This window comes from Glycomyces artemisiae, from assembly GCF_003002955.1.
GTDB classification, from domain to species: Bacteria; Actinomycetota; Actinomycetes; order Mycobacteriales; family Micromonosporaceae; genus Glycomyces; species Glycomyces artemisiae.
This window is the reverse complement of the sequence record NZ_PVTJ01000003.1, coordinates 338,276-395,946: the sequence shown is the minus strand read 5'-3', so window position 1 is coordinate 395,946 and position 57,671 is coordinate 338,276. Positions and strand designations below refer to the sequence as shown.

Annotated in this window: 46 protein-coding genes (2 of these 46 running past the window's edge); 16 read left to right on the top strand and 30 right to left on the bottom strand. The window is 71.8% G+C overall.

The features are described from left to right. From B0I28_RS10560 to B0I28_RS10535, 6 genes are all read left to right on the top strand, one after another. On the top strand, positions 1-811 hold the 3' portion of the coding sequence (locus B0I28_RS10560) for an ABC transporter substrate-binding protein (RefSeq protein WP_106363778.1). 176 nt of this gene lie to the left of the window's left edge; only the last 811 of its 987 coding nucleotides appear in the window; its start codon lies off the left edge, out of view; its stop codon occupies positions 809-811. 99 nt (positions 812-910) lie between these two features. Further along, positions 911-2,476 carry a sugar ABC transporter ATP-binding protein gene (locus tag B0I28_RS10555; protein WP_106363956.1) on the top strand — a complete coding sequence of 522 codons (1,566 nt, stop codon included), beginning with the start codon at positions 911-913 and terminating at the stop codon, positions 2,474-2,476. Then, positions 2,473-3,537, top strand: a complete 1,065-nt coding sequence (locus B0I28_RS10550; protein WP_106363777.1) for an ABC transporter permease — start codon at positions 2,473-2,475, stop codon at positions 3,535-3,537. The genes B0I28_RS10555 and B0I28_RS10550 overlap by 4 nt, the downstream gene beginning before the upstream one ends. Further along, positions 3,534-4,565, top strand: coding sequence for an ABC transporter permease (locus B0I28_RS10545; RefSeq protein WP_106363776.1), 1,032 nt, complete (start codon positions 3,534-3,536; stop codon positions 4,563-4,565). Before B0I28_RS10550 ends, B0I28_RS10545 begins: the two co-directional genes overlap by 4 nt. A 103-nt stretch (positions 4,566-4,668) precedes the next feature. Then, entirely contained in the window at positions 4,669-7,554 is a 2,886-nt protein-coding gene (locus B0I28_RS10540) for an immunoglobulin-like domain-containing protein (protein ID WP_106363775.1), read from the top strand. 112 nt (positions 7,555-7,666) lie between these two features. After that, entirely contained in the window at positions 7,667-12,001 is a 4,335-nt protein-coding gene (locus tag B0I28_RS10535) for a family 43 glycosylhydrolase (RefSeq protein WP_106363774.1), read from the top strand. Between the two features lie 104 nt (positions 12,002-12,105). Here B0I28_RS10535 and B0I28_RS10530 read toward each other — a convergent pair whose 3' ends face one another. After that, entirely contained in the window at positions 12,106-13,386 is a 1,281-nt protein-coding gene (locus B0I28_RS10530) for an RNA-guided endonuclease InsQ/TnpB family protein (RefSeq protein ID WP_219926687.1), read from the bottom strand. A gap of 237 nt (positions 13,387-13,623) precedes the next feature. On the opposite strand from B0I28_RS10530, the gene B0I28_RS27210 reads away from it, so the two are divergent. Further along, positions 13,624-13,773 carry a hypothetical protein gene (locus tag B0I28_RS27210; RefSeq protein ID WP_181245742.1) on the top strand — a complete coding sequence of 50 codons (150 nt, stop codon included), beginning with the start codon at positions 13,624-13,626 and terminating at the stop codon, positions 13,771-13,773. On the opposite strand, the gene fahA is transcribed toward B0I28_RS27210, so the two are convergent. The 3 genes from fahA to B0I28_RS10515 are packed head-to-tail and all read right to left on the bottom strand — an operon-like array spanning position 13,770 to position 17,001. Further along, positions 13,770-14,954, bottom strand: a complete 1,185-nt coding sequence (gene fahA, locus B0I28_RS10525) for a fumarylacetoacetase (protein WP_106363773.1) — start codon at positions 14,952-14,954, stop codon at positions 13,770-13,772. The two genes, B0I28_RS27210 and fahA, sit on opposite strands and share 4 nt — an antisense overlap. Next, positions 14,951-15,838: a hypothetical protein gene (locus B0I28_RS10520; protein ID WP_181245741.1), complete on the bottom strand. Its 888-nt coding sequence runs from the start codon at positions 15,836-15,838 to the stop codon at positions 14,951-14,953. Before B0I28_RS10520 ends, fahA begins: the two co-directional genes overlap by 4 nt. After that, positions 15,808-17,001, bottom strand: a complete 1,194-nt coding sequence (locus B0I28_RS10515) for a homogentisate 1,2-dioxygenase (protein WP_106363772.1) — start codon at positions 16,999-17,001, stop codon at positions 15,808-15,810. The genes B0I28_RS10520 and B0I28_RS10515 overlap by 31 nt, the downstream gene beginning before the upstream one ends. Before the next feature lie 200 nt (positions 17,002-17,201). Between B0I28_RS10515 and B0I28_RS10510 the strand changes: the two genes are divergently transcribed. Beyond that, positions 17,202-17,759, top strand: a complete 558-nt coding sequence (locus B0I28_RS10510; protein ID WP_106363771.1) for a dihydrofolate reductase family protein — start codon at positions 17,202-17,204, stop codon at positions 17,757-17,759. A 4-nt stretch (positions 17,760-17,763) separates the two neighbouring features. Here B0I28_RS10510 and B0I28_RS10505 read toward each other — a convergent pair whose 3' ends face one another. Next, on the bottom strand, positions 17,764-18,354 hold the full coding sequence (locus B0I28_RS10505) for a TetR/AcrR family transcriptional regulator (RefSeq protein WP_106363770.1): 591 nt from the start codon (positions 18,352-18,354) through the stop codon (positions 17,764-17,766). A gap of 102 nt (positions 18,355-18,456) precedes the next feature. Here B0I28_RS10505 and B0I28_RS10500 point away from each other — a divergent pair, with 102 nt between their 5' ends. After that, positions 18,457-19,629 (top strand): FAD-dependent oxidoreductase, encoded by a 1,173-nt coding sequence (locus B0I28_RS10500; RefSeq protein WP_106363769.1) that lies wholly within the window; start codon positions 18,457-18,459, stop codon positions 19,627-19,629. 8 nt (positions 19,630-19,637) lie between these two features. Here the strand turns inward: B0I28_RS10500 and B0I28_RS10495 are convergent, their stop codons facing one another. Next, on the bottom strand, positions 19,638-20,372 hold the full coding sequence (locus B0I28_RS10495; RefSeq protein ID WP_106363954.1) for a GTP pyrophosphokinase family protein: 735 nt from the start codon (positions 20,370-20,372) through the stop codon (positions 19,638-19,640). 253 nt (positions 20,373-20,625) lie between these two features. Here B0I28_RS10495 and B0I28_RS10490 point away from each other — a divergent pair, with 253 nt between their 5' ends. Then, on the top strand, positions 20,626-22,344 hold the full coding sequence (locus B0I28_RS10490) for a dihydroxy-acid dehydratase (protein WP_106363768.1): 1,719 nt from the start codon (positions 20,626-20,628) through the stop codon (positions 22,342-22,344). A gap of 9 nt (positions 22,345-22,353) precedes the next feature. Here the strand turns inward: B0I28_RS10490 and B0I28_RS10485 are convergent, their stop codons facing one another. From B0I28_RS10485 to B0I28_RS10475, 3 genes are all read right to left on the bottom strand, one after another. Next, on the bottom strand, positions 22,354-23,382 hold the full coding sequence (locus tag B0I28_RS10485) for a CobW family GTP-binding protein (RefSeq protein WP_219926686.1): 1,029 nt from the start codon (positions 23,380-23,382) through the stop codon (positions 22,354-22,356). An 11-nt stretch (positions 23,383-23,393) separates the two neighbouring features. Beyond that, entirely contained in the window at positions 23,394-24,242 is an 849-nt protein-coding gene (locus tag B0I28_RS10480; RefSeq protein ID WP_106363767.1) for an NAD(P)H-binding protein, read from the bottom strand. 67 nt (positions 24,243-24,309) lie between these two features. Continuing rightward, positions 24,310-25,263, bottom strand: a complete 954-nt coding sequence (locus tag B0I28_RS10475; RefSeq protein ID WP_181245740.1) for an SAM-dependent methyltransferase — start codon at positions 25,261-25,263, stop codon at positions 24,310-24,312. Positions 25,264-25,456: 193 nt separating this feature from the next. Here B0I28_RS10475 and B0I28_RS10470 point away from each other — a divergent pair, with 193 nt between their 5' ends. Further along, positions 25,457-26,392, top strand: a complete 936-nt coding sequence (locus tag B0I28_RS10470; RefSeq protein WP_106363765.1) for a phosphotransferase family protein — start codon at positions 25,457-25,459, stop codon at positions 26,390-26,392. Positions 26,393-26,438: 46 nt separating this feature from the next. Here B0I28_RS10470 and B0I28_RS10465 read toward each other — a convergent pair whose 3' ends face one another. From B0I28_RS10465 to B0I28_RS10435, 7 genes are all read right to left on the bottom strand, one after another. Next, positions 26,439-27,047, bottom strand: a complete 609-nt coding sequence (locus tag B0I28_RS10465) for a DivIVA domain-containing protein (RefSeq protein ID WP_281260924.1) — start codon at positions 27,045-27,047, stop codon at positions 26,439-26,441. A gap of 13 nt (positions 27,048-27,060) precedes the next feature. Further along, positions 27,061-28,167, bottom strand: coding sequence for a globin domain-containing protein (locus tag B0I28_RS10460; RefSeq protein ID WP_106363763.1), 1,107 nt, complete (start codon positions 28,165-28,167; stop codon positions 27,061-27,063). A 4-nt stretch (positions 28,168-28,171) separates the two neighbouring features. Next, positions 28,172-28,555, bottom strand: coding sequence for a group I truncated hemoglobin (locus tag B0I28_RS10455; protein ID WP_106363762.1), 384 nt, complete (start codon positions 28,553-28,555; stop codon positions 28,172-28,174). 128 nt (positions 28,556-28,683) lie between these two features. After that, on the bottom strand, positions 28,684-34,365 hold the full coding sequence (locus tag B0I28_RS10450) for a tetratricopeptide repeat protein (protein WP_106363761.1): 5,682 nt from the start codon (positions 34,363-34,365) through the stop codon (positions 28,684-28,686). Between the two features lie 16 nt (positions 34,366-34,381). After that, on the bottom strand, positions 34,382-34,699 hold the full coding sequence (locus B0I28_RS10445; RefSeq protein WP_106363760.1) for a trypco2 family protein: 318 nt from the start codon (positions 34,697-34,699) through the stop codon (positions 34,382-34,384). Continuing rightward, positions 34,650-35,927: an FAD-dependent monooxygenase gene (locus B0I28_RS10440; protein WP_106363759.1), complete on the bottom strand. Its 1,278-nt coding sequence runs from the start codon at positions 35,925-35,927 to the stop codon at positions 34,650-34,652. The genes B0I28_RS10445 and B0I28_RS10440 overlap by 50 nt, the downstream gene beginning before the upstream one ends. Before the next feature lie 11 nt (positions 35,928-35,938). Then, the gene (locus B0I28_RS10435; protein ID WP_106363758.1) at positions 35,939-37,387 is read right to left on the bottom strand and encodes an MFS transporter; all 1,449 of its coding nucleotides are present in this window, start codon (positions 37,385-37,387) and stop codon (positions 35,939-35,941) included. A gap of 90 nt (positions 37,388-37,477) precedes the next feature. Here B0I28_RS10435 and B0I28_RS10430 point away from each other — a divergent pair, with 90 nt between their 5' ends. Continuing rightward, the gene (locus B0I28_RS10430) at positions 37,478-38,104 is read left to right on the top strand and encodes a TetR/AcrR family transcriptional regulator (protein ID WP_106363757.1); all 627 of its coding nucleotides are present in this window, start codon (positions 37,478-37,480) and stop codon (positions 38,102-38,104) included. Here the strand turns inward: B0I28_RS10430 and B0I28_RS10425 are convergent. Beyond that, positions 38,101-38,550 carry an Lrp/AsnC family transcriptional regulator gene (locus tag B0I28_RS10425; RefSeq protein WP_106363756.1) on the bottom strand — a complete coding sequence of 150 codons (450 nt, stop codon included), beginning with the start codon at positions 38,548-38,550 and terminating at the stop codon, positions 38,101-38,103. The genes B0I28_RS10430 and B0I28_RS10425 overlap by 4 nt on opposite strands. 116 nt (positions 38,551-38,666) lie before the next feature. Here B0I28_RS10425 and B0I28_RS10420 point away from each other — a divergent pair, with 116 nt between their 5' ends. Beyond that, positions 38,667-40,049: a tryptophanase gene (locus B0I28_RS10420; RefSeq protein ID WP_106363755.1), complete on the top strand. Its 1,383-nt coding sequence runs from the start codon at positions 38,667-38,669 to the stop codon at positions 40,047-40,049. A gap of 45 nt (positions 40,050-40,094) precedes the next feature. Continuing rightward, positions 40,095-41,681: a Na+/H+ antiporter gene (locus B0I28_RS10415; RefSeq protein ID WP_106363754.1), complete on the top strand. Its 1,587-nt coding sequence runs from the start codon at positions 40,095-40,097 to the stop codon at positions 41,679-41,681. Here B0I28_RS10415 and B0I28_RS10410 read toward each other — a convergent pair. Further along, positions 41,678-42,601, bottom strand: coding sequence for an NmrA family NAD(P)-binding protein (locus tag B0I28_RS10410; RefSeq protein WP_106363753.1), 924 nt, complete (start codon positions 42,599-42,601; stop codon positions 41,678-41,680). The genes B0I28_RS10415 and B0I28_RS10410 overlap by 4 nt on opposite strands. A gap of 96 nt (positions 42,602-42,697) precedes the next feature. Between B0I28_RS10410 and B0I28_RS10405 the strand changes: the two genes are divergently transcribed. Continuing rightward, a complete protein-coding gene (locus tag B0I28_RS10405; RefSeq protein ID WP_106363752.1) occupies positions 42,698-43,264 on the top strand; it encodes a TetR/AcrR family transcriptional regulator in 567 nt (188 codons plus the stop codon). A gap of 185 nt (positions 43,265-43,449) precedes the next feature. On the opposite strand, the gene B0I28_RS10400 is transcribed toward B0I28_RS10405, so the two are convergent. From B0I28_RS10400 to B0I28_RS10345, 12 genes are all read right to left on the bottom strand, one after another. Beyond that, positions 43,450-45,165 carry an acyl-CoA dehydrogenase family protein gene (locus B0I28_RS10400; RefSeq protein WP_106363751.1) on the bottom strand — a complete coding sequence of 572 codons (1,716 nt, stop codon included), beginning with the start codon at positions 45,163-45,165 and terminating at the stop codon, positions 43,450-43,452. After that, positions 45,162-46,166 carry a 3-oxoacyl-ACP synthase III family protein gene (locus B0I28_RS10395; protein ID WP_106363750.1) on the bottom strand — a complete coding sequence of 335 codons (1,005 nt, stop codon included), beginning with the start codon at positions 46,164-46,166 and terminating at the stop codon, positions 45,162-45,164. The genes B0I28_RS10400 and B0I28_RS10395 overlap by 4 nt, the downstream gene beginning before the upstream one ends. A gap of 2 nt (positions 46,167-46,168) precedes the next feature. After that, on the bottom strand, positions 46,169-47,149 hold the full coding sequence (locus B0I28_RS10390; RefSeq protein WP_181245738.1) for a beta-ketoacyl synthase N-terminal-like domain-containing protein: 981 nt from the start codon (positions 47,147-47,149) through the stop codon (positions 46,169-46,171). Further along, positions 47,146-48,357, bottom strand: coding sequence for a beta-ketoacyl-[acyl-carrier-protein] synthase family protein (locus tag B0I28_RS10385; protein ID WP_106363748.1), 1,212 nt, complete (start codon positions 48,355-48,357; stop codon positions 47,146-47,148). The genes B0I28_RS10390 and B0I28_RS10385 overlap by 4 nt, the downstream gene beginning before the upstream one ends. Next, the gene (locus tag B0I28_RS10380; RefSeq protein WP_106363747.1) at positions 48,354-48,590 is read right to left on the bottom strand and encodes an acyl carrier protein; all 237 of its coding nucleotides are present in this window, start codon (positions 48,588-48,590) and stop codon (positions 48,354-48,356) included. The genes B0I28_RS10385 and B0I28_RS10380 overlap by 4 nt, the downstream gene beginning before the upstream one ends. A gap of 16 nt (positions 48,591-48,606) precedes the next feature. Continuing rightward, on the bottom strand, positions 48,607-49,410 hold the full coding sequence (locus B0I28_RS10375; RefSeq protein ID WP_106363746.1) for an SDR family NAD(P)-dependent oxidoreductase: 804 nt from the start codon (positions 49,408-49,410) through the stop codon (positions 48,607-48,609). Continuing rightward, positions 49,407-50,120 carry an AfsA-related hotdog domain-containing protein gene (locus B0I28_RS10370; protein ID WP_106363745.1) on the bottom strand — a complete coding sequence of 238 codons (714 nt, stop codon included), beginning with the start codon at positions 50,118-50,120 and terminating at the stop codon, positions 49,407-49,409. Before B0I28_RS10370 ends, B0I28_RS10375 begins: the two co-directional genes overlap by 4 nt. Positions 50,121-50,129: 9 nt before the next feature. Beyond that, positions 50,130-50,963, bottom strand: coding sequence for an IclR family transcriptional regulator (locus B0I28_RS10365; RefSeq protein ID WP_106363744.1), 834 nt, complete (start codon positions 50,961-50,963; stop codon positions 50,130-50,132). 140 nt (positions 50,964-51,103) lie between these two features. After that, the gene (locus tag B0I28_RS10360) at positions 51,104-51,946 is read right to left on the bottom strand and encodes a maleylpyruvate isomerase family mycothiol-dependent enzyme (RefSeq protein WP_106363743.1); all 843 of its coding nucleotides are present in this window, start codon (positions 51,944-51,946) and stop codon (positions 51,104-51,106) included. Positions 51,947-51,977: 31 nt separating this feature from the next. Further along, entirely contained in the window at positions 51,978-52,628 is a 651-nt protein-coding gene (locus B0I28_RS10355) for an NADPH-dependent F420 reductase (RefSeq protein WP_106363742.1), read from the bottom strand. Continuing rightward, positions 52,625-53,722, bottom strand: coding sequence for an LLM class flavin-dependent oxidoreductase (locus tag B0I28_RS10350; RefSeq protein ID WP_425433438.1), 1,098 nt, complete (start codon positions 53,720-53,722; stop codon positions 52,625-52,627). Before B0I28_RS10350 ends, B0I28_RS10355 begins: the two co-directional genes overlap by 4 nt. A 53-nt stretch (positions 53,723-53,775) precedes the next feature. After that, positions 53,776-54,258 carry a MarR family winged helix-turn-helix transcriptional regulator gene (locus B0I28_RS10345; protein WP_106363740.1) on the bottom strand — a complete coding sequence of 161 codons (483 nt, stop codon included), beginning with the start codon at positions 54,256-54,258 and terminating at the stop codon, positions 53,776-53,778. Between the two features lie 238 nt (positions 54,259-54,496). On the opposite strand from B0I28_RS10345, the gene B0I28_RS28250 reads away from it, so the two are divergent. Further along, positions 54,497-57,671: the beginning of a DUF5979 domain-containing protein gene (locus tag B0I28_RS28250; RefSeq protein WP_106363739.1), read on the top strand. 3,773 nt of this gene lie beyond the right edge of the window; only the first 3,175 of its 6,948 coding nucleotides appear in the window; it begins with the start codon at positions 54,497-54,499; its stop codon lies off the right edge, out of view.

Sequence of the window (57,671 nt, the reverse complement as noted above, 5' to 3'; positions counted from 1 at the left end):
CCAGGAGACGTTCACCGAGGACGCGGGCTACGAGCTCAAGTACGCCCCGGCCACCAACCTGGACCAGAAGTCGCAGATCGACGCGTTCACGTCGTTCGTCGACGAAGGCGTGGACGTCATCCTGCTGTCGGCCACCGAGGCCACCGGCTGGGAGGACTCGCTCAAGCGCGCGCAGGAGGCGGAGATCCCGGTGATCCTCCTCGACCGCGGCATCGAGCCCGACGACACCGACCTCTACGTCACCCGCATCGCCCCCGACAACATCGCGGTCTCCACGGCCGTCGCCGACTGGGCCGTCTCCGCGTTCCCCGACGGCGCCAACTACTTCGTGCTCGAAGGCCCCGCGGGCGTCTCGGTCGTGAACGAGCGCAACGAGGGCTTCGACGCCGTCGCGGGCGGCCAGGCGAACCTCGTCAAGGTCGGCGCGCAGACCGCGAACTGGTCCACTGAAGAGGCCAAGAGCGTCGTCGAGACCGTCCTGAAGTCCAACGACAACGACGTGCAGTTCATCTTCGCGCAGAACGACGAGATGGGCCTCGGCGCCGTGCAGGCCGTCCAGGAGGCGGGCCTCACCCCCGGCACCGACGTCAAGATCGCCACGATCGACGGCACCAAGAACGCCCTCGAATCCCTCGCGGCCGGCGAACTGAGCTTCGTCGCCGAGTACAACCCGCTGTTCGGCGAGACCGCCCTCGAAGTGGTCGAGCAGGTCCTGAACGGCGACGACGTCGAGTCGAGCATCGTCGTGCCCAGCGCGACCTTCGACTCGCCCGAGGCGGCCGAGGCCGCGCTCCCCGACCGCAAGTTCTAGTCCCAGGAGCAGCAGTCAAGATCGGTGCGGGGCCCTCCGGGGCCCCGCACCCCAGGCCACCCCGCGGCGCCGCCGCGGCGACAGGATGTGGAGCAGGCGATGCCAGAATCGCTTCCGATCGTCGAGATGGTCGGCATCTCGATCGCGTTCCCGGGCGTGAAGGCGCTCGACGAGGTCGGGCTGCGGCTCTACCCCGGCGAGGTCCACGCGCTCATGGGCGAGAACGGGGCCGGGAAGTCGACGCTCATCAAGGCGCTCACCGGCGTCTACAAGATCGACGAGGGCGAGATCCGCATCGCGGGCGAGCCGCGGCGCCTCGGCGGCACCGCCGACGCGCAGAGCGCGGGCATCTCCACGGTCTACCAGGAGGTCAACCTCTGCGCGAACCTCACCATCGGCGAGAACGTCATGCTCGGCCACGAGGTGCGCGGCCCCGCGGGGATCAACTGGCGGGCCACCAACAAGGCCGCCGCGAAGACCCTCGCGAAGCTCGGGCTCGGCCACCTCAACCCCAAGCAGTCGCTCGCCGCGCTGCCGCTCGCGCTCCAGCAGCTCGTCGCGATCAGCCGCTCGATGGTGCTGCAGTGCAAGGTCCTCATCCTCGACGAGCCGACCTCCAGCCTCGACGCCAACGAGGTCGAGCAGCTGTTCGCCGTCGTGCGCAACCTCCGCGACCAGGGCGTCGCCATCCTCTTCGTGTCGCACTTCCTCGACCAGGTCTACGCGATCTCGGACCGCCTCACGGTCCTGCGCAACGGCCGCTTCGAAGGCGAGTACCGCACGGAGGAACTCGACCGGGCGCAGCTCATCGCGAAGATGATCGGCCGCGACCTCGCGACGCTCAAGTCCCTCGACGCGAAGGAGTCCCGCCGCGTCCGCGGCGACGAGGCCCCGCTCTACGCCGCCAAGGGCATCGGCCGCAAGGGCGCCATCGACCCGGTCGACGTCGAGCTCCACCGCGGCGAGGTCGTCGGCCTCGCGGGCCTCCTCGGCTCCGGGCGCACCGAGCTCGCCCGCCTCATCTACGGCGCCGACAGGCCCGACACCGGCGACGTCGCCGTCGACGGCGAGAAGGCCGAGATCACCACGCCCGCGAAGGCGCTCGCGAAGCACATCGCGTTCTCCAGCGAGAACCGCCGCGACGAGGGCATCGTGCGCGACCTCTCCGTGCGCGAGAACCTCGTCCTCGCCGTCCAGGCCCGCCGCGGCTGGGCCCGCCCGCTCACCCGCCGCGAGCAGGACGCCGTCGTCGCCAAGTACATGGACGCCCTCGGCGTCCGCCCCGCCGACCCCGAGCGGCCCGTGCGCCTGCTCTCCGGCGGCAACCAGCAGAAGGTCCTCCTCGGCCGCTGGCTCGCCACGGAACCCGACCTCCTCATCCTCGACGAGCCCACGCGCGGCATCGACGTCGGCGCGAAGGCCGAGATCCAGGAGTACGTCGCCGACCTCGCCGACGAGGGCCTCGCCGTCCTGTTCATCTCCTCCGAGATCGAGGAGGTCGTCAGGCAGAGCGACCGCATCATCGTCCTCAAGGACCACCGCAAGATCGCCGAACTCGAAGGCGGACCCGGCGTGTCCGCCGATTCCATCGTCACCGTCATCGCCGAGGACGGCCTCGGCGACCCGAATGCGGACGCCGCCGTCCGCGAGGAGGCCACCACATGAGCGCGCACGCGCACGGCCCGGCCGAGGCACTCAAGGCCCTCGTCCGGCGCCAGTACTTCTGGGGCATCGTGGCCATCGCGCTGCTGCTCCTCGTCAACCTCGTCAAGGACCCCGGCTACCTCGCCGTGTCCATCGGCTCCTCGGGCAACCTCGTCGGCAACGTCATCGACATCCTCCGCGCCGCCGCGCCCGTCATCCTCATCGCCGTCGGCATGTGCCTCGTCGTCGCCACCGGCGGCATCGACCTCTCCGTCGGCTCGGTCATGGTCGTCGCCGGCGCCGTCTCCATGGAGTTCCTCTCCGGCGCGCCCGACACGCCCGGCTCCGGCCTCGCCGCCCTCGGCCTCGTCGTCGTCGTGAGCGCCGCCCTCGGCGCCGTCAACGGCGTCCTCGTCTCCGTCGTCGGCCTCCAGCCGTTCATCTCGACGCTCGTCATCATGCTCGCCGGACGCGGCCTCGCCAAGGTCATCACCGGCGGCCAGAACACCGCCGCCACCAACGAGACGTTCCGGTGGATCGCCAACGGCTACGTCCTCGGCCTGCCCGTCGTGTTCCTCCTCGCCCTGCTCCTCGCCGTCGCCATGGGACTCCTGGTGCGCCGCAGCGCCCTCGGCCTCATGCTCGAAGCGATCGGCATGGACCCCAAGGCCGCCCGCCTCGCGGGCGTCAACCGCCGCGCGCTCCTGTTCACCGTCTACATCCTCGGCGGCGTCCTCGCCGGCTTCGCGGGCGTGTTCGCCACGGCCAGCGTCATGACCGTCGACGTCTCCCGCACCGGCTACCAGCTCGAACTCGACGCGATCCTCGCCGTCGTCATCGGCGGCACCTCCCTCGCGGGCGGCAAGTTCAACATCACCGGGGCCGTCGTCGGCGCGATCCTCATCGCCACCCTCGACAAGACCGTCGTCTTCCTCGGCGTCTCCTCGTCCGCCACGCCCGCCTTCAAAGCCGTCGTCATCGTCGTGCTCTGCCTCCTCCAGTCGGAGCGGGTGCGGCGCGCGTTCCGCCAGCGCCGCGCGGCCGCCGCCCGCACGCCCGAGCGAGAGGCCCTCGCCGCATGAGCACCCTGACCCAGGCCCCCGCGGAGCCCACCGGCGTCCGCGCGCTCGCCAAGCGCCTGTCCCTGCACCTCGACACGCTGCCCACCGCGGCCGCCGTCGTCATCTTCATCGGCATGATCGTCTACGGCGAGGCCGCGTACGGGCGGATCGTCCAGTTCAACACCCTGTCGAACCTGCTCATCAACAACGCCCACCTCATCATCCTCACCGTCGGGCTCACCTTCGTGATCCTCACCGGCGGCATCGACCTCTCCGTCGGCGCGGTCATCGCCTTCAGCAGCGTCGCGGGCGTCATGCTCATGAACGCGGGCTGGAACCCCTGGATCGCCATGCTCGTCATGGTCCTCATCGGCACCGCCTTCGGCGCGGCCTCCGGCATCCTCATCCAGTACTTCCACGTCCAGCCGTTCATCGCCACCCTCGCGATGATGTTCCTGGGCCGCGGCCTCGCCTCGATCCTCAGCACCGTCCCCGAACGCCTCGCCGACGACTCGCCCGTGCGCGAACTCGGCACCCAGATCAAGGTCTACGACGGCCCCAAGGTCAACGACATCGCCATCACCCCCGGCGTCATCATCGCCGCCGTCGTCGTCCTCGCCGCGTTCTTCGTCCTCCACCGCACCCGCACCGGCCGGACCGTCTACGCCATCGGCGGCTCCGAGCAGTCCGCGCAGCTCATGGGCCTCCCCGTGGCCGCCACCAAGATGTGGGTCTACATCATCAGCGGCACCCTCGCCGGGCTCGCCGCCGTCGTCTACACCGCCCGACTCGGCAGCGCCCAGAACATCACCGGCATCGGCTGGGAGCTCGACGCCATCGCCGCGGCCGTCATCGGCGGCACCCTGCTCACCGGCGGCGCCGGGTTCGTCCTCGGCTCGGTCGTCGGCGCGCTCGTCCTCGGCCTCATGAACGTCCTCATCACCCGCGACGGCAGCATCCCGCCCGAAGCGACCACCATCATCACGGGGGGCATCCTCCTCGTCTTCGTCCTCCTCCAGCGCGCCGTCCTCGCCAGACGACGCGAATAGGCGCCGCAGGCGCCCCGCGCACCGGATTCGCGAGGCGCCTGCGGCGACCACCCCTCCTCTCCTTCCCATCGCACCGCCCATCTCAACGACGAGAGGCAGCCCCTTGCACCCGCGATTCGCTTCCGCCTGCGCCACCGCCGCGCTGGCCCTGGGCCTGGCCGTCACGGCCGCCCCGGCCAGCGCCGCCGACGAGGCGCTCCTGCTCCACTACTCCTTCGACGCCGCGCCCGCCGACGGCGTCACCGTCGCCGACGAGTCGGGCAACGGCAACGACGGCCTGGTCCGCGGGACCGGCGCGGTCTTCACCGGCGGCGTCCTCTCGCTCCCCGGCGGCTCGGCCTCCAGTTCCGCCGCGTACGTGGAGATCCCGACCGCCGACCTCGTCGGCCGCCAGGACCTCACGATCTCCGCGTGGGTCGCCGACCGCTCCGGCGCCGCCAATGTCGCGGCCGCCTTCATCGGCGCCCCCGTCGCGTCGGGCGCGTCCTTCTCGGACGGCTACTGGCTCCTCAACCCCGCCAACCCGAGCGGCTACGTCAAGTCCGTCGTCACGAACAGCGTGAACGCCTCCGCGCCGTGGAGCACCGAGATCGGCGCCGGCGCAACGGGAACGCCGACCGCGGGCGTGCGGACCCCGGCCGGGGCCGCGCTGTACACCACCGTCATCGACGGCACGGACGGCACGCTCACGCTGTACGTCAACGGCGTGAAGACCGCCGAGCACGCGATCGCCCGCGACGTCGCCGACTTCGGCGCGAACCTCGTCGCCTACCTCGGCCGGTCCACCTACCGCGACGCGTACTTCGCGGGCGACTTCGACGACCTCGCCGTCTACGGCTCGGCCCTCGACGCCGACGCGGCGCAGGCGCTCTACAGCGAAGGCGCCCTCGACCGCGCCGTCGCCTCGGTCTCGTTGCAGGCCAGCGCCACCGAGGATTTCGCGCTGCCCACTTCTTCTTACGGTGCGACGATCGATTGGGCCTCCGACGGCGACGCGATCGCGGTCGACGGCGGCACGGCGGTCGTGACGCGGCCCGCTCCCGGTTCCGGCGACGCGACGGTGACCCTGACGGCGACCTTCACCGCCGCAGGCCAGACCCGCACCCGCACGTACACCGTGAGCGTCCCCGAGGACCTGACCGACACCGAGAAGGCCGACGCCGACCTGGCGGCCATCGCGATCCCGTCCGCCGACGACGTGCGCACCAACGTGTCCGTGCCGACCGCGGGCGCCAACGGCGCGGTGATCGAGTGGACCGTCCCTTCCGGTGCGCCCGTGGCGCTCCGCGACGGCGCGGCCGACGGCACGCGGACCCTCGTGGTCGACCGCCCCGCCGCGGGAGAGGACCCGGTGCCGGTGGCGGTCACCGCGACCGCCCGCATCGGCGACGCCGTCCGCACCCGCGACTTCACGCTCACCCTCCAGCCGCTGCCCGCCGCGGGAGCCGAGGAGGAGGCGTACGTCTGGGCGTTCTTCACCGGTGAAGGCGCCGGCGCCGAACGCGTCAGCCTCGCGGCCTCGCGCGGCAACGACGCCCTGAGCTGGAACACCCTCAACGACGGCGAACCGCTGTTCACCTCGACCCAGGGGACGCAGGGCCTGCGCGACCCGTTCATCATCCGCTCCGCGGAAGGCGACCGGTTCTACATGCTCGCCACCGACCTCAAAGTGGACGGCCTCGCGGGCGGCTTCGACACCGCGCAGCGCAGCGGGTCGCTGTACATCGAGGTGTGGGAGTCGAACGACCTTGTCAACTGGTCCGAGCAGCGCCACGTCAAGGTCTCCAGCGACTACGCGGGCAACACCTGGGCGCCCGAGGCGTACTGGGACGAGGAGCTCGACACGTACGTCGTCTACTGGGCCTCGAACCTCTACGACACCACCGACCCCGCGGACCGCACGGCCGTCACCTACAACCGCATGATGTACGCGACGACCGACGACTTCACCACCTTCTCCGAGCCGCAGCCGTGGGTCGACGTCAAGCGCGGCACCGGCCGCGGCACCATCGACGCCACGATCGCGCAGGTGGACGACACGTACTACCGGTTCATCAAGGACGAGGCCTCGATGACCATCCGCCAGGAGCGCTCGGACGACCTGCTCGACACCGTGACCGGTTCGCTGCCGGGCACGACGGGCGCCGCCGACGAGTGGACGCTCGTGAAGGACCAGGTCGCCGCCGGCCTGCCCAACGGCGAGCCGGGCGGCACGTTCACGCAGGGCGAGGGCCCGAGCGTCTTCCCCGCCAACGAAGGCGACGTCAACGGATACGACTGGTACCTCTTCATCGACCAGCCCTCGTACCACGCCGGACCGAACTACTACATCCCGTTCGCCACCGACGACATCGCCGACGGCGACGCGTGGGAGCCCGTGGGCTCGACCCTGCGCGACCGGCTGCCGGAGAACGCCGACGGCGGCAAGCCCCGCCACGGCACGGTCATCCCGGTGACCCGCGCCGAATATGAAGCGGTGCTCGCGGCCTTCGCGCCCGGTCTCGCCGTCACCGGGGCCGCGCCGATCAACGTGACCACGACCGCGGGCACGGCCCCGGTCCTGCCCGGCGCGCACCTCACCAAGGCCGACGGGTCCGTGCAGGACGTGGCGGTCGACTGGGACGCGATCGACCCCGCCCAGTACGCGCAGCCCGGCACGTTCACCGTGGCCGGTACGGCGCAGGACGGCTCGCGCGCGCCCGTCACGGCCCAGGTCACCGTGACCGCGCCGCTCACGCTCGCCGCCTCCGTGCGGTGCGCCGGAGGCAAGGCCGTCGTGGTCGTCACCGCCACGAACACCGGAGACACCACTGTGGACGTGGTGCTCTCCTCCGGCTTCGGCGCCAAGACCCTGACCGGTCTGGCCCCCGGAACCGCCGCGTCGGCCGCGTTCACCACGCGGCAGGCCGCCGTCACCGCCGGAGCCGTCACCGCGACCGCGGGCGGCGCCGCCATCGAAACCGCTTATCCCGCAACGACCTGCGGCTGAGCCCCGCGGCCCGGCCCCCGGCCGGGTCGCGCACGCTCGCCCGGTCCCTTTGACACCGTTAGTATCTGATACCGGTAACAATGATGTTGCCGCTTCCCTCGAAGGAGAGCGCATGGTCGCCTCAACCCGCGCGAGCCGGTTCACGCTCCGCTCCCTCGCCGCCGCAACGGCACTCGGCATAGCCGTCTCAGGGGCCACCGCGGCCCAAGCCGCGCCGGACGACCACCTCGTCGCCCACTACGCGCTCGACGAGACCAGCGGCACGGTCGCCGCCGACAGCTCCGGGAACGGCCACGACGCCGTCATCGCGGGCGGCGCGACCCTCACCGGCGGCGAAGGCTTCCGCCTCGACGGCGCCGACGACCACGTCAAGCTCCCGAACGACCTCCTCGCCGGGCTCACCTCCATCACCGTGAGCACCGAGGTCCTCGTCCGGGCCGAGCAGGGCACGCCGTACTTCATCTACGGCCTCGGCAACCCCGCGTCCTCCAGCTCCGGCACCGGCTACCTGTTCTCCACCGGCAACGCCTACCGCACCGCCATCACGACCGGCAACTGGTCGGGGGAGCAGAACACCACGAGCGGCGCGAACCTCGCACGCGGCGTGTGGAAGACGATCACCTACACCCTCGACGACGCCACCGACACCGCCACGGTCTACCTCGACGGCGTCCAGGCCGCCCGGAACACCGCCGTGACGATCACGCCCGCGCAGATCGGCGGCGGCACCACCACCGCGAACTACATCGGACGCTCGAACTACTCGGCCGACAAGTACCTCGCGGGCAGCGTGCGCGACTTCCGCATCTACGACACGGCGCTCACCGCCGCCGAGGTCGCGGCGCTCCAGCCCTCCGACGAGACCCGCACGCAGCGCGACCTCGCCGCGCTCGACCTCGGCGACCTCGCGAACGTCACCGCCGACCTGGCCCTCCCGACCGCGGCCCCCAACGGCTCCGCGATCACCTGGGCCTCCAGCGACGAGGCCGTCATCTCCAATACCGGCCGAGTGGCGCGACCCGCAAGCGGCGCAGCCGAAGTGACGCTCACCGCCACCGCCGTCAAGGGCTCGGCCACCGCGACCCGCGAGTTCACCGCCACCGTCCCCGCCACCGGCGAGGCCGACTACCAGGCCGACCTCGACGCGATCACCATCCCCAACGGGGACGACATCCGCGGCAACATCGACCTCCCGCAGACCGGCGCCGTCACCGGCGGCACCATCGCCTGGACCGCGTCCCCCGAAGGCGTCGTCTCCACCGTCGCCGACGGCGACATCGCGCCCGGCGTCGTCACCCGCGGCGCCGCCGACCAGGACGTGGTCCTCACCGCGAGCGCCGGCGGCCTGACCCGCGAGTTCCCCCTCACCGTGCGCGCCGCGCACGAGCAGTCCGAGTACGAGGGCTACGCCTTCGCGTACTTCACCGGCAACACCGTCGCGGGCGAGAACATCCACTTCGCCGCGAGCGACGGCAACAACGCCCTCGCCTGGAACGAGCTGAACGGCGGCCTCCCCGTCCTGTCCTCGCAGTACGGCGAGCAGGGCCTGCGCGACCCGTTCATCATCCGCTCGCCCGAGGGCGACACGTTCTACCTCATCGCCACCGACCTCTCCATCGGCTCCGGCACCTCCTGGGACACCTCTCAGCGCCAGGGCAGCCGGTACCTCGAAGTGTGGGAGTCGCACGACCTCGTGAACTGGTCGGCGCAGCGCCACGTCCTCGTCTCGCCCGAGACCGCGGGCAACACCTGGGCCCCCGAGGCCTACTACGACTCGGGCCTCGGCGCGTACGTGGTGTTCTGGGCCTCGAAACTGTACGAAGAGGACGACCCGGCCCACACCGGGAACACCTACAACCGCATGATGTACGCGACGACCCGCGACTTCACCACGTTCAGCGAGCCGCGGATCTGGCAGGACGGCATGTCCCGCATCGACTCCACCGTCACCCTCGACGACGGCGTCTACTACCGCTTCACCAAGGACGAGGGCGCCGGGACCACCGGCTGCTCCGACATCATCCAGGAGTCCTCGACCTCGCTGCGCGCCCCGCTCGACGAGTGGACGATGATCGACTCGTGCATCGGCCGCGACGCCGGGACGAGCGCGGTCGAAGGGCCCTCGATCTTCCAGGCCAACCCGGGCGACGTCAACGGCGGCGGCAAGCACTACCTCTTCGTCGACGAGTACGGCGGCCGCGGCTACATCCCGCTGACCACCGACGACATCGCCACCGGCGGCTGGACCGTCGCGGAGGACTACGACCTCCCCGCCAGCCCGCGCCACGGCACCGTCATCCCCGTGACCGCCGACGAACTCGCGGGCCTCTACGAGGGCCGCGCCCCGATCTCCTCCAACGAGGACGGCCAGGTCGTGGACTACGACTTCACGGGCGGCTCGGGCACGACCCTCACCGACGCCTCCGGCAACGGCCGCGACGCGACGATCAACGGCGCCACCTGGAACGACGGCGCGCTGTCCTTCGACGGCACCGACGACTACGTGGACCTGCCCGACGACCTCATGGCCGGGCTCACCGACATCTCCGTCGATGCCGACGTGTGGGTCGACACCGCCCAGTCCGGCAACTACTTCATCTGGGGCCTCGGCAACACCGACGCGGCGGGCAGCGGGCGCGGCTACCTCTTCACCACCGGCAACGGCTCGTACCGCACCAGCATCACCACCAGCACGTACACGAACGAGCAGACCGCCAGCTCCGGCTCGGCCCTGCCGCGCGGCCGCTGGGCCCACCTCACCTACACGCTCGAAGGCGACACGGCCCGCCTCTACCTCGACGGCGTCCTCGTCTCCACCAAGATCGACGTCACCGTCGACCCCGGCGACATCTCCGGCGGCGAGACCTGGGCCAACTACCTCGGCCGCTCGCTCTACGAGCAGGACGGCCGCTTCAAGGGCAGGTTCCGGTCCTTCGCGATCTACGACCGCGCCCTGAGCCCGGGCGAGGTCCTCGACCGGGCGGGCGCCACGGGCGCCGTCACCGACGTGTCCCTCACCGACCCCGCCGCGCTCGCGACGACCCCGCTCATCGACATGGACGCGCACACCGTCGTCCTCCCGGTCGTCCCGGGCACCGACGTCGCCTCCCTCGCGCCGACCTTCACGACCGCCACGGGCGCAACGGCATCGCCCGCCTCCGGCACCGTCGTGGACCTCACCGAGCCCGTGCAGTACACGGTCACGTCGGGCGGCGAATCCACGGTGTGGACCTTCTCCGCCCAGATCGTGAACAGCCCGGTTCTGCCCGGCCTCTACGCGGACCCGAACATCGCCGTCTTCGGCGACACCTACTACCTCTACGCGACCACCGACGGCTACTCCGGCTGGGGCGGCAAGGACTTCTACGTGTGGTCCTCGAAGGACCTCGTCGACTGGACCCGCTCCGAGGAGCCGATCCTCACCCTCGACGGCGCGAACGGCGACGTCCCCTGGGCCAGCGGCAACGCGTGGGCGCCGACGATCATCGAGCGCGGCGGGAAGTACTACTTCTACTTCAGCGGCCACAACACCGCCTTGAACCGCAAGACCATCGGCGTCGCGGTCGCCGACAGCCCCGAGGGCCCGTTCACCGCCCAGCCGAACGCGATGATCCTCAACAACGAGGCCGTCACCTCCGGCCAGGCCATCGACCCCGCGGCGTTCCACGACCCCGTCACCGGGAAGTACTACCTCGCGTGGGGCAACGGCGGCCCGACGAACGGCCCGGTCATCGCCGAGCTGAACGACGACATGACGTCGATCAGACCCGGCTCCTACAAGCGGATCTCGGGCCTGACCGACTTCCGCGAGGGCATCTTCCTCAACTACCGCGAGGGCCTGTACCACCTCACGTACTCCATCGACGACACCGGCTCGGAGAACTACCGCGTCGGCTACGCGACGGCGACGAGCCTCGACGGGCCCTGGACCTACCGCGGCGTGATCCTCCAGAAGGACCCCTCGCTCGGCATCCGCGCCACCGGCCACAGCTCGATCATCAGCGTGCCCGGCACGGACGACTGGTACATCGCCTACCACCGGTTCGCGCTCTCCGGCGGCGACGGCACCCACCGCGAGACCACGATCGACGCGCTCGACATCGGCGAGGACGGCCTGTTCCAGACCGTCGAGCCGACGCTCACCAGCGTCGCGCCGCAACCCGTCGGCCCCGAGATCTCGGTCGTCCTCGGATCGCGCTGCGTCGCGGGCAAAGTCGTGCTGACCGTGCAAGTGAGCAACGACAGTGACCGCACCGTGGGCCTCCGCGTCTCGACCTCCTACGGCGACAAGACGTTCCGGGCCCTCGGCTCCGGCGGCGTCCTGTCGAGCGCGTTCACGACCCGCGCGGCAGCGGTCGCCGCTGGCACGGTGACCGTGACCGCCACCGACACAAACGGCACCGCCTTCACGCGGACGACCGCGTACGCCGCCGCGTCATGCGGCTGAATCCGGGGGGCGAACCGCGCCCCCCGGTCCGATCCTTGAAAGGACCCCTGATGAATCGTGGAATGTTGACATCCTCTCCGCCTTGAAGGAACGGAGATTCCCGGCTAGCGGCTCGCGGGTGCGAGTCGGGTACGGGTGGGTTCCTGCTTCTGTTTCTTGCGGGGATTGCCAGGTCTGCCGGACGAGTCCGGTCTTATGTCCTGTCCACAGGCGTTTACCGTCTCCGCCTGCCCGGCGGCGACCTGGTGTGCTCGTGCGAGGCGCTGGCCCTCGCGTTTGATATTGATCGCGGCGTTGCGGTCCCGGACGTGGAAAGCGCCGCACCCGCACGCCCATTCCCGTATTCCCAGGTCTGCAAGACCCTGCGGTCCGGTCAAGGACCCGCACGCCGAGCACAACCGCGTCGAAGGGAACCACCGGTCGACCTTCACGAAGGTGCGGCCGGTCCGGGCCGCTTGCGCTTCAAGCAGGACCAGGAACCGGCCCAGCGCGGCATCCTGGACCGACTTCGCGCCCCGACCCCGGGACAGGCCCCGCACGTTCAAGTCTTCGACGTAGAGGGCTTGGCTCTCGCCCACGAGTGTCTTGACCTGCTTGTGCAGCCAGTCGTCCCTGCGATTGCGGACCTGCTCATGTACCTTGGCGACCTTGACGCGGGCTTGGGCCCGGTTCGCCGAGCCCCGCTCCTTGCGCGACAGGGCCCGCTGCGCCTTCTTCAGCTTCCTTTCCATCCTGCGGAAAAACTTCGGGTTCTCGATCACGCGGCCGCTGGACAGGACCGCGAAGTCCTTCAAACCCAGGTCGATCCCGCACTCCGCCTCCGGGTCCGCGATCGGCTCCAGGCGTTCGGCATCGTCGTTGACCGCGACGACGAACGACGCGAAATACTTCCCCGTCGCCGTCTTGACGATCGTCACCGAACTCGGTTCGGACGGCAGGTCTCTGGACCAGGCGACTTTGAGGTCCCCGATCTTCGCCACATACAAGCGCCCGTTCGCCCGCAGTGCGAACCCGTTGCGGGTATACCGGGCTGCTTGCCGCTGCGAGCGGCGCTTGAACCGGGGCGGACCGACCCCGGCCCTGGCACGCTTCCCTTTGACCGAGTCGAAGAAGTTCCGGTAGGCGGCATGGCAGTCCCGCAGCGCCTGCTGCAACGGCACCGTCGACACTTCGGCCAGCCAGGCTCGCTCCGGGGTACGCTTCGCCTCGGTGATCAGTCGCTTGTCGAGTACCGCGGTCGACGGGTACGGCAGGCCTTGGGAATGCGCCTTCCTTCGGGCCGCGACCGCGTCATTGAACACCGTCCGTACACACCCGAACGTCCGCGTGAGCGCGGAGCGCTGCGGCGCGGTCGGGTAGACCCGGTAGGTATAGCGAAGATGCACCACGAAAGCGTATCGACCGGGTACGACATCCATCCCCCCAGCGCGCAGTCCCGCACAGCGGGACTGCGGGCGAGCAATCGCCCTAGATTCCTCCCCGGCGTAAACACCGGGACCTCCTCCGGGAAAACCGAATGAAGAGCTCGTCGTCAGCGCCCGCCACCTGGTGACCGGCGCCGAGGGCCGCCGGTCAGGAGACCGCGTTCCCCGGCCCCTCCGAGCCGGATTCTGGGCCGTGCCGTGCCGTGGCCCCAGCTCATCGCGCTGGCGGGCATCGGCCTGCTGATCGGGTCGAGCCTGTGGGGCCGCCGCCGCTCCAAGGCCCGCCTCGAACACCTCCTCGAAGAGGCCCGCGAGGAAGGCCGCCGCGAGGCGGCCGAACCGGTCTAGGTCCCGTCCGAGACCGCGGGCAGGATCGTTCCGGCGACCGCTCCGAAGCCGATCCGGGCGCCGTCCGGGCCGGGGGCGGTCGCGCTGATGACGACCTCGTCGCCGTCGAGGAGGAACGTGCGCTCCTCGCCCTTCACGGTCACCGGTTCCGCGCCGCCCCAGGTGAGTTCGATGAACGCGCCCCGCTGGTGCTTCGCGGGGCCTGAAATGGTGCCGGAGGCGAAGAGGTCGCCGGTGCGGGTAGAGGCCCCGTTGACGGTCAGGTGGGCGAGCATCTGGGCGGGGGACCAGTACATCTCGCGGTAGGGCGGGCGCGAGACGCGCTCGCCGTTCCATTCGACGTCGAAGTCGACGTCGAGGCCCCAGTCCTCGCCGCCGCGCAGGTACGGCAGCGGGGCGGGGATCTGGCCGGGGAGCGGCACGCGGGCGTGCTCCAGGGCCGCAAGGGGAACGACCCACGGGGACACCGAGGTCGCGAAGCTCTTGCCGAGGAACGGGCCCAGCGGCACGTACTCCCAGGCTTGCAGATCGCGGGCGGACCAGTCGTTGACCAGGACCGCGCCGAAGACGTGCTCGGCGAAGTCGTCGACGTCGATCCGCCGCCCCAGCGCCGATCCGGTGCCGACCACGAACCCGAGTTCGGCCTCGATGTCGAGCCTGCGGCTCGGCCCGAACGTCGGCACTGCCTCGTCAGGGGCTTTGCGCTGCCCGCAGGGGCGCACGACGCCGGTGCCGGAGACGACCACCGTGCCCGCGCGCCCGTGGTACCCGACCGGGAGGTGCCTCCAGTTGGGCATCAAGGGCTCCTGGCCGGGCCGGAACAGGCGGCCGAGGTTCGCGGCGTGGTGCTCGGAGGCGTAGAAGTCCACGTAGTCGCCGACCTCGAACGGCAGGTGCATCCGGACCTCGCGCAGCGGGTGCAGCGCCTGCTTCGGCACCTGGCCCTCGACGGCGGCGCGGAGGCGCACGCGCGCCTCGGCCCAGCGCCGGGGCCCCTGCGCCATGAACGGGTTCAGCGTGGGGGCCGCGAACACCGGGTCGTCCAGCAGGAGCGACAGGTCGGCGACGGTGTCGCCGACGCGCACCCCGACCCGCCGCGTCCCCTCCTTTGTGGAGAACACGCCGTAGGGCAGGTTGTCGGGCCCGAACGGCGAGCCGTCCGGGATCGCGATGCGGCTCATGCAATTCCCTCATGGTGGTGGTCGGGGACGCCGACCAGGCCGAGTCCGATCAGCTCGTCGAGCGGTTCGGTGATGCTGCACGTGCCGAACGACGTGAACGCCGCCCGCGCCTCCCGCACCCGCGCCTCGGTCAGGTCGGCCACGTGGTCCGCGACGGCGTCGTCGTCGCGTTCGGCGAGCAGCGCACGAGCTTCGGTCTCCGTGCCGCCGTGCAGGAGCGCGTCGGCGGCGAGGAGCAGATTGAGGAAGCCGTGCTGCTCGAAACCGTGGGCGGCGTCGGTGTTGCGCACCGCGTGGTGGAGTCCCGCGGTGGCCTTGAACGGCAGCCCGGCCGCGACCGCCGCCGCGATGCCCTCGGCGAGTTCGGCCTCGCCGGGGTACAGCTCGGCGCGGACGCCGCCGGTGCGGAACTTCGCCTTGTACCCCTTGGGGATCGCCGCGATGAGCGGCAGTCGCCGCCCGTCGCGCGGCACCTCCACGCACACCTCCAGGTCGGGGGCGTCCTCCAGTGCCGCGTCGAGGTCCGCCAGGAACGCCTCCGGAGCCGCGCCCTCGGGCACGGCGACCTCCACCGACCGGACCTCGGCCGGCAGCAGCGCCGCGTTCCCCAGGGCCGCGGGGATGCCCGCGGGGCCGTCCGGGAACGTCACCGCGAGCGGCAGGACCGGGTCCCCCGCCGGCAGCAGCGGCGCGAGCCGGGGGAGCGCCGCCGCCGGGAGCACCAGGGGCCCGACGAGACCGGCGTACCAGACGCGCCGCCGCGCGCCGTACGCGCGGACCGCGAGCGCCAGCGGCGCGTTCCCCGGCGGGAAGACCGCGGCGTCGTCGAAGAGGCCGACCGTGAACGCGGGGATCAACGCGGCCCCCGGCCCGCCCACGTCCACGCGTACCCCGGGTCCTCGCTGGCCGCGGCGCCCTCGCCGAGTTCGAGGGGCCGGAACGTGTCGACCATGACCGCCAGCTCGTCGAAGAACTCCGCGCCGAGCGACCGCTCCATCGCCCCCGGCTGCGGGCCGTGGCTGTGCCCGCCCGGGTGCAGGCTGACCGAGCCCTGCCCGATCCCCGAGCCCTTGCGCGCCTCGTAGTCCCCGCCGCAGTAGAACATCACCTCGTCGGAGTCCACGTTGGAGTGGTAGTACGGGACGGGGACGGCCAGCGGGTGGTAGTCCACCTTGCGCGGCACGAAGTTGCAGATCACGAAGTTCTGCCCCTCGAACACCTGGTGCGCGGGCGGCGGCTGGTGCACGCGGCCGGTGATCGGCTCGAAGTCCCCGATGTTGAACGTGTACGGGTACAGGCACCCGTCCCAGCCGACCGCGTCGAACGGGTGGGTCGCGTACACGTACCTGGTCCCGGTGATGCCGCGCGACCCGCGGTGCTTGACGAGCACCTCGACGTCCTCGCCCGCGACGGTGAACGGCTCGTCCGGTCCGTGGAGGTCGCGCTCGCAGAACGGGGCGTGCTCCAGCAGCTGCCCGTACCGCGACAGGTACCGCTTCGCGGGCGTGATGTGCGAGTTCGCCTCGATCGCGTACAGCCGCAGCGGCTCCGGCCCGGCCGGGACCCACCGGTGGGTCGTCGCGCGGGGGATGACGACGTAATCGCCCCGGCGCGCGCTCAGCACCCCGAACACCGTCTCCACGGCCGCAGCCCCCGACTCGACGTACACGCACTCGTCCCCGACCGCATTGCGGTACAAGGGCGACGCCTCACCGGCGACCACATAGGAGATCCGCACGTCCGCGTTGCCGAGCACGAGCCGGCGACCGGTGACCGCGTCGACGGCCTTCCAGTCCGGGTCCGTCAGGTCGTGCAGCTTGAAATGCCGCGGCTTGAGGGGCCGGTGCTCCTCGGTGGCCTGCCCGGGGACGTCCCACGGGGACGCGTCCACGATCGCCGAGGGGATCCCGGAGTGGTAGAGCAGCGAGGAGTCCGAGGAGAACCCCTCCTCGCCCATGAGCTCCTCGCGGTACAGGCCGCCGTCGGGCGTGCGGTGCTGGGTGTGCCGCTTCGGCGGCACGCTGCCGATGCTGCGGTAGTACGCCAAGTCGCCTCCTCCATCCGATGCCGCGCTAAGGACACCGCATCCGCCGGACATTGGCAAGAGTGCCGCCTCCGACTGGTAGATCCGTGCACTTCATGCCAGCGAAACCGCGAACCGACTGGACAATCCGACCACCCGAACGTCCCCCGCCGCGCCACCGCGAAGACCCGGCCCGTGTCGGCCCCCGTTGCTACGCTCCCGCCATGGGAGCACTCAGATACTCGATCAACGTCACTGTGGACGGCTGCTGCGACCACCGCGCCGGCCTCGCCGACGACGAGCTGCACCAATACTCGGCCGAGATCATCGACCGCGCCGACGCCCTCCTCTTCGGCCGCGTCGTCTACCAGATGATGGAGGAGGCGTGGCGGCTGCCGGAATCCGGCGACCTGCCCGACTGGATGACCCCGTCGCTGGCGGAGTTCGCGCGGACCATCGACGCCAAGCCCAAGCACGTCGTCTCCAGCACCCTCGACAACCCCGACTGGAACGCGCAGCTCGTGGAAGGCGATCTCGTCGAATCCGTGCGGCGCCTCAAGGACGAGTACGTGAACGGCCTCTACGTCGGCGGCGTGACCCTGCCGCTCGCGCTGGCCGACGCCGGGCTCATCGACGAGTACGAGTTCATCGTCCACCCGCGCATCGCGGGCCACGGGCCCACGCCGTTCAAGGGCCTCGCCGCCTACGTCGACCTGGCCCTGGTGGGCCGCCGGGAGTTCGCCTCGGGCGCGACCGCGCTGCGGTTCGAGCCGAAGCGCTAGCGGGTCAAGGGGCGCCGTGCGCCCCCGCGGTGCCCGCGACCAGCGCCGTGACCGCGCTCCGCAGCCGTTCGGCGTCCACCGACCCGGCGAGGACGAGCCGGTGGAGCACGCTCACCGCGGCCAGCGCCAGCGCCGCCGGATCGGCCGCCTCCGACAAGCGGCCCAGACCTTGTTCCGCCGCGAGGTATTCGGCGGCGGCGCGCTCGACCGCGTCGAAGCCCGAGCCGCCCGCGCCCAAGACGTCCTCGACCCGTGCCGTCAAATCGGGCCGCATCGCCAGCAGCCGCGCCAGGGCCGTGAGCCCCGGCCGCGGCATCGCGGCGAGCCCGTCGGCGAGGTTCGTTCCGACCTCGCCGGTGCCGACGCGCTCATGGAACGCGGGCGCCGCCGCGATCGTGAAGGACCGGTCGACCGCGTAGGCGGCCAGGAACCCGTCGAAGTCCGCGAAGTGCGTGTAGATCAGCCCGGTGGCGACCCCGGCCTCCGCCGTCACGGCCCGCCCGGAGAGCTTCGCCGCGCCCTCGCGCAGCACCACGGTGTCCGCGGCGGCGAACAGATGCTGCCTGAGCTGGGGTATCGCGATTCCTCGGGGCACGCGCTCCAGTGTATCGACGCTAGCCCCGGCCCGTGCGCAACCGGAATGAGCAGTCGTTCATACTGAGAATGAACACATGCTCATACTCGTGAGGAGACGCACATGGGAACCCCGGGACAGCGGCGCGCGCTGATCGTCGGCGCGGGCATCGCCGGACTGGCCGCCGCCCTCCGCCTGCACCGCGCCGGATGGCGCACGCTCGTGGTCGAGCGCGCCCCCGAGCGCCGCAGCGGCGGCTACATGATCAACCTGGTCGACGGCGGCTTCGACGCCGCCGAGCACCTCGGCCTCGTCCCCGCGCTCAAGGAGCGCGACCTGGGCCTGTTCACCTCGATCATCGTCGGCGCCGACGGCACCGCGAAGTTCGCCGTCCCCGAGGAGGTCGTGGCCGCCGCGGTCGGGCCCCGCGCCCTCACGGTCTTCCGCGGCGACCTCGAAACCGTGCTGTACCAAGCGGTCCGAGACACCGCCGAGTTCCGCTTCGGCACCACCGTCACCGAGATCGACCAGGACTCAGGCGGCGTCACCGCGGCCCTCTCCGACGGCCGCACCGAGCGCGCCGACCTCCTCGTCGGCGCCGACGGCCTCCACTCCGCCACCCGCGCGCTCGTCTTCGGACCCGAAGCCGACCACCTGGTCGACATGGGCCACATGGTCGGCGCCCTCCCGCTCGACGGGCCCCCGCTCGGCCTTGACGAAGGCACCGGCACCACGTTCATCGGCGTCGGCCGCACCGCCGCACTCATCAGCCTCGGCCCCGGCCGGTCCTCCGCGTTCTTCGCCTACCGCACCGACGACACCGCCGCGCAACTCGAACTCGGTGCGGCCCAAGCGCTCTCGGAAGCCTTCGGCGACCTCGGCGGCGGCGTCCCCGACGCCCTGCGGCGCCTGCGCGAGAATCCGGACCCCGCCTACTTCGACTCCGCGTCCCAGATCCGCATGGACGCCTGGAGCCGCGGCCGCGTCGTCCTCCTCGGCGACGCCGCCTGGTGCGTCACCCTCTTCGCCGGATACGGTGCGGCCCTGGCGATGAGCGGCGCCGACCGCCTCGGCGACGCCCTCGAACGGGAAGTCGACATCGCCACCGCACTGTCCTCATGGGAATCGAACCTGCGTCCCGAGGTCCGCAGGCGGCAGGCCCTCGCCCGCCGCGGCATGGTCCAGTTCGCGCCGCCCACCAAGGGCCACATCTGGATGAACGAGACGGCGATGCGCGCCATGCGCCTGGCCCCCGTCCGCAAGCTCATGGCGCGGGCGGCCCGCACCGCCAAGTAGCGGGAGGGTCAGTTCGCCTCGGCGTGCCGCTGCGACAGCTCCCAGAGGCGCTGGAGCAGGGCCTCGTCGAGCTCGGTGCTGGCGGGCTCGTTCGCGATGGCGGCGGTGGAGCCGTGGACCTCGGCGTGGAGCTGCTCCATGCGCCGGTCGAGGTGCTCGGCCGCCGCCGCGGCCTCGGAGAGCTCGTCGGCCAGGTGCGCGGGCACGTCGCCGTCGTACTTGTAGAAGATCTTGTGCTCCAGGCTCGCCCAGAAGTCCATCGCGATGGTGCGGATCTGGACCTCGACGGTGACGGGCACGGGCCCGGTGGAGAGGAACACGGGGATCTCGATGATCGCGTGGAGGCTCTTGTACCCGTTGGGCTTCGGCTGCGCGATGTAGTCCTTGACGGTGAGCACCCGCACGTCGTCCTGGGAGGTGAGCGCGTCGAGCACCCGGTAGGTGTCGGCGATGAAGCTGCAGGTGATGCGCACGCCCGCGATGTCGGTGATGTGCTCGCGGATCGAGTCGAGCGAGGGCGCGAGGCCGCGCCGGGCGACCTTGTCGAGGATGCTCTCGGGGGACTTGATGCGGGAGGTGATGTGCTCGATGGGGTTGTACCGGTGCAGGTAGAGGAACTCCTTGCGCAGGATGCCCACCTTGGTGAGCACTTCCTCCACGCCGAACTGGTACGCCATCATGAAGCGGGAGAAGTCCTCGCGCATCTGGCGGGCGTACGCGACCATGTGCGCGTCGGGCGCCATGCTCTCGTGTTCGCCGGTGTCGTACCCGCTTCGGATTGCATCCACGATTCGAGCGTATGCGCCCGTCACGGCCGCGGACAGCATCGACATCGTCATCTCGGTCACGACATGTGGCATCCGTCTCAAGCGGCGGGCGCTCGGCTCTCGGAGGAACAAGGCGCACGCCTACGCGATCAGGGCTCGCTTTTTCGCCTTGGCAACCGTATGCTCGCCGTGATCCGTTCAACCGAGCAACGACGCGGAGGCCGACGGCATGGAATCGCAACTTCGGAGCGCCGAGTGGTACGAGGGCACCGACCGGAACGCGTACATCCACCGGGCATGGATGCGCCGGGGCGTGCCCGACAGCGCGTTCCAGGGCCGCCCCCAGATCGCCATCGCGAACACCGCCTCCGAGCTGGTGCCCTGCAACGCCCACCTCGACGAGGTCGCGCAGTCCGTCAAGCACGGCGTCTACGAAGCGGGCGGCATCCCCCTGAACCTCCCGGTGACCGCGCCCGGCGAGACCCTCGTCAAGCCCACGGCCATGCTGTGGCGCAACATGACCGCGATGAACGCCGAGGAGATGCTCCGCGCCAACCCCGTCGACGGCGTCGTCCTCCTCGGCGGCTGCGACAAGACGATCCCCGCGCTCCTCATGGCCGCCGCCTCAGTGGACCTGCCCGCGGTCGTCGTCCCCGGCGGCCCGATGCTCACCGGGCACTTCCGGGGCGAGGCCCTCGGCTGCGGCACCGACGTGTGGCGCCTGTCCGAGGAAGTCCGCGCCGGGACCCTCAGCCAGGCCGACTTCCTCAAGTCCGAGTCGGCCACGATCCGCTCCAAGGGCCACTGCAACACCATGGGCACGGCCTCCACGATGGCGCTCGTCGCCGAGGCCCTCGGCATGACCGTCCCCGGCCTCGCCGGGACCCCCGCCCCCGACGCGCGCCTCCTCGAAGCCGCCCACGGCGCCGGGAAGCTCGCCGTCGACCTCATCGCCGCCGACCGCCGCCCCTCCACGTTCCTCACGAAGGCCAACTTCCACAACGCGATCGTCGCCCTCGCCGCCATCGGCGGCTCCACCAACGCGGTCGTCCACCTCCTCGCCATCGCCGGGCGCCTCGGCATCGACCTCACCGTCGACGACTTCGACCGCATCGGCGCCGACGTCCCGCTCCTGGTCAACCTCCGCCCGGCCGGGAAGTACCTCATGGACGACCTCCATCGCGCCGGCGGCTTCCTCGCCGTGCTTCGCGAAGTCCGCGACCTGCTCGACCCCGAGGCGCTCAGCATCACCGGCGAACCGCTCGTGTCCTACCTGGACGAGGCCCGGATCTGGGACGAGGACGTCATCTCGCCGCGTGAGCGACCGCTCCAGAAGGCCGCCGGGATCGCCGTGCTCCGCGGCAGCCTCGCCCCCGGCGGGGCCCTCGTCAAGCCGTCCGCGGCCTCCCCGCACCTGCTCCAGCACCGCGGCCGGGCCCTCGTGTTCGACTCGATCGAGGACTTCCGCGACCGCATCGACGACCCCGACCTGGACGTCGACGCCGACACCGTCCTCGTCCTGCGCGGCTGCGGTCCCAAGGGCTACCCCGGTATGCCGGAGGTCTCCAACCTGCCGCTGCCCAAGAAGCTGCTCGCCCAAGGGGTCCGGGACATGGTCCGCATCTGCGACGGGCGCATGAGCGGCACCGCCTACGGCACCGTCGTCCTCCACGTCACCCCCGAGGCCGCCGCCGGAGGGCCCCTCGCGCTGGTCCGCACGGGCGACACCGTGATCCTCGACGTCGCCGCCCGGCGCCTCGACCTCGACGTGCCCGCCGACGAACTCGCGGCCCGCGTCCCCAACACCGCCACCGTCGACGGCTACGCGAAGCCCGCGCGCGGCTGGGAGCGCCTGTACATCGACCACGTCACCCAGGCCGACACCGGCGCCGACCTCGACTTCCTCCAAGGATCCAGCGGCGCCGAAGTCCACCGCGAATCCCACTGAGGCCCTTGGCTAACCGGCCTCGCGCCGATACCGCATGAGCCTGCGCAGGCCCTCGGGATCGGCGCCGGCCGCGGGCGCGAGCGCGGCCTCGATCCGGGCCCGCGCCGCCTCGGCGTCCAAATGGGCCCCGATCGCGACCAGCTCGCCGCCCGGACCCGCCCGGTGCGCGGCGATGTCGATCTGACCGCCCACGACGTTCACGAGGACGCCGCGCGGCCGCGACCCCGTCGCCACCGGGAGCACGCCCTTCATGCGGTAGGCGCCCGGCGGCGGCTGCTCCAGCAGCTCCAGGAGCGCGGCCGGGCCGACCGGCCCGGCCGTCCGCACGGTCACCGACCGCGCGTGCGAGTGCCCCGCCTCGTGGCCGTGCGCCTCGCGCGCCAGAGCGGCAAGGGGGAGTTCGTCCTCGGGGTCGACCGCCGAGGCCGTGTCGTACACCAGCTCGGGATCGACACGGCCCCTTGAGGTCCGCACGATGTGGATGTCGGGGTTGACGGTGCGGATGCGCGCCTCGATCGCGCTCAGCGCGCCCTCGGCCTCGCCCTCCGGCAGCCGGTCGCACTTGTTGACCACCGCGAGCGTCGCGGCGGCGAACCGGGACGGCGGGTTCGTGTTGCGGTCCACCGTGTTGAAGTACTCGACGGCGTCGACCACGTCCACCACCCCGCCGGGCCGCACCCGCTTGACGCCGCTGAAGTAGACCATCTTCGCCAGCGCCCCGGGCTCGGCGATCCCGCTCGCCTCCACGATCACGACGTCCAGCCCGAACCGGGGATGCGTCAGCCGCTCCAGCGCCGCGTCGAGCGCGCCCAGGTCCTCGATGCAGCACAGGCAGCCCCCGGCGATCGAGACCGGCTCGTCGACCTGCCCGGTCACCAGCCCGGCGTCCACGTTCACCTCGCCGAAGTCGTTGACCACCACGCCGACCCGGGCACCCGGGCGGCACAGCAGATGGTTGAGCAGCGTCGTCTTGCCCGCGCCGAGATGGCCCGCGAGCACGACCACCGGCACGCGCCGGTCCGCGGTCCGCTCGGCCACGGGCCCGCCGATCACGTGAAATCACCCGAGTGGCCCTGCGCCCACTCCTCGAACGTTCGAGGTGGGCGGCCGGTCACTCGCTCGACGTCGGGGAACACCCCGGACTCGTCGAGCGTGCCGTCCACGTAGAACTCCCAGAACGCCCGCACGTACTTGTCGGGCATGGTCGCCTCCAGCTCCGCCCGGGTCTCCTCCAGCGTGAGGCCCTCGAAGCGGAGCGGCCGGCCGAGCACCTCGCCGAGGACCGCGATCTGCTCGGCCGGCACCATCGCCGTGGGACCGGAGAGCCGGTAGACCCGCCCGTCGTGCGCGTCGTCGGTGAGCGCGGCGACCGCGACAGCGGCGATGTCGGCCGGGTCGATGCAGGCGACGGGGACGTCGCCCCACGGCGCGCGGACCACGTCCCCTTCGCGGAGCTGCGGCAGCCAGCGCAGCGTGTTCGACATGAACCCGCTGGGCCGCAACGCGGTCCATTGAAGCCCCGACTCGCGGGCCGCGGCCTCGGACCGGATCATCATGGCCGTGACCGCGTTCTCGGGATTCCCGACGTCGGTGGAACTCCCGGACAACTGCACGACGCGCTCGACCCCGGCCGCGCGCAGCCGCTCGTACACCCCGGGCATGTCCGCGAACCCGGGCAGCAGGAACACCGCCTCGACCCCGCCGAGCCAGGGCTCCAGCGAGTCGGGCCGGTCGAGGTCCCCGACCGCCGCCTCCGCTCCTTCCGGCAGCTTCGCGCGGCCCGCGTCGCGCACCAGCGCCCGCACCCGGCGGCCCTGCGCGACCAGCGCTTTGACGACTTCTCCGCCGACGTTCCCGGTCGCCCCGGCGACCAGGTAGGCGGGTTCACTGCTCGACACCCGTTGCACTCCAATCGGTCCGTACTCCTCGGACGATTATGCGCCCGCCTCCGAGCGGATCGTCCGCTCAGTCCAGGGCCCGGAGCACCACGGTCACTTCGTTCCGGTTGTGCCGCAGCTGCCGGGCGAACTCGATCGTGTAGCCCCGGCGCAGGATCGCGAACGACTCGTCGAGCTGCGAGAGGACGTGGTGGCTCCCGGTCTTCAGCGTCACGATGCACATGCCGTGCCGCTTCAGCAGGGGGAGGCTGTCGATCATCAACTGGCTCGACCTGGTCGGGCTCATCTTCATGTCGTTGACGATGAGGTCGAAGCGCCGGTCGCTCTCGCGGATGAAGTTGCCCGCGGTGGTCCGCTCGTGGACCACGTCGGGGCGCTTGAGCACCGCCGGGTCCAGGTCCCCGGGGTCGACGGCCGTGGTGCGGAACCCGCGCTCGGCGAGAATCCTGGTCCAGCCGCCGGGCGCGGCCCCGTAATCGAGCGCGGTCCCACTGTGCCCGAACGGGAGTCCGTGCTCTTTGAACAGCTCTTCGAGCTTGAACTCGGCCCGCGACACCTGCTCCGCCGGGCGCGACAGCCGCACCTCGCCGCCGGGCCAGGAGCTCAGGCTGTCGGCGATGCGGTTGAACCCGACGACCGCGGTCTTCGGCGTGTAGCAGACCGACACCGCGTACTCGGCGCCCGCCCTCGACACCTGGAAACCGCGGTCGGCGAGCACCTGGGCCGCCTCGTCCCAGGCTTCGCGCCGATTGAACTTGTAGACCGTCCTGCCGCTCTGCCAGAGCTGGAGCGACACCTCCGGCGAACGGTGCTGCTCCCGAATCGCGGAATCGACCGAATCGGCGACATCGGCCAGTCCCGAATCGAACGGATCGAATTCGGCGATCACATTCGTCACATGCCGCGGGAACACCAGCGGCACGCGATTGACGATGTCCGACAAGTCCTCCGCGGTCGAGAACCGCGTTTCGAGAATGGCGGACTCAGCGCCCACCCGACGCATTTCCACCGCGTCGTCCACGCTGCGGAATATCTCCTCCTTGGCGTTCAAGAACGAATCCGCTGCCATGGAGACCAATGATTTCCGCAATGCCATTCCGATTCCCTAGAAGCCGTCCCCGCGGCCCCGTCATCCGCGGCCGCGATTCGCGCCCGCTATCATATCCCAGCCGATTTCCCCAGCTCATGATCGTTCGCGGAAAGGACCCCCTCCGATGACCGAGGCGATCACTCCCCGGGATCGGGCCGTCCTCGAACGCGCCTGGCGCCAATCGGCCTCCGGCGCCCTCGCCCGCATCCGGCGCCTGCCCGGCAACAGCCACCGCACCTACGAATGCGCCGCCGACCGCGGCGATCCGCTGATCGCGCGCCTCGCCGACCCGGCGAACTCCCGCTTCGCACTTGAAACCGAGGTGCTGCGCCGCATCGCCGACACCGGCACTGTCCCCGTCCCCGCGATCCGCTACACCGATGCCGAGGTGATGGTCCAAGAACGCCTGCCCGGCGTCGCCCTGCGCGACTACGCCGCGAACAGCAGTCTCCGCGACGCCCACGCCGCCGTCGAACGCGCCGGCGAAGCGCTCGCGGCGATCCACGCCGTCACCACCGAAGGCTTCGGTCCCCTTGGCCCCGGCCTCCGCGGTTCCCATGCGCGCCTGGGGGAGTGGTTCATCGACCTGCTCGCCCCGAAAGTGGCGGCCGCCCGCGGCGCCGACCCCGAGTCCGGCGCCCTCCTCGACGAGGCGTTCGACCTCGTATCCGCCCACCGCTCGGCCCTCGACGCCGCCGGTCCCGGCCTCGTCCACGGCGACTTCAGTCCCGCCAACCTCCTCGTCGACGGCACCGGCCGACTCACCGGCGTCATCGACTGGGAATCCGCCAAGAGCGGCCCGCCCGGCATGGACATCGGCTGGTGGGACTGCTTCTTCGACACCCCGCGGACTCCGACGGCACGGCTCCTCGCGGGCCGCGAGCGCCACGTCCCGCTCGACCCCGCCCGCCTCGCCGCCCTCCGGCACCTCACCGTCATCAGGGTCATGATCGCCCACTTCACCTGGACACTGACCATCGACGACCCCGACGGCATCCGCACGGCCGCCGACCGCCTCCGCACCGAGCTCGCCGACAGCGGGGCCTGGGCCCTGGCATGACCGGAGCCCGGACGGGTGCCGCCCGGCCGGGCCGCACGGTCGGGGCTCAGGTCTCGTTCTGGAGCTTCGCGACCTCTTCTTCGAGCCCTTCGCGGGTGAGGCGGAGCTGCTCCTCGGCGACCTCGACGGCCTCAAGGAAGCTGCGCGCCCGCGCGAGCTGCCGTATCCGGTCCTCGGCCTCGCGGTCGCGCCGTCCCGCGTTGTCCCTGCGGTACTCGGCGACGGCCCGGTCGGCCTCGTCCCTGGCGCGCTCCTGCGTCTGGCGCATGAGCTCGGACGCCTGGGAGCGGGCCTGGGCGATGATCTGCCGCGAGTAGTGCTGCGCCTGGTTGACGTAGCTCTCGGCCTGCTGCTGGGCCTGCGAGACGAGGTTGACGGCCGTCGACGTCGGCGTGGCCGGGAGGGTCGCCTGCAAGCGCAGGGAGCTCTGCTGCGACTGCCAGGACCGCAGCGCCTCCTTCAGCTTCTCGGCGTCGGTCCGCAGGGCCGCTTCGCGCTGGTCGCGGCTCGCCAGCTCGTCGGCCACGAGTTCGAGGAACCGGTGGACCTCGTCGGGCTGGTAGCCGCGCCTGGTCAGGCTCGTCATCGAGAACCTGGCGTTGTTGACTTGTCCGACAGTGACTTTCACATCACGCGACCGATAGTTGTACACCATGGAACGTCCTCTCTCACGCGCCCGCGGGCTCGAAGTGAATGGCATCCGCTCTGATGCCGGCGCCGACCAGGTACTTCCCGCTCGACTCCACCATTCCTGAAGGGCCGCAAAGGTACACGTCGGCGCCCGTGCAGCGCCCGTGCGCCACGGCCAGCTCCGCCGGGGACCCGACGCGCGCTCCTGCGCCGAACAGGTCCTCGTCGACGCAGGCCACCAGCTCCAGCCACTCGTAGCGGGCCGCGAGGGCCTGCATCTGGTCGAGGCAGTAGAGGCCCGCGGGACTGCGCGCGCCCCAGTACAGGCTGACCGGCCGCGGGGTGGCGGCGATCTGCTCGATGAGCGCCTTCATCGGGGCGACGCCGGTGCCGCCCGCGATCATCGCGACCGGGCCCGAGCCCGGCCGCAGGGTGAGCCCGGTGCCGAAGGCCGGTCCGACCCGCAGGGAGTCGCCCGGTCGGAGCAGGGAGACCAGCGCGGTCGAGACCTCGCCGCCGTCGACGGCCCTGACGTGGAGTTCGATGGTGCCGTCGCTCCGGGGCGCGTTGGCGGGGGAGTACTGCCGCCAGGCCCGCGGCCGCAGGTCCGTGCACAGCGAGACCGACTGGCCCGGAACGAAGTCGAGCCGCGTCCCCGGGGCGATGGTGATGATCGCGGTCTCCAGGTCGCGGCGCTCGTGGCCGACGACCTCGGCGTCCCACCAGGCCGGCGCGTAGTGCGCCGCCGCGTCGGCGGCGTCGGCCATGGTCGCGGCGACGAGCTCGTAGGCGGCCGCCCAGTCCGCGGCGATGGCGGGCGTCCAGTGCGGGCCGCTGAAGTGTTCGAGCGTCGCCAGCAGCGCCTCGCCGACGGCCGGGTAGTGGCCGCGCAGGGCCCCGAACTTGCGGTGGTCGCGGCCGAGGGCCTGGAGCGTGGGGACGACCGCGTCGATGGTGTCCACATTGGATACCACTGCTCCGAGCGCGTTCACGAGCTTGTCGCGCTGCGCGGCCATGTTCATGGGGAACAGGTCGCGCGTCTCGGGATAGGTGAGGAACAGGGTCGAGTAGAAGTACAGCGGGACCTGGTCGCCGCGGGCGGCGACCAGGCTCCAGTTCTTCTTCAACCGCTCGGCGTCGATCATGCGCCTAGTCGTCCGCCCCGATGACGTCGGGAGCGACGGACGCGAGGACCTCGCCCACGGTGTCGATGATGTCCTGCGGCACGTCGAGCTCTTCGAGCACCGCCGTGAGGTGCGCGCCGACCGCCTTGTACTGGCCGACCGAGATGTCCATGCTCTTGTGCGCCTCGGCCAGGTCGCGGCCCGCGTAGGACTTCGGCCCGTCGAGGACCTGCGAGATCAGCGCGACCTGGTGGCGCTTCAGCTGCGGCATGTCGGCGCCCGAGAAGAACCCGGACAGCTCGTCGTCGGCGAGCAGGCGCTTGTAGAAGCGCTCCACCGCCTCGGTGACGGCGGGCGCGCCGCCGATCCGGTCGTACGGGGACATCTGCTGCTCATCGGCTGCATTCATGGGGTGATCGTCCTTAAGCGTGATATCTGATACGCGCCAGAGCCTACCGACGATCCCTCCCAAGATCCATAGTGAAACTCAGGTTTTCACCACTTCCCTTGTTGCGATAGTAAATCGTAAGTGGACGATCACCGTTTGCTATCGTGACGCCTTCGCCGGAAACGCAAATCGATCCACAGTCGTGCTCTCATGCGGGTGACCGCCAGACTCTCCCGCCACTTGCGTTTCCTTCTGAGTTGCGAGGCGAGGACGGGCAGCGGCCCGTAGACCAGCGCTTCGGCGAGTTCGGCACCGCGCCCCGAAAGGCACTCCCGGTAGAGGCGCACGGACTCCCGCGCGTGCTCGACCGCTGCATCGTCATCGCGTTGCGCAGCGGCACAGCGGGCCAGGTTGGACAGGGATTTCGCCAGGCTGGGGCCGTACTGTCCGGGATCCGACTCGGCAAGCGCCGCATAGATTCCCGCCGCGCGCTCCGCATGGGGGCGGGCACCGGCCACGTCTCCGGAGAACGACATGTCGACCGACAAGTTGTGGCTCGCATGGGCGAGTTCCGGCAGGTGCGCTCCAGGGCTTTCCGCTTCCAGCCCTTCGAGGATCGCGACCGCCCGCTTCGCGGTCTCGATCCCTTCGGTGCGGCGCCCCACCCGGCTCAGCCGGTCGCCGAGGAAACTCAACGAGTCCGCCAAGCTCGCACGGAACCTGCTCTTGCCCTCGGCGACAAGGGCCTCACGCAGCTCGACCGTTCGGGCGGCGAACGCGACTGCTTCATTGTGCCGCCGAAGCTGCACCATGATCTTGGCGAGTGTGCCCGCCGAGATCGCCAATCCGGGGCGGTGGTCGCCCTCGCCGATTCGGTTCAGTTCTTCGCTCACCGCCATAGCGCGTCGGGCGAAACCCACCGCGGCGTCGTGGTGACCCGCGTCCGAGATGATCTGTGCGAGGGATGCCAGGGCGAGCACCAGCCCGGGGAGGTCGGGAGCGCCGCTCCCGGCCGACTCGTCGTAGTACCGCACTGATGCCGCGGCGACCTCCTGGGCCCGCTCCAACCGACCTGCCCCGGCGAGAGCGAGCGCGTAGTCGGCGGCGCTGTCGCCCAGATCGTTCAAGTACTTGAGCCGGTCGAGCCCGACCAGTTCCTCGTACAGATCCGTCGCCCGCGCCGCGCAGCCAAGCGACGCCGCGTCTGATCCGGCCTCCGCCAAGAGGTTGGTACGCCCTCTCACGGCCTCCGCCAGTGCGGGAAGGAATTGGCTTCTGTCGAGCGGCACGAGTTCTTCAAGGAGTGCCACCGCTTCTTCCGACGCAGCAAGCGCTTCCTCCGATTGGTCCATCGCGACGAGGTGCCGAACACGGCTGGCGGCGGCCTGGGCGAGCTCGGGGAGGTGGGTCGCCCGATCGGCCGCCGCGAGTTCGCGATGCAGCCGCATCATCTCGGCCGAGGTCTCTGCGAGTTCGTCGAGGAGGCGCTCCATCTCCAGCGATTCGGCGAGTTCACCGACCGCCACGGCGAGGTCGGGCAGGAACGCGGCGCGGTCGATCGTGACGAGCTCTCTGAAGAGCTCGACGGTATGCCGCTCTTTGGAGAGCATCACCTGCCACTGCCGCATCGAGCCGGCAAGTGCTGAGTACGCGGCGACCGTATATGCGAGTGCCGGGAGAAACTTCGCTCGGTCGATCGCGACGAGTTCCTCGTCCAGCCGCACCGCCCGTTCCATGATGTCGATGAGGCCTTCCTGTTGACCCGCGCTCCTACTGGTGGCCGCGTGGAGGCGGACCGCCGTGGCGAGGTCGGGCAGGAACGCCGCGCGGTCGATCGCGGACAGCTCCTCGAAGATCCCGACCAGTCGTTCCCGTATCGAGGCCGCGCCGGCCCAGTCGTCCTTCTCGACGAGGATGTCTGCCTTCGCCGACAGTACCGATGCGAGCCTGGTCAGGTGGGCCGGTCGGTCAGTCTCGACCAACTCCTCGTGGAGCGCCACCGCCCGGTCGGTGTACTTGTTTCGCTCTCCCGGCCGGTCGGCCGCTTTGGCGGTCAAGGAGAGCTGCCATACGGCTTCAGCGAAGCCGGGGAGGAAGGCGTCTCGATCGGTTCCGCAGAGCTCTTCCCACAGCACCACGGCTCGCCGTTCGGTGTCGAGCGCCGCGTCCCAGTCCTCGAAGGCGGCGTGGTTGAGCCCGAGAACACTGAGGGTCCTTGCCAGATCGGCAAGGTATTTGGAGCGATCGTTCTCGGTCAGTTCCGTGTACAGCGTCTGCGCCCGCAGCAGCGCCGCAAGCGATTCCCGGCGGCGGTCCGCCAGAGCGAGCTGCGAGGCCTGGTCGAAGACGAGCGCGGCCAGCACCGGAAGATAATCGGAGCGGTCAGTCTGGGCCAACTCCTCGTATGATGCGATCGCCCGTCCCTGGATGTCGAGGAACGCTTCCCTGTCGGCGCTCGGATCGATCGTGACGGCGAGCTGATTCTGCGCCAGGGCCAGCGACGGTAGGATCCCGATCCGGTCGGTCGTCAGCAGTTCTTCGTACAGGACGATCGCTTTTGCGAAGTGCGGCCGCGCCTCTTGGCCCCTGTCCGCGCTGGAGAGGACAACGCCGATGTTGTGAAGCGAGACTGCCCGATCGACCGGATGCATCTCCCGGTCGGTCTCGTCGATCGCCGCGGCGACCGCCGCCGCTCTCCGAGCGGTTCGCAGGGCCTCGTCGAGCCGATCGGACTCGTGCAGGTACCTGGCGTGCGAAGCGAGCGACCAGAGAAGCCCGGGAGTATGCGCCTCCCCGTCGCTCGCCGCCAGTTCCTCGTGGATCGCAACGGCCCGCGCCAGCGCGTCGAGCGTCTGATCGGTGCGTCCGGCCGCGTTCAGGCTGACGGCCAGGTCGCTGACGGAGTCGGCCAGGCCGGGAAGATCCACCACGAAGTTCTCGGCGACCAGCTCCTCGCGGATCGACAGTTCTCTGACGGTCGTGGCGCGTGCTTCGTCGTGACGGCCGGAATCCGAGAGGAGCGACGCGAGTCCGCCGATAGTGTCGGCGAGCATCGAGAGGTATGCGAGCCGGTCCGCCGCCACGAGCTCCTCGACCATCGCGAGCGCCGCCTCGTACTTCGCGAGAGCTTCGTCGGTGCGTCCCAGCCTGGAAAGGAGACGCGCATTGTTGCTGGTCGACTGGGCGAGTTCATCCAAGTGCTCCGCCCGATCGCGTGCGACGAGCTCTTGGCGCAATGCGACGGCCAGATCGGACCGGGCCAGCGCTTCGTCCGGGCGACCCAGATCCGCCAGGACCGACGAGTGGTTGTTGACCGACTGAGCCAATCCTGCAAGATACCGGGCTCGATCGGAGACGACCAGTTCCTCGCGGATCGCGATGGCCTGCTCCAACCGGATCAATGCCTCTTCCGACCTGCTCGCAAAACTCAGATCGACGGCCATGTCGCTGAGCGCCTTCGCGAGTCCGGCCAGATGCCGGTCGCGGTCCTCCGCTACCAGCGCCTCACGGATCGAGAACGACCGCTCGTCCATCGCCAGTGCTTCGGGGTGCTGGCCGTGAACGGTCAGCCATGAGCCGAGGGCCGAGTACGCTTCGGCGAGCGCCGGCCGGTCTCCAGTTCGTTCGAGACGGGTCACAGCGCGTGTCGTGAGTGCCTTGCCGAGCCCGGCGAATCCCTCATGCGGGTAGGGGAGCAGCGAGTACGCGTTGGCGGCGGCTTGGTCGATCGCGTCGTTCCCGGTCAAGTTGGGCAGGCTGATCGCGGCGGCCAGCTCCCGTACCGAGGTCAGGTCTTGTTCGCCTGCCAGCGTCACTGTCGCCTCGACCAGGCTCACGAGCCGGTTCGAGAGCAGGTCGGCCAGCGGTTCGGCGCTCAAGTCGCCCGCGCCGACCAGGGCCGAGAGCGAGGAGGCGAGGTGGGCGCGGAGGTCGGCGGCCACTTCCGGATAGTCGTCGGCGGCGAGGGCGAGGACGCCGACGAGTTGGGCGAGGTAGTCGGGGCGGCCCGCGACCCGCGCGGAGGAGACCAGGCGCTGCACGATGCCGGAGCGGCCCGGGGTGGTCGCCAGGAGGTGGGCGGCGACGAGGTCCGGCTCCACCGGTGCGATTTTGTCCTCCAACGTGTCGGCCGACGGTGTCCGGTCAGGGGAGGGGAAGGACCGGCGCAGGGTCTCCGCGACGCTGATCCGGTCGCCGGTGCCGTTGGGGCCGAAGGATTCCGAGGCGGCGAGGAGTTCGGGCAGGTCCGCGCGGGTCGGGGCGGTCAGGGTCGTCACGCACAGGGCTTCGAGGACCTGGTCGCGGTTGCGGAACGCCGCGGCGCCCTCGGCGGTCCCGTTGTCGGTGCGGAGGCGGAGGAGGCGCTGGACCTCAGTGTCGATGAGGTCGCCGAGCAGTTCGCCGCCGGTGCTGCCGCGGTCGCCGCGGACGGCGAGGAGGCAGGCGATGTGGACCAGCAGCGGCCGGTCGAAGTCGAAGTCCTCGGCCGCGATCGACCCGCGCTCGGTCGCGGGGACGCCGTATCCGTTGCGGAAGGCGTCGAGGGCGGCGGCCGCATGCTCGGTCCGGGCGGCCTGCCCGAACTCGCCGGTCTCCAGTTCGATCTCGTGGTCGATGAGGTTGGCGAGGTTCTTCACCCGGGCGCGCACGCGGTCGAACCAGGTCGCCCGGTGCCGCGACACCAGGACCACCCGCACCGGGGCCCGGAGGAGCCCGGCCCGGTGGTGCTCCCAGATGCGGGCGAGGAAGGCGCCGACGGCTTCGGGGCTGCGCTCGGGGTAGTCGCACACCAGCAGCGTGGGGACCGCCGGGACGGCCCCGGCAGCGAGTTCGGCGTGGTCGGCGAAGCCGACCTGCCACTGCGGCTCAGCGTCGGCGAGTCGGTCGCAGGTCTCGGCGGCGAGGCGGGACTTGCCGACCCCGGCGGGGCCGGAGACGACGGCGACGCGCAAGTCGGGCCGGTCGTCCGTGGCGAGCGCCCAGGAGAGCAGGCCGGTCAGCATCCGTTCGCGTTCGGCGTCGGGGACGAACGGGACCACGCGGTGCTTGAACTGCAGGATGTCGAACAGGGACTCGTCGCGCAGGTCGGTGAGGCGGGGCGGGAACTTGCCGGGGTCGAAGATCGCGGGCTCGCCGCGGGTGGCTGCGAGCGTCAAGGCCGCCAACGGTTCGAGGACGGGATGCGACGACGCCAGGTCGGCCGCCGCGGCGACGATCCGTTCGATCGGGACGACCGCCAGCCGCTGCCGCCACTGCAGCTGGACGGCCGCGAGCAGGCCGAGCAGTCGGCCCTCGGGGTCGAAGACTCCGGACCCCGACAGGCCCCCCCAGTCGCGGTCGTCGGTCGGCGGCGGGGTGGTCACCTGTACCGCGATGCTCCCGGATGCCCCGCCGCTGATCGGGAGCGCGGTGGCGCCGACGTACTCGGCGCCGACCGTGCCCGCGCCGAGGGCGGCGCGCGGGAACCCGATGATCGAGCATCCCGGCAGCGGCTCGTCCGAGGCGAGGACCGCGCCGACGGTCGTCGTCCCGCCGGGCGGATCCAGACCGGGCACGCGCAGGACCGCCGCGTCGAGGCCGTCCGCGTCGAGGAGGATCCGCTCGGCCACGGGGAGACCCGTGTCGTGCCGCGTCCCGAAGGCGGCGCGGACGACGAGCTTCGCCTGCTCGTAGTCCGCTCCCGCCTTCGCTTGCAGAACATGCCGTGCGGTGAGCACGAGGCCCGGCGCGACCAGGTGGCCCGAGCCGATCGTGCCCTCCCCGCCGCCGTCGAGCCCGACCTTGATCTTGACGACGCGGGGCAGTCGCGGATCGGGTCCCGGCGGCTCCATCGTGCGTCCCGCGATCCTAGTCGCCGTCGGCGATCGGCGGGGTCGACACGTGCAGGTCGCCGGAGTCGCCGGAGTCGTCGATGAACGTCGGCTCGATGGTCAGCGACAGCCGGTGGCCCCGGGCCTCGGACCGGTCGGCGGCCGCCTTGCCGCTGAGCACGGACCAGACGTTGACGCTGACGCCGCCCTCGATCTTCTCGGTGAACTCCATGTCGAGGTCGAGCTGGATCGATGCGACCTTCAGCCGGAGCACCGGGTCGGCTTGGAGCTGCGCCTTGCGCAGCTCATCCCTGAGCTGCGCCAGCGCGTCGCTGAGGGGAGGGTTGGAAGCCATCTTCCAACGATACCGGTTGGGGGCCAGTCGTACGGGTCCCTGAAGCGGGGTCGGGGAGGGTGAGGGCCGTATGGGCGGGGCGGCCGGTCTGCGGGGGGAGTTCGGTGAGGGCGCGGAGGCGTTCGTTGCGCCGTTCGAGTGCCGCCGCGGTGGTGGGGAAGAGGGCGGCTTCGCCCTTGTCGACCTGTGCCTGGTTCACTTCGACGAAGCCGCGGGTGGCGCCTTCGTAGGCGGCGAAGGCCTTCGCGTGGTCGCCATGGGTCGCAAGGGCTTCGGCGAGCATGTACGCGCCTGCGAGGGCGAGGCTGGAGCCCTGGCCGGTGAGGAACGACGGGGCGTACCCGGCGTCGCCGACGAGGGCGGTGCGGCCGCGGGACCAGTGGGGCATGCGGATCTGGCCGACGGTGTCGGAGAACCGGTCGGTCGCGCTCCGCATGGCGTCGAGGACGGCCGGGATCTCCCAGCCGTCCCCGGCGAAGACCTCCGCGACGAGGTCGGTGAACGCCTCGGGGTCGCGCCGCAGCTCCTGCGGCGGTTCGGGACGCGCGAAGTTGAGCATCGCGTGGACCACGTCGCCGTCGCCGACCGCGTAGAGCGCGGCGGCCCGCCCGGGGGTGTTCCAGAGGATCGCCTCGTGCGAGAGGCCGAGCGTGTTCGGCATGGTGAAGATCGAGAAGCAGTACCCGAGGTAGCGGGCGTACCGCTCTTCGGGCCCGAACACGAGTCCCCGTGTGCGCGAATGCATCCCGTCGGCGCCGATGACGAGGTCGAAGCTGCGCTGCGCGCCGCTGCGGAAGACCGCGTCCACGCCCCGGTCGTGCTCGGTGAGCGCTTCGATGGAGTCGCCGAAGACGAACTCCACGTCGTCGCGGACGGCCGCATAGAGGATGTCGGCCAGGTCGCCGCGGCGGACTTCGAGGTCGCGGCCGTCGACGCCGCCGACGACGGCCTGCGGGTGGACCCGCGCGGCCGCGCTGCCGTCGGCGTTGAGGAACGTCATGCGGCGCGAGTCGACATGCGCCGCTTGCAGCTGCGGCAGGATGCCCATGCGGCGCACGGCCTCCAGCGCGGTGCCGCGCACGTCGATCGGGTACCCGCCCGCGCGCACGCCCGCGGACTTCTCGACCACGGTCACGTCGTAGCCGTAACGGTGCAGCCAGTACGCCGTGGCCGGGCCCGCGATGCTCGCGCCGGACACCAGGACCGCGCCTCTCGATGCGTTGCTCATCGTCGTCTCTCCTATTTCGTGTGTGCGAATTGGACTGTCTGAGTTCGCATGCTCCCGGCGAGCACGACGACCGCGACCGCGGCGGCCGCGAAGGCGGCGGAGGCGATCGCGATGTAGCCGAACACGCCCGCGGCCGAGTTGACGGTCTCGCCGCCGACGGTCACCGCGGTGGACTTGAGGACGGCCGCGCCGGTGAAGTCCATGACCACGGCCCCGATCGAGACCACGACCATGACCAGGCTGGACACGACGCCCTGCCGCTCGGCGGGCGCCAGGCTGCCCGCCATGTTGAACCCGGAGGTTCCGAGCGCGCCCGCGGTGATCCCGAGCAGGAACCCGCAGCACAGCGCGACCCCGAGATGGGACGCCCCGAGGAACATCCCGAGCGTGACGGCCGTGCCGAGCAGGACCGCGCCGGCGAGCGTCCGGGCCGGGCCGATGCGCGCCGCGATCCATCCGGCCGCCGGGCCGCCGATGGTGACGCCGATGCCCGGCGCCGCGAGGAGCAGCGCCACCGAGCCCCGGTCGGCGAGCCCGTACCCGAGGCCCAGGTCCGCGGAGACGTCGCCGATGAGCGAGACCAGTTGCAGCATCGACTGGTACGACCCGGCCGCGAGGAAGACGACGAGGAGCGTCAGCGCCAGCGGCCTGCTGACGTCCCGCAGGTCGATGAGCGGATCGGGCTTGCGGCTCGACACGAGGAACCACCGCAGCGACGCGGCGGTGCCGCCCGCGAGGAGCACCAGCGGTCCCGCTGCGAGCCAACCGAACTCGGCCCCGAGGCTGAGGTAGCCGAGGACCCCGGCGAGCCCGCCGCCGAGGAGGAGCGCGCCGCCGACGTCGATCCGGCCCGGTGTGCGGACAGGCGACTCGGGGAGGAACCGGCGCACGCACAGCGCCATCGCGACCGCGACCGCGGCGGACACGAGGAACAGCACGTGGAAGCCGAACGCCTCGGCCAGCCGCTCGATGAGGAACCGGGACGCGATGTTGAGGACCGCCGAACCCGAGGTCACGATGCCGACGACGATCATCCCGATGCGCGGCGCGCACACGCTGCGCACGATCGCGACGGACAGGAACACCGCCGCGAGGGACGCGCCTTGCAGCATCCGCCCGGGCACGAACAGCCACAGGCCCGGCGCGACGGCGCACAGGACCGCGCCCGCGCAGCTGAGGAGCAGCGTCAGGACGAGGATCTTCCGCTTGCCGTGGATGTCGGCGGCCTTGCCGAGCAGGGGCGCCCAGAGCACGCCCGCGAGCATCGCGGTCGCGTTGACCCACGCGGTCTGGTCGGTGCCGAAGTGGTCGAGCATCTCGGGGAGGACGATGAGCGGCGCGGTGATCGCCGAGTCGACCACGAAGTTCACCATGGCGAGGACGGCCGCGAGGCCGAGGAGCGGCCAGGTCCATCCCGTGTGCAGTTCGGTTGGGGGAGTGCCGGTCCTGGTCTCTTGCATGAGGTCTCCTACTCGCGGATCCGAGGTGGTGCCGGACGAAAAACTACACTACACCGTGCAGTATAATTTTGCGAGTCCTAGGATGGGGCCATGACGACCCTGAGAGCGACCGATCAGACCCCCGGCCGGAGGCGGCAGTCCGAGGCCAAGCGCGCGGCCGTCCTCGACGCCGCCGAAGCCCTGTTCGTCGCCGAGGGGTACGAGGTCGCCAGCGTCGACGCCATCGCCGCGCGCGCCGGGGTCTCCAAACGCACCGTCTACGACCACTTCGGCGACAAGCAGCACCTCTTCGCGGCCGTCCTCGACCGCTCCGGCGAGACCCTGATCGCCACCATCCGCGCCGCCATCGACGAGGAGCTGACCGCCGACCGCGACGTGCGCGAGGCCCTGCTCGCCTTCGCCCGGCGCATCGCCACCGAGACCTTCCCGATGTCCGCCTACGCCGTCTTCCGCCGCCTCAACGCCCAAGCGCCCCTGGCGCTCCCGTCAGGCAAGACCTGGCGCGAAGAGCGCGAAGCCATGCTGGAGGAGCGGTTCGCCCGGTTCGCCGACGACGGCGAACTCCGCATCACCGATCCCCACCGCGCCGTCCAGCACTTCGTCGCCCTCACCCTGCGCCTCGCCCTCGACGCCATCGACCAGGGCGCCGACGACACCGCCGAGGTCCTCGCGATCATCACCGACGGCGTCGACGCCTTCCTCCGCGCCTACCGCTAGTCGCCGCGGCCCTCGGGCGCCGCGACCGGCGCCCAGGCGAGGGGCTGGGAGAGGACCATGCTGCTGCTGGGGCGGCCGTAGCGGGCGAGCCGGTCGATGAAGGACTCGAAGTCGGGCATGGAGGGGACGGCGGCGACGAGGACCGAGCAGCCGTCGCCGGTGATGCGGAAGAGCTGCCGGATCTGGGGCCAGGAGGGGACTTCGGGATCGCGCAGGAGGCAGCGGGGGCCGTAGCAGTCCATGACGACCACGGCCTGGACCGGGAGGCCGACCGCGGCGGGGTCGACGTGGGCGCGGTAGCCGGTGATGACGCCGGACGACTCCAGCTTCCGGACCCGCTCGGCCACCGTGGGGGCGGACAGGTGCACGCGGCGGGCCAGCTCGTTGTAGGAGAGCCGGGCGTCGGCTTGAAGCTCTTCGACCAGGCGCCAGTCCATGCGGTCCATCTGGTTTTCCATTCGTAAGGCTGAACGAGGGAACAGGTTGCGAATGTAACTCCTCCGGCCCCTCCGATACCGCGCTTCCCATTCTGAAGCCGCCCCAGCGGTGCCATAGTGTCCGCATGAGCGAGCCCGTGTTCCGCACGATCATCGAACCCTTCCGCATCCACTCGGTCGAACCCATCCGCATGACCACCGCGGAAGAGCGCAGGGCCCACCTGGCCGCCGCGTCCTACAACCTGTTCCAGCTCCACGCCGACGACGTCCTCATCGACCTCCTCACCGACTCCGGCACCGGCGCCATGAGCCGCGACCAGTGGGCCGCCATCCAGCGCGGCGACGAGTCCTACGCCGGATCGCCCTCGTACTTCACCTTCCGCGACGCCGTCCGCGAGCTCTTCGACTTCGAGCACGTGATCCCCGTCCACCAGGGACGCGCCGCCGAGCGCATCCTCATGTCCGTCCTCGGTGGACCCGGGAAGGCCGTCCCCAACAACACCCACTTCGACACCACCCGCGCCAACGTCGAGGCCACCGGCGCCGAAGCCGTCGACCTCGTCGTCCCCGAAGGCAAGGACCCCGCCTCGCTCCACCCCTTCAAAGGGAACATGGACCTCGCCGCCCTCGACGCGCTCCTCGCCGCCCGCGGCGCCGACGTGCCGTGCGTGTTCGTCACCATCACCAACAACAGCGGCGGCGGCCAGCCCGTCTCGCTCGCCAACCTCCGCGGCGTCCGCGAACTCTGCGACCAGTACGGCAAGCCCCTGTTCCTCGACGCCTGCCGGTTCGCCGAGAACGCCTGGTTCATCCGCGAGCGCGAGGAGGGCCAAGCGGGCCGCGACGTCGCCGACATCGTGCGCGACATCGCCGCGCTCGCCGACGGGATGACCATGAGCGCCAAGAAGGACCCCATGGGCAACATCGGCGGCTGGCTCGCCCTCGACGACCCCGACCTCGCCCAGGAGTGCCGCAACGTCCTCATCCTCACCGAAGGCTTCCCCACCTACGGCGGCCTCGCCGGACGCGACCTCGAAGCGCTCGCCCAGGGCCTCAAGGAAGCCGTGCAGCACGACTACCTCCGCTACCGCATCACCTCCACCGCCTACCTCGGCGACGCCCTCCAGAAAGCCGGGATCCCCGTCCTCGAACCGACCGGCGGCCACGCCGTCTACATCGACGCCCGCGCCCTCCTCCCGCACGTCGACCCGCTCCACTACCCCGGCCAGTCCGTCGCCGTCGCCCTCTACGAACTCGGCGGCGTCCGCACCTGCGAGATCGGCACCGTCATGTTCGGCCGCAGGCCCGACGGCACCGAGCGTCCCGCCGCCATGGACCTCGTGCGCCTCGCCGTCCCGCGCCGCACCTACACCCAGAGCCACATCGACTACGTCATCGAAGTGTGCGAACGCCTCGCCGAACGGGCCCACCGCCTCCCCGGCTACCGCATCAGCGAGGAACCGAAGGCCCTGCGCCACTTCACGGCCCGATTCGAGCCCCTCACCTGAGCCGAGCCGACCCGGCCCGCCCACGGGCTTGGAAGAATCGGCACCATGCTCGGACTCGAACTCATCGTCGTCATCGGCGCGGCCCTCGTCGCCTGCCGCGTCGGCGCCCAGCGCAGCGGGATCGCCGCACCGATCCTGCTGCTCGCCGCCGGAGTCCTCCTCGGATTCGTCCCCGCCTTCACCGGCCTCGAACTCCCCTCCGCCGTCGTCCTCCTCCTCTTCCTCCCCGCGCTCCTGTGGTGGGAGGCCATGAACACGCCGCTGCGCGAGATCCGCAAGTTCCGCCGCGGCATCCTCCTCACCGGCACCCTCCTCGTCGTCATCACCGCGGCCGCCGTCGCCGCCACCGCCCACGCCTTCGGCCTCCCCTGGGGCCCCGCCTGGGTCCTCGGCGCCGCCCTCGCGCCCACCGACGCCACCGCCGTCGGCGTCGTCTCCCGGCTCCTGCCCCGCCGCCACCTCACCGTCCTGCGCGCCGAGAGCCTCATCAACGACGGCACCGCGCTCGTCCTCTTCGGCCTCGCCGTCGGCGTCGTCGTAGGGGAGCAGCACCTCAGCGCCCTCCACATCGGATGGGAGCTCGTCGTCTCCTACGCGGGCGGCATCATCGCGGGCGCGCTCGCCGCCACGGTCGGGGTCTTCGTGCGCCGCTTCATCACCGACACCCTCGCGGCCAGCACCATCTTCTTCCTCATCCCCTTCACCGGGTACCTCCTCGCCGAACTCGTCCACGCCTCCGGCGTCCTCGCCGCCGTCGCCGCCGGCCTCATCGTCAGCCAGACGAGTCCCATCTACGGCACCGCGCCCGCCAGACGCCAGGTCTTCGCGTTCTGGGGCCTCGTCACCTTCATGCTCAACGGCGCCCTGTTCGTCCTCATCGGCATCGAAGCCCACCCCGCCGTCGGCGGCCTCGACGGCACCGGCCTGCTCCGCGCGCTCGCGATGGTCCTCGCCATCGCCGCGGTCATGACCGCCACCCGCATCGCGTTCCTATTCGTCTCCGCGTACCTCATCCGCGCCATCGACCGGCGCCCGCAGCAGCGGCTCCTGCGCATGAGCGACCGCGCCCGCATCGTCTCCGGACTCTGCGGCTTCCGCGGCGCCGTCTCCCTCGCCGTCGCTCTCGCGGTGCCGCACACCCTCGACTCCGGCGCGCCCTTCCCCGAGCGCGACACGATCGTCTTCGTGACGTTCGGCGTCATCATCGTGATGCTCATGCCCGCCTTCGCCCTCCCCGCCGTCATCCGCTGGGCCCGCTACCCCGCCGACACCCGCTTCGACGACGAACTCGCGCTGGCCCGCACCGAGACCACCACGGCCGCGATCGAAGCGCTGCCGCGCCTGGCCGACGAGACCGGCGCCGACCCCGAGGCCGTGCGCCGCCTCGACGCCGAGATGCGCGAGCACCTCGACGCCCTCGACACCGGTGCCGACGGCGACCCCGCCGAGGCCGCGCGCCTGCGCGAGGACTACGACCGGCTCCGCCTCGCCGTCATCGGCGAGAAGCGCGCCACCATGATCCGCATGCGCAACGAGCGCCGCATCGACGACGCCGTGCTGCGCCGCATGCAGGCCGCCCTGGACATCGAGGAGGTCCGCCTCCTGGCGGACCCCGGCGACGACGAGGACTAGGCGGCGTCCGACATGTGGCGCTTCGCCCAGGTCGCGAAATCGGTGAGCGGCAGGCCGAGCGCCCTCGCGAACTCGGGTCGCGCCGGCTGGCTGACGTCGTTCATCCATTGATGGGAGGCGCCCATCGCGGGCATCCCGGCGGCCAGCGCCTCCCGTTCGTCCATGTCGGGCGCTTCGAGCCTGCGGCCCAAGGCATCGGACAGCGCCTCGGCGATCTCGGCCATCGTCAGGAAGTCGCTCGCGAGTTCGAGTTCGACGCGGTCGAACCGCTCCGGATCGGCGAGGGCCGCCGCCGCGGCGGTGCCGATGTCGTCCACTGCGACGACCGACACGCGGGTGTGCGGGTGGAGGACGCTCACCAGGCCGCCGTCGAGGCCGCGCGGGAACAGGAACGCCATGGACGGCAGGAAGTTCTCCATGAAGAAGCTGGGCTTGAGCAGGGTCCAGTGCGGGAACCCGGCCTCGCGGACGCGGTCCTGGACCGCGCTCTTGGCGCCGAGGGTCGGCGCCATGTAGTCCCAGCGGCCCTCGTCCCAGCCGGGGACCTCGGTGTGCTGGCCGGCCCCGCTGACGGAGGTGTGCACGAACTGGGGCACCCCGGCGGCGAGGGCGCCTTCGATGAGGTTGACGCCCTGGGCGACTTCCCCTGCGAAGTCGAAGCCGTCGGCGGTGAGGGCGGGCAGCTGCACCGAGAACACGGCGCGGGCGCCCGCGGCGGCGCGGATGATCGAGTCGCGGTCGTGCAGGTCGCCGACGGCGAGTTCGGCGCCCAGTGTCTGGAGCTCCCGGGCGGGTGCGGTGCCGGGGTCGCGTACGAGGGCGCGGACGGGCACGCCGGCTGCGAGCAGCGAGCGGGCGGTCGCGCCGCCCTGCTTGCCGGTGGCGCCGGTGACGAGGACCGGTGCGGTGCGAGTGGTCATGGGACTCCTCAGTCGTCATAAACGGCGGGGCCCGCCGTTTTGCTTCGACTAGAATATGGCGGACCCCGCCGTTTCTGCAAACCCGGAGGTGACGCGATGCCGGAAGGGCAGCGCGCCGACGCACGGCGCAACTACGAGCGCATCCTCGCCGTGGCCGTCGACGAGGTCGCCGCGCACGGCGCGAACGCGTCCCTGGAGCAGATCGCGCGCGTCGCGGGCGTCGGTTCGGCGACCGTCCGGCGGCACTTCCCGAGCCGCAGGGCGCTCCTGGAAGCCGTGTCCCACAAGCGGATCGAGGACCTGAGCGACCGCGCCCGGGAGCTGGCCGGGACCGGTGAGAGCCGGGCGACGCTGCTGGCATGGCTGAACGAGGTGGTCGAGTACTCGGCGACCGCCCGCGGCCTGGCGGCCGTCCTGGTCCCCGACGGCGGCGAGGTCGAGCCCGCGCAGGTCAACGGGTGCGCGGCGGCGCTGGAGGACGCGGCGTCGCCGCTGCTCCAGGACGCGGTGCGGGACGGCGCCGTGTCCTCCGAGGCCACCTTGGCGGACCTGCTCGCGCTGATCGCGGGCATCGCCATGGCGACCGAGCACTACCCCGACCCCGCGGCGCAGGCGCACCGGCTGTTCCAGCTCGCCTTCACGGGCCTGGCCCCGCAGCACTGAGCCGCAGTCTGCAACCGGTGCCTAGGGCCTGTCCTGTGAATCAGAACGGTCGTTATCCGGCCCATTTGCCCGCTCGCCGCGTTGTCTGCACCTCCCAATACAACACCGGTATTGGGAGGCACCTCCGCCTTGCGAGCGAACAAATGGACTCGGATACCGCCTCGCCCTGATTCACAGGACAGGCCCTAGTCCCAGAGCGGCTCGATGCCGAGTTCGGCCGTGAACGCCTCCAGGTAGTCGTCGGCGGCGAGGAACGAGTGGACGAAGTCCTCGTCGATGCCGAAGGCGCCCACCAGGTCCGCGGCGCGGGGGAGCAGCCGGTCGCAGGCGTCGCCGACGAGGACGTCGACCGTTTCGAGCACGCCGGGACCGCCGAGGCCGACGCGCATGAGGCTCGCGGCGCGGCGCCGCAGCCAGCCCGCGCCGTGCAGGACCAGGAGATCCGGGTCGGGGGCGGACGCGGCGAAGCGGGCCATGAGCAGCCGGTCGGCGTAGACGCCCGCGAGTTCGCGGGCGGCCTCCAGCTCCTCGCGCCACACCGTGAAGTCGTCGTCGAAGACCTTGCGGGCGGCCGCGAGTCGCTCGCGCAGCCGGGCGTGCAGGTGGTGCTCGCAGGCTTCGGCGAGGCGCAGGAAGTCCGCGCCGGTGCGCAGCCGCGCGGGCGGGTCGTCCTGCGGCGGTTCGTAGCCCGCGTTCGCGGCCATGTTGCGGGCCGTGTCGAGGAGGATGAGCACGTTGTCGCCGCCCGCCGAGCGATAGGCGTCCACGATGGACTGATAAGCGAGCGGCCAGCGGGTGGCCCCGTAGGCGAGGCCGCCGCAGCGCTCCCTGCACGAGGTGGTGATGCGCCAGGCCGCATCGACGGCCGCGGCCTTGTGCAGGGGCAGCAGCGGGTCGACGCCCGACCACGGCGCGAACGAGGAGTCCCCGGCCGCAGCAGTCTCCACTTGGGACTCCGGGTCGGCGAGGGCGGTGATCGCGGCGGCGTCGGCGACGTTCGTGAGCAGCTCGACGTGCTGGTTGCGGTAGTCGAGGACGGGCCGGGCGCCGGAGACCTTGTCGGCGGTGAGCCGCGTGCGGGAGTAGCGGATCGCCATGGCGGCGGTGCCGCGCGCGACCGCGGCGACGGCCGCGGTGATCGAGATCCAGGTCTCGACGCCCACGGCCATGGACCGGCTCAGCCGTGCGCCGGGCGAGCCGAGCGGGTCTATGAACGCGCCGTCGTCGCCGATGGCCGCGCCGTCGCTCAGCCACGCGCCGTGGGGAATCCGCACGTCGTCGAAGGCCACTGCGGTGGTGTCGGTGGGGAGGAACCCGGACTCGTAGGCGTGCCGGATCACCAGGCCCTCGGGCACTTGACCTCCGCCGATGTGGACGACGAACCCGAAGACGCCGCGGTCCTCCCCGTCGTGGACGAGCCGGGCGTAGACGAGCGCGACCTTCGGAGCGGCGTGCTCGCCCGCGGTGTTGGGGAACTTCACGGCCTCGGGCCCGGGGGTGCGGAGCACGAACTCGCCGGTCGCGGCGTCGTAGCGGGCCTCGGTGCGGATGGCGCCGTGGCTGTTCGAGCGCCCTGCCTCGGTCATGAGGACGGCCCCCACCGCGCCCTCCGCCTCGATGCGGTCGAGGATCGCGTCCGGGTCGGGCGCGAACCGCACGATCCCATTGAGGCACAAGGCGTAGTGGAGGAGCGCCGAGTGGTACAGCGCGGGGTCGCGCAGGGCCGTGAGCGCCGACAGCTCGGCGAGGCGGGCCCGGTCGGCGAGCAGGCCCGCGGCGGGGCCGATGGCGTCGGCGAGGAGGCGCAGGCGCCGGTAGTGGTGCCGGTGGAACTCGGCGGGGGTGAGGCCGCGGGGGCGGTCGAAGTCGGGTCCGGCGAGGAGCGAGCGGAGGTCGGTCATGCGGAGTCCTTCCCGGGGCGGGTCCAGGTGATGAGCGCCGAACCCCACGTGAGTCCGGCGCCGACGGCGGCGAGGAGCACGCGGTCGCCGTCCTTGAGGCGCCCGTCGGCCTCGGCGGCGGCGAGCGCGGCGGGGATCGACGCGGCGCCGATGTTGCCGAGATGTTCGCCGATGACGGCGAGCCGGTCCTGCGGGATGCCGGCGTGCTCGGCGTAGCGGCGCAGGGTCCGCGGATTGGGCTGGTGCGGGACGACCAGGTCGATGTCGTCCAGCTTGAGGCCGTGCGCGGCGAGGATCTCGCCGATCGCCAGGTCGAACAGCTCGGGGAAGGCGCGGCGGATCGCGGGCGCGTCCATGCGGATGCGGTGGGCGCCTTCGCGAACCGTGCCGGGGTCGGCGGGGCGGCGGCTGCCTCCCGCGGGGATGAGGACCGAGCCCGCGCGGGTCCCGTCGGCGCCGAGCCGCACGGACTCGATGCCGGTGCCCGCGGGGACGGGCCCGACGACGCTGGCTCCGGCGCCGTCGCCGAAGAGCACGGCCGTTGCGCGGTCGGCGGGGTCGAGGAAGCGGGAGTAGACCTCGGCGCCGACGACGAGCGCACGTCCGCGCCCGGCGCCCGCGAGCCAGTCGCGGGCGACCTTGAGGCCGAACAGGTACCCGGAGCAGGCGGCGCCGATGTCGAATGCGACGGCGCGGCGCGCGCCCAGGAGCGCCTGGACGCGGCAGGCCGTCGCGGGGCCGAGTTCGTCGGGGGTGGAGGTGCCGACGACGAGGAGGTCGAGGTCCGCGGCGTCGCATCCGGCCTGTTCGAGCGCGGCTTCGGCGGCGCGGGCGGCCAGATCGGAGGCGGCTTCGGTCGCGTCGGCGCGGCGGCGTTCGCGGATGCCGGTGGAATCGAGGATGCGCTGCGGGTCGATGTCGAGGGCGGCGGCGAGTTCGGCGTTGCCCGCGGCCCTCGCGGGCGCGTACGCGCCGGTTCCGAGGAGGCCCCACGCGGTCATGGTCAGGCCCTTCCGATGAGGCAGCCCGCGAGGCCGCGGCGGTCGAGGACGGTGACGGCGAACGCGTCTCCGGCTTCGGTGTTGTCGAGCGCGTCGAGGAGGGCGAACCCGACCGCGGCGGCGGAGGTGTCGCCGAGTCGGGTGTGGACGGTCCGCGGCCGGGGTGCGCGGGGGCCGAGGACGGCCCGAAGCGCTTGCCGTTCGGCGTCTCCGTGGCCGTCGAGCGCGGCGGTGCCCGCGACGGTGCGGACCTCCTCAGGCGCGGTCCCGGACGCGGCGAGCGCGCGGCGCAGCGCGGTCGCGAGCGTCCCTGCCGGATCGCCGGTGCAGTCGAGTTCGGTTGCGGCGGCGGTGATCCGCGGTCCGGTCCCCGAGTTGGCGGTGAGGCGCAGCATCGCGCAGCCCTCGCCGACGGGGACGTCGGGTGCGTGCGCGGGACGGGTCCGGTGTTCGAGCCAGGCCCGCGCGGGCGTGGCCTCTTCGCTGGCGCCGCACAGGACCTGGTCGGCGCGGCCGGAGGCCAGGAGCCGCTGGGCGAACCGGACGGCCAGCACCGGGGCGATGCGCCCGCCGGGGAGGATGACGCCCGGCCCGGTGATGCGGTGGCGGATGGCGCACTGGCCCGCGGCGTAGTTCATGACCCCGACGGGGATGCGGCCCGGGTCGACCTGGTGCGGCCGGGGCTTGGTGAGCGAGTCGACGCCGAGGTCGAGCATGGTCTGGAGGCTTCCGGCGGTAGTCGCGAGGACGAGCGCGGTCCGGGACCGGTCGGCGGGCTCGGTGCGGTCGAGGAGGCGGCCGGTGGTGGCGACGGCGAGGGCGGTGGCGCGGTCCATGGACCGGATGCCCTTGGGGCCGATGGCGATCGCGGGGTCGAAGTCGCGGACGGGGAGCACGCCGCCGGGCGGCAGGTCGTCGCCGTGCCGGACACCGGTGCCGTCCGCGGTCCAGGCGGCGCGGTCGGCGATGCGCACGGCGCTCACGCGGCGGCCTTCGCGATGAGGACGACGGCGTTGGAGCCGCCGAACCCGAAGCCGTGGTTCTCCACCACCCGCAGCTTCGCCGGCCGGCCGGTCCCGGGCACGCAGTCCACGTCGCACTCGGGATCGGTGCGGCGGTGGTTGACCGTGGGCGGCAGGAACTGCGCGTCGAGCGCCACGGACGCGGCGATGGCACCGAGCGCGGAGGACGCGCCCATGGCGTGGCCGAGCATCGACTTGACGGCGACGACGGGCGGGAGCCGGTCGCCGAAGACCTTGCGCATCGAGCGCGCCTCGTTGACGTCGTTGACGGGCGTCCCGGTGCCGTGCGCGAAGATCGCGTCCACGTCATCTGGGGTTATATCGGCATCGAGGTGTGCCAGCCTGACGCACTCGGCCACCGACGCCGTGTCGGGCGCGACGGGATGGCGCGCATCGCAATTGGCGGCGGCGCCCACGAGCTCCCCGACGATCCGCGCCCCGCGGGCCCTGGCCCGGTCGAGCGCTTCGAGGACGAGCACGCCCGCGCCTTCGCCGACGACGGTCCCGGCGCGGTCGGCGTCGAAGGGCCGGCACGCGTCGGGCGCGAGGGTGCCGACGCGGTGGAACGAGGCGAACATGCGGCGCGAGAACGAGTCCGCGCCGCCGCACAGCGCGATGTCGGCGTGCCCCAGGCGGATCGCGTCGAGCCCGTGCCCGATCGCGTGGTTCCCGGCCGCGCACGCCGCCGACACGTCGACCGGCTCGGCGCTCGGGAGCGCGAGGTCGCGGGCGACCTGCACGGCCGTCCCGCCCGTGTACCGGGCTGCCGTGGCCCGCGTGAACCCGGCGGGCCCCGCGGCGGCGGCCTCGGCGGCGAGCCGGTCCTCCTCCTGGGCCTCGGTGTCGCTGGTGCCCAAGACGATGAGCACCGCCTCGTCGCGCAGGTCCGCCGGGTCCAGTCCGGCGTCGGCGAGCGCGAGCCGGGCGGCCGCGACGGCGAAGGCGGCGCCGCGACCGGTGGCGGCCGGGTCGAGGCGTTCGAGCCATGCGGCGGGTTCGAAGCCGGGCACTTCGCAGCCGTGGCGGATCTGGAATCCCGAGGGGTCGAACGCGGTGACGGTGCGCTGCCCGCTGCGCCCGGCCAGGAGCGCTGCTTCGAACGCGGCGCGGCCGGTGCCGATGGGGCTGACCGGGCCGACGCCGGTGATGGCGACGCGGCGCGCGTTCACCGCGCCGCCTTGGCGGCGAGCAGGTCCCGGATCTCCGCGAAGCTCGCGGGAGGCTCCCCGGCGAGCGTGTCGAGGCCGAGGTCGTCTTCGAGGACGGCGTTGATCTCGGCGAGCTGGAGGGAGTCCGCTTCGAGGTCGTCGCGGAAGTCCGCGTCGTCGGCGACCTCGTCGGGGGCGATTTCGAGGATGCGGGCGACGAGCTCGCGGGCCTTGGCGGTCAGGGCGTCGGACATCGTGGTCCCTTTCGGATCAGGCGGCGGCGCGGCCGACGCCGAGGAGGCCGCGGGCGACCGCGGAGAGCTGGCTGGTGAGGCCGCCGTCGAGGACGAGGACGGCCCCGGTGATGAGGCGGGCGCCGTCGCCCGACAGGAAGACCGCGGCGTCGGCCACGTCCTCGGGTGCGGCCCAGCGGTTCTGGGGGACCTCCTGCTGGAGGGCCTCCTTCACCTGCGGGTGGGAGGTGAAGCCGCTGGTGAGCTTCGTGTCGATCCAGCCGGGCGCGATGGCGTTGACGCGGATGTCGTGCGCGGCCCATTCGACGGCGAGGGTCTTGGTCAGGGACACCATGGCGGCCTTGCAGACCGCGTACAGCGACAGGCGCGGCGCGCCGCCGAGCCCGGCGATGGAGGTGACGTTGAGGACCGAGCCGCCGCCGTTCGCGGCCATGTGCGCTCCGGCGAGGCGCAGCAGCTGCACCGTGGGGTCGATGTTGAGGCCCCTCGTGCGTTCCCAGTCGCCTTGCGTCAGTTCGAGGAACGGCCCGGAGTGGTAGAACCCGCCCGCGTTGTTGACGACGGTGTCGAGGCCCCCGAGGCCGTCGGCGGCCTCCGCGAAGGCCGCGTCGAGGCGGGCGGGGTCGGTGACGTCGCAGACGACCGGGACGGCCCGGCGGCCGAGGTCCTTGACCTCCGCGGCCACGGCGTCGAGGGTCTCGGCGCTGCGGGCGAGGACCGCCACGTCGGCTCCGGCCGCGGCGGCGCCGAGCGCGATGGCCCGGCCGATGCCGCGGGAGGCCCCGGTGACGAGGATGCGCTTGCCTTCGAGGGTGTTCATCGCTGCTCCAAAAGGTCGGGTCGGGCCGCGACGGCGTCGCGGGCGCGCTCGCTTTCGAGTCGGTCGAAGAACCCGCGCTCGAACACCCTGGCCTGGAACCGCATCACGGCCACGGTCAGTCCTGCCTGGACGATCGTGGCGGTGAAGTCGGCGGCGAGGACTTCGGGCCGGGGCCAGTCGGCGCGGTCGGCGCGCAGTTCCACCGTGGCCGCGAGCGGGAAGAGGAACGTCGTGAACTCGATGTCGAGCCGCTTCGTGGTGAAGACGTGGTCGCCGCTGGAGGGGACCAGGTACTGCTCGGTGGCGGCCATCGCCATCTGGGCGCAGGCCTCCACCTCGACCATGCCGGGAATGTGGGCGGTCGCGTTGTCGTGGTCGGCGAGGACGGCGTTGTCCGCGTGGACGGCGAGCACGGCCCGCCAGTGGCGCCACGCGACCTGTTCGAGGTCGCCGATGAGGATGTTGCGCGGGTCCCGCTTGTACAGGCCCGCTTCGGCGAGGACGGGTTCGCGGCGGGCTTCGGCGGCCGCCGCGGCGCTGATCGCGTTCCACTCGTCCTCGGTGAGGCCTTGGCCGGGGCGCAGGACGACCGTGCCGCTGATCGACCCGTCCTGGAGCCCGGCGAGGGCCGCGTCGGCGGTGAGACCCCCGACCTGTCCGGCGAAGCGGGCGAAGGGCCGCCCGACGACCGGGATGGTGTGCACTGGCATGGACTGAGGCTATGGAGGATCGGTGCCGTCCGGTCCGGTCTGCGCGGAACGTTCCGGTTCCCGGAACGCCGTTGTTCCGCCTGCCGGAACGTCGAGGCGGAGCACCGCCTCGGATGCGGCCCTGGCGATCGCGCGCAGCTGGGCCACGTGCTCGGCGGGCTGGAACCCGCGCACGGGCCCGGCCAGCCCGAGGGCGGCGACGGCGGTCCCGCGGCCCCCGAGGACCGGCGCGGCCGCGCCCCAGAACCCGGGCAGGTGCTCCTCGCGGTCGAGCGCGACCCCGCGCAGCCGCGCCTCCACGAGGTCCCGGTCCAGCTCCCGCCTCGTACCGATCGTGTTGCGCGTCAACCGGACCAGCGTGACCTCCCGGAGGTACGCCTCGGCCGCCGCGGGGTCATAGGCGAGGATCGCCTTCCCGGTGGCGGTGCAGTGCAGCGGGACCGACGCGGCGGTCCGCAGGATCGCGTCGGTGAACCGGCGCGGGTACAGCACGTCGAGGAACCGCGCCATGTGGCCGTTCGCCGTCGCGAGGGTCACCACGTGGCCGGTGCCCTGGTACAGCTCCAGCAGGAACGGCTTGAGCACCTTGTGCAGCCGCGCCTCGTGCTGAGGCCCGGGGCCGTGCCACACCGGGGTTCCGGCGAGGGCGTAGCGGCGCCCGGTGCGGTCGACGACCCCGCCCGCCTCCAGATCGGCGAGGAGTCGGTGGACGGTGGACTTCGGCAGGCGGGTGCGCCTGGACAGATGCGTGACGCCCACCGGTTCGCGGTGGGCGGCGAGTTCGTGCAGCAGGACGATCAGTTTTGCGGCGACACCCCGCGGGGGCGGCTGGTGACCATGCAAGGAGACACCTCACGGCAGACCGGACAACGTGGACTTGTGTCCCGTTCATTCTCCGGACGCGCTCCCACATCTCCACACGACTGCCCATGATCCGACACAAGGCTCACTCGAACGAGGGAGACCGGTGCGGGGCGCACTCGTCAGTAGACGATCGACACGATCTGACACGCGGCCGCGGCCAGGTCGGCGTCGCCGTCGACGCGGGCGCGGGCCAGCGCCGCGTCTGGTTCGAGGCCGCGGGCGCACAGGCGCCAGGCGGTCTCGGCGTCGAGTTCGACCGCCGCGGCGGGTCGCGTGACGGGCTCGGCGAGGGACCACCGCTCGTCGGCGGCCGTGACGTGCCAGGCGCCGCCCGCCGGGCCCGGAACAGTGATCCGTACCTGGGTCCCGTTGGGCGCCTTCGTATCCCGCATGGTGTGCGGCAGCGCCCGCATGAAGGCGTCCAGTACGAGCGACAGGAACCGCGGATCGTCGTCGGTGTCCAGCCCGACCGCGTGGCGGATCTGTTGCCGGTGGGTCCACATCTCGGTGAACTCCCGGGCTGCGTCGAGCCACATGGGCGCCGGGTCCGCCCCGGCCCACGACACCCCGAGCGCGGGAGCGTCGAGGTCCGCCCCGGCGAAGTACTGCGCGGTCTGCCCGCCGATCAGCCCCAGTGTGTCGGTGAGCGCCGCCGGGCTGACCCGCGCGAACGCCCTGACCCACTCGTCGTTGTTGCGGTGAATGAACGCCTCCAGCGTCTCGCCCGGCCTGAACCCCGGCCCGCCCCGGTGCCCGTCGCGCCTCCCGAGCCGCCCGTAGCAGTCGCCCAGCACGTGTGCGGCGAGATCGCGCACCGTCCACCCCGGCACGGCCTCCGCAGTCCAGTCGGCGGGGGAGAGGCCGCGCAGCAGCGACATCAGCTCCCCGTGCTCGGGCGCGAAGAGCGGGCGGGCGTCGATCGGATCGCCCAGCCGGGCGAGGTCGTCAAGCGCTGAAGTCATGCGGGGATTCTCCCCGGACCCCTGCGACTCCTCAACCGGATTGCGGCGGGCCCGAGGCGCCGAGGAGCCGCTTGAGTTCCGGCGCTTCCACATTGGCGCCGAAGACCGGGGTGCCAGGTTCCATGCGGGCGCCTTCGGCGAGGGGACCGGCGAGGACCGGGTCGAAGCCGAGGGCGTCGACGAGGGAGGCGACGGCCGCGACGTCGGCGTCGTCGTCGCCCGCGACCGCGATCGCCTTGCGGCCCTTCGCGCCCGCGGGCCGCGCTTCGGCTTCGAGGTCGTGGTAGCCCATGTGGTTGAAGGCCTTGGCGTAGTGGTCGGCGCCGAGGTGCTTGCGGACGGCCTCGCTGGAGGTGACGCCAGGGTCGAGGACGCGTTCGCGGGGGCCGTCGACCTCCCACCAGTGGTTCATGGCGTCGACGACGAGCGCGTCGCCCGGGTCCGGGATCGTGCGGTACTTGCCCAGGGGGAGGGCGAGGATCACGATGCCGGCCTCGCTTGCCGCGACGTCGGGTGCGACCGCTTCGGCGCCGGGGGTGAGGACCTCGACGGTGAGGGCGATGTTCGCGGGGTCGCCGGACCCGGCGATGAGGACGCGGTACCCGGCGGCGACCGCGAGGCGGGCGAGGACGGTGCCGACCTTGCCCGCCCCGAGGATGCCGACCGTGTGGAGGCGGCTCATCGGGCGCCGTCCGCGAGGAGGTCCTTCACCATCGGGACCACCTTGTCGCCGTAGAGTTCGACGGCGTGCAGGCGCGCGCTCGCGGACATCGCGCCGCCCGCGGAGTAGATGAGGTCGAAGCGGCCGACGTCGAGCGCGCGGACGGCGGCGGCGATCCTGCGGGCCACCGTCTCGGGCGATCCGATGTAGAGGGAGCCGTGGGCGACCTCGTTGTCGAACTCCTCGCGGCGCAGCGGCTGCCAGCCGCGGAGTGCGCCGATGCGGTCGCGGACGACCTTGTAGCCCGGGTAGAACAGCTCCTTCGCCTCCTCGTCGGTGTCGGCGATGAAGCCGGGCGAGTGGAGGCCGACCGGGTAGGCGGCGGTGCCGAGCTGGTCGGCGGCGCGCCGGTACAGGTCGACGTAGGGCGCGAAGCGCTCGGCCGGGCCGCCGATGACGGCGAGCATGAGGCGGAAGCCGTACTTGGCGGTGCGGACGACCGACTGCGGGCTGCCGCCGACGCCGACCCAGGTGGGCAGGCGCCCGGACTCGGTCTTGGGGAACACGTCCTGGTCGACGAGGGTCGCGCGCTGCGTGCCCTTCCAGGTGACCGGCCGCTCGTCGAGGAGCTTGTGGAACAGGTCGATCTTCTCCTCGAACAGCACGTCGTAGTCGGCCATGTCGTAGCCGAACAGCGGGAACGCCTCGGTGAAGGAGCCGCGGCCGAGGATGATCTCGGCGCGCCCGTTCGAGAGCGCGTCGACCGTGGCGAAGCGCTGGAAGACCCGCACGGGGTCGTCGGAGCTGAGGACGGTCACGCCCGAGGAGAGGCGGATGCGCTCGGTCTTGGTGGCGATCCCGGCGAGGACGGTCTCGGGCGAGGAGATCGCGAACTCGGGCCGGTGGTGCTCGCCGAGGGCCACGACGTCGATGCCGGCCTGGTCGGCGACCACGGCCTCCTCGACGGTGGCGCGGATGGCCTCGGCATAGGAGGTGACCTGGCCGTTCTCGTCGCGGGGCAGGTCGCCGAAGCTGTCGATGCCGAACTCGATGGCGTTCACGTTGCTCTCCTTCGCCCGGCCGGAGGACCGGAATCTGATTGACGTGTCAATCATAAGGGCATGTTCATGACGCGTCAACTATTGGGCGGGCCGTGTGACCGGGGCCGCTACGCCTCGGACCGGTCCAGCTTGTCGAGGTGGTCGCGGAGGGTCTCGGCGACGTCCCGGGCCGCCGCCAGCTGCTCGGGGGTGAGCGCGTCGACGAACAGCTCCCGGATGGCGTGGAAGTGGGGGACGCTGGAGCGTCGCAGCGCGTCGCGGCCCTCGTCGGTGAGCACGGCCTCGGCGCCGCGGTTGTCGCCCGCGGCGGCCTCGCGCCGGATCAGGCCCCGCTTCTCCATGCGCCCCAGGTGGTGCGAGAGCCGACTGCGCTCCCAGCCGATCGCGTCGGCCAGGTGCGAGGACCGCAGGCGCCGCCCCGGCGCCTCGCTCAGCTCCAGCAGCACCCGGTAGTCCCCCGACGAGATCCCGCTCTCGGACTGAAGCCGCGCGCCGAGCCTGGTGCGCAGGTCCTCGGTCGTCTCGACGAACACGCGCCAGCTGTCGAGCTCGGTGCGGGTGAGCGCGGTGCGGCCCTTGCGCTGCGACATGGGAGACCTCCACAGGAATCGTCGGTCACGCCTCGGCCGGACCTCCCGGCTGCATGACATGTCAACGACGGTAGCGCCAGATCAATGACACGTCAACTACAGGGGCGCCCGTCGGGGCGGCTTGTCGCGGAACGGGGGACGGGCCGTACTTTATGGCCGCAATTCGTCACTGTGAGTGATATCTTCCCGTGGGTCGTGCCTCCGGCGCGGCGACAGGTCGTCGATTGCGGAGGTGTCCATGCGCTCGTTCGGACGGAAGGCGGCGGCGGCCGTCCTCGCACTGTCGACGGGCCTGGTCACGCTGCTGGTCCCGGCCACGGCCGCCTCCGCGCAGCAGCAGGATGCGACGCTGACGATCACCAAGACCGCCTCCACGGAGACCGTCCAGCCAGGAGAGACGTTCACGTACACCGTGGTCATCGGCTGCACCTCCTTCACGCCGAGCTGCGCCGACGCCACCCTCACCGACGTCATCCCCGACGAGTTCCTCGTCCAGGGCACGCCCCAGGTCACCGGCGCCTCCGGGACCTCCACCGCCGACGGCCAGACCGTGACCGTCGTGTTCGACCAGACCTTCAGCGACGGCACCACGGGCCTCGCGCCCGGCGCGACCGCGACCGTGCAGATCCAGGTCCGCGTCGACCCCGACCTGCCGCACTCGGCCGACGGCGTCCCGGTCACCAACAACGCCACGGTCGCCGCCTCGAACGCCGCCAGCAAGAGCGACAGCGCCGTCGTCACGCCCTCCGTGCCGCTCGAACTCGCCGTCGACGCGACGAAGTCCTTCGACCCCGACCAGGGCGTCGCCCGGCCCGGCACCGCCACCACCCTCACCGTCGGCGCCGCCGACCGCTCCAACGGCGACATCGACTCCCTGCGCATCACCGACCCGGCCGACCCCGCCGCGACCCCGAACCCCTTCGACCACCTGGCGTTCACCGGCTTCGGCGACGTCACGTTCCCCGACGGCGCCGACCAGGTCCTCGTCGAAGTCTGGGTCGACGGCGCCTGGGTCGCCGGCACCCCCGGCCCCGCCGCCGCCCTGCCCGACGGCGTGGACGCCGCCGACGTGCGCGGCGTGCGCCTCACCTTCACGAACGCCGACGGCGACCCGATCCCCGCGGGCGGCAGCGCGAGCGCCGAACTCGACCTCGTCCAGCGCGACAATGTGACCGGCATCGACACCCAGACCGCGGTGGACAACACCGTCACCGCCGAGACCGCCGCCGAAGGCCAGACCGCCACCGGCGACGCCGCGGCCGACTACACGATCGTGCCGCTCGACATCACCGCCGCCGCCTCGAAGTCCTTCGACCCCGACCCGGTCGCAGCCGGAGACCCGTCCACCGTCACGCTCACCGGCACCAACGCCGGGACCGCCGTCGACACCATGACCATCACCGAACCCGACCCGGCCACCGAGAACCCGTTCACGAACGGCCTCACGTTCACCGGGTTCACCGACGAGGTCGCCTGGCCCAGCGGCGCCACCGCCGCCACCGTCACGTACACCTACGATGACGGCACGACCGAGACCCTCGACGCCGCCGACCCCGACACGCTCCCCGCCCCGAACGGCACTGTCACCGGCTTCACCGTGGTCTTCACCGGCGACATCATCGCCGGAGCCCAGGCCACGATCCCGTTCACCGTGGACACCGACCCCGACCAGACCGAGGACGAACTCGTCCACGCCAACCAGGTCCTCGTCGAGGTCGCCGAAGGCGACGACACCGGCACCGCGACCGCCTCCGACACGCTCACCACCCTCGCCGCCCGCCTCGCCGTCGAGGTCGGCAAGCGCATCACCCCCGCCTCGATCAACTCCGTCGCGGGCGAGACGGTCGTGGTCCAGCTCCCGTCGCGGATCTCGCCGTTCCCAGCCTCCACCACCGACGCCACCACCCTGACCGTCCAGGACCCGGCGACCGTGCCGCCGAACCCCGACCCGGACCCGTTCTGGAACAGCTTCAACGCCACCGCGATCACCCAGACCGCGATCCCCGCGGGCGCCACGCTGACGATCTCGTACTGGGACGGCACGCAATGGGTCGTCCTGCCCGGCGCCGAGGACCTCCAGGGCGCGGCCGTCGTCAACCTCCCGATCCCCGCCGACCTGCGAGACGACATCCAGGGCCTCAAGTTCGACTACACCGACCCCGACGGCTTCGAGCCCGGCACCGCCGTGTCCCCGAACTTCCAAGCGGCCCTGCGCGACGACAAGCGCGACGGCTCCGGCGACGCGGCCGGGTCCGACGAGACCGTCACCGACTGTGCCGGCGCCGCCGCCTCCACCGACGACCTCGCCGCGCCCCGCCCCGGCAACGCGTGCGCCACCGTCGACCTCGTCCCGGTCGTCCCCGGCACGGGCTCGCTCATCGACAAGACCTTCCTCGAACCGCAGCCGGGCGCGGGCAAGACGGTCACCGCCCGCTCCGGCGAGCAGATCGACGCCGAGCTCCACTGGTCCACCGGCGGCTACTCCGGCCTCGACGACGTCGTGATCTCCGACGTCGCCGACCCCGAGACCACGGCCGTCGGCGACTCGTTCTTCAACGCCTTCGACCTCGTCGCCATCGACGCCGTCAGCGCCGCCGACGACCCGTGGCTCACCTACGACGCCGTCGACCGCGTCGAACTGTGGAACGGCACCGAATGGGTCCGCGCCGCGGGCGACCCCTGCCCCGACGCGTGCGACGGGACCTTCCCCGGCTACACGCTCACCGCCGACGAGCGGGCCTCGACCCTGAGCGCCCGCCTCGTCTTCACCGAGAGCCCCACCCGCGCCGACCGCATCGGCACCGACCCGACGCTCCCGCAGGTCGGCGACGGCGTCGCCCGCTCCAGCGGCAACGACCGCACCCTGCGCCTCACCTTCCAGATCCGCGACCTCGTGCGCGACCCGCAGACCGACCCCGACCCGGTCCTCGGCTCCCGCGAGTACAACGTGGCCGGATCGCCCGGCGAGGTCCTCGACACCGCCCGCGCCACCGGCAGCACCGGCGGCGCCGAAGTCGTCACCGACACCGGCGCCGACGAGGTTCTCATCATCGACGTGCCCCTGAACGTCGACGTGGTGAAGACCTGGACCGGCGGGCCCCTCGGCGTCCCGCCGGCCGGCACCGACGCCGCCGCCTACCCGTCCGGGCGCGTCACCGTCACCGCCACCAACCGCACCGCCGCGAAGGTCGACAACCTGACCATCGCCGAACCGCAGGCCGCCGACCCGTTCGACGTCTTCGACCTCAAGCAGATCGTGTCGATCACCGTCCCCGACGGGGCGACCTCCACGACCGTGACGCTCGCCTTCGCCGACGGGACGACCGGCGCGTACACCGTGGACGAAGCGCTCGCGCTCACCGAAGCCGACCTCGCCGACGCCGTCGGCGTCACCGTCTCCCACGACGGCCGCA

Excerpts from the sequence above, each read along its gene's own strand:
- B0I28_RS10555 (WP_106363956.1), top strand. The coding sequence starts at position 911 with ATGCCAGAATCGCTTCCGATCGTCGAGATGGTCGGCATCTCGATCGCG.
- B0I28_RS10550 (WP_106363777.1), top strand. The coding sequence starts at position 2,473 with ATGAGCGCGCACGCGCACGGCCCGGCCGAGGCACTCAAGGCCCTCGTC.
- B0I28_RS10545 (WP_106363776.1), top strand. The coding sequence starts at position 3,534 with ATGAGCACCCTGACCCAGGCCCCCGCGGAGCCCACCGGCGTCCGCGCG.
- B0I28_RS10535 (WP_106363774.1), top strand. The coding sequence starts at position 7,667 with ATGGTCGCCTCAACCCGCGCGAGCCGGTTCACGCTCCGCTCCCTCGCC.
- fahA (WP_106363773.1), bottom strand. The coding sequence starts at position 14,954 with ATGAGCCGCATCGCGATCCCGGACGGCTCGCCGTTCGGGCCCGACAAC.
- B0I28_RS10510 (WP_106363771.1), top strand. The coding sequence starts at position 17,202 with ATGGGAGCACTCAGATACTCGATCAACGTCACTGTGGACGGCTGCTGC.
- B0I28_RS10500 (WP_106363769.1), top strand. The coding sequence starts at position 18,457 with ATGGGAACCCCGGGACAGCGGCGCGCGCTGATCGTCGGCGCGGGCATC.
- B0I28_RS10495 (WP_106363954.1), bottom strand. The coding sequence starts at position 20,372 with ATGGCGCCCGACGCGCACATGGTCGCGTACGCCCGCCAGATGCGCGAG.
- B0I28_RS10490 (WP_106363768.1), top strand. The coding sequence starts at position 20,626 with ATGGAATCGCAACTTCGGAGCGCCGAGTGGTACGAGGGCACCGACCGG.
- B0I28_RS10470 (WP_106363765.1), top strand. The coding sequence starts at position 25,457 with ATGACCGAGGCGATCACTCCCCGGGATCGGGCCGTCCTCGAACGCGCC.
- B0I28_RS10465 (WP_281260924.1), bottom strand. The coding sequence starts at position 27,047 with ATGGTGTACAACTATCGGTCGCGTGATGTGAAAGTCACTGTCGGACAA.
- B0I28_RS10460 (WP_106363763.1), bottom strand. The coding sequence starts at position 28,167 with ATGATCGACGCCGAGCGGTTGAAGAAGAACTGGAGCCTGGTCGCCGCC.
- B0I28_RS10455 (WP_106363762.1), bottom strand. The coding sequence starts at position 28,555 with ATGAATGCAGCCGATGAGCAGCAGATGTCCCCGTACGACCGGATCGGC.
- B0I28_RS10450 (WP_106363761.1), bottom strand. The coding sequence starts at position 34,365 with ATGGAGCCGCCGGGACCCGATCCGCGACTGCCCCGCGTCGTCAAGATC.
- B0I28_RS10445 (WP_106363760.1), bottom strand. The coding sequence starts at position 34,699 with ATGGCTTCCAACCCTCCCCTCAGCGACGCGCTGGCGCAGCTCAGGGAT.
- B0I28_RS10440 (WP_106363759.1), bottom strand. The coding sequence starts at position 35,927 with ATGAGCAACGCATCGAGAGGCGCGGTCCTGGTGTCCGGCGCGAGCATC.
- B0I28_RS10435 (WP_106363758.1), bottom strand. The coding sequence starts at position 37,387 with ATGCAAGAGACCAGGACCGGCACTCCCCCAACCGAACTGCACACGGGA.
- B0I28_RS10430 (WP_106363757.1), top strand. The coding sequence starts at position 37,478 with ATGACGACCCTGAGAGCGACCGATCAGACCCCCGGCCGGAGGCGGCAG.
- B0I28_RS10425 (WP_106363756.1), bottom strand. The coding sequence starts at position 38,550 with ATGGACCGCATGGACTGGCGCCTGGTCGAAGAGCTTCAAGCCGACGCC.
- B0I28_RS10420 (WP_106363755.1), top strand. The coding sequence starts at position 38,667 with ATGAGCGAGCCCGTGTTCCGCACGATCATCGAACCCTTCCGCATCCAC.
- B0I28_RS10415 (WP_106363754.1), top strand. The coding sequence starts at position 40,095 with ATGCTCGGACTCGAACTCATCGTCGTCATCGGCGCGGCCCTCGTCGCC.
- B0I28_RS10410 (WP_106363753.1), bottom strand. The coding sequence starts at position 42,601 with ATGACCACTCGCACCGCACCGGTCCTCGTCACCGGCGCCACCGGCAAG.
- B0I28_RS10405 (WP_106363752.1), top strand. The coding sequence starts at position 42,698 with ATGCCGGAAGGGCAGCGCGCCGACGCACGGCGCAACTACGAGCGCATC.
- B0I28_RS10400 (WP_106363751.1), bottom strand. The coding sequence starts at position 45,165 with ATGACCGACCTCCGCTCGCTCCTCGCCGGACCCGACTTCGACCGCCCC.
- B0I28_RS10395 (WP_106363750.1), bottom strand. The coding sequence starts at position 46,166 with ATGACCGCGTGGGGCCTCCTCGGAACCGGCGCGTACGCGCCCGCGAGG.
- B0I28_RS10380 (WP_106363747.1), bottom strand. The coding sequence starts at position 48,590 with ATGTCCGACGCCCTGACCGCCAAGGCCCGCGAGCTCGTCGCCCGCATC.
- B0I28_RS10375 (WP_106363746.1), bottom strand. The coding sequence starts at position 49,410 with ATGAACACCCTCGAAGGCAAGCGCATCCTCGTCACCGGGGCCTCCCGC.
- B0I28_RS10370 (WP_106363745.1), bottom strand. The coding sequence starts at position 50,120 with ATGCCAGTGCACACCATCCCGGTCGTCGGGCGGCCCTTCGCCCGCTTC.
- B0I28_RS10360 (WP_106363743.1), bottom strand. The coding sequence starts at position 51,946 with ATGACTTCAGCGCTTGACGACCTCGCCCGGCTGGGCGATCCGATCGAC.
- B0I28_RS10355 (WP_106363742.1), bottom strand. The coding sequence starts at position 52,628 with ATGAGCCGCCTCCACACGGTCGGCATCCTCGGGGCGGGCAAGGTCGGC.
- B0I28_RS10350 (WP_425433438.1), bottom strand. The coding sequence starts at position 53,722 with ATGATTGACACGTCAATCAGATTCCGGTCCTCCGGCCGGGCGAAGGAG.
- B0I28_RS10345 (WP_106363740.1), bottom strand. The coding sequence starts at position 54,258 with ATGTCGCAGCGCAAGGGCCGCACCGCGCTCACCCGCACCGAGCTCGAC.